The sequence below is a fragment of the Anaerolineae bacterium genome (assembly GCA_013178165.1).
Lineage (GTDB): Bacteria > Chloroflexota > Anaerolineae > Aggregatilineales > Ch27 > Ch27.
Genome location: JABLXG010000022.1, coordinates 1 through 57671, shown reverse-complemented (window position 1 = coordinate 57671; position 57671 = coordinate 1). Strand labels below are relative to the sequence as shown.

Annotated in this window: 46 protein-coding genes, 1 other RNA gene and 1 pseudogene (1 of these 48 running past the window's edge); 13 read left to right on the top strand and 35 right to left on the bottom strand. The window is 59.9% G+C overall.

Features of this window, described 5'->3' with window-relative positions:
• Together HPY64_12645 and HPY64_12640 are read right to left on the bottom strand one after the other, a co-directional pair.
• Positions 1 to 481, bottom strand: partial view of a hypothetical protein gene (locus HPY64_12645; GenBank protein NPV67985.1) — the start only. Its footprint begins 923 nt before the window's first position; 481 of the gene's 1404 nt are visible here — the first part of the coding sequence; the start codon lies at positions 479 to 481; its stop codon lies off the left edge, out of view.
• A 94-nt stretch (positions 482 to 575) separates the two neighbouring features.
• Positions 576 to 3167, bottom strand: a complete 2592-nt coding sequence (locus HPY64_12640) for a hypothetical protein (GenBank protein ID NPV67984.1) — start codon at positions 3165 to 3167, stop codon at positions 576 to 578.
• A gap of 150 nt (positions 3168 to 3317) precedes the next feature.
• On the opposite strand from HPY64_12640, the gene HPY64_12635 reads away from it, so the two are divergent.
• From HPY64_12635 to groL, 3 genes are all read left to right on the top strand, one after another.
• Entirely contained in the window at positions 3318 to 4652 is a 1335-nt protein-coding gene (locus tag HPY64_12635; protein ID NPV67983.1) for a hypothetical protein, read from the top strand.
• 360 nt (positions 4653 to 5012) lie between these two features.
• Positions 5013 to 5318, top strand: a complete 306-nt coding sequence (gene groES, locus HPY64_12630) for a co-chaperone GroES (GenBank protein NPV67982.1) — start codon at positions 5013 to 5015, stop codon at positions 5316 to 5318.
• Positions 5319 to 5370: 52 nt separating this feature from the next.
• The gene (gene groL, locus HPY64_12625; protein NPV67981.1) at positions 5371 to 7008 is read left to right on the top strand and encodes a chaperonin GroEL; all 1638 of its coding nucleotides are present in this window, start codon (positions 5371 to 5373) and stop codon (positions 7006 to 7008) included.
• 114 nt (positions 7009 to 7122) lie between these two features.
• Here groL and rfbB read toward each other — a convergent pair whose 3' ends face one another.
• The 5 genes from rfbB to trxB all read right to left on the bottom strand — a co-directional run bounded on the left by rfbB (position 7123) and on the right by trxB (position 11665).
• Positions 7123 to 8136: a dTDP-glucose 4,6-dehydratase gene (gene rfbB, locus HPY64_12620; protein ID NPV67980.1), complete on the bottom strand. Its 1014-nt coding sequence runs from the start codon at positions 8134 to 8136 to the stop codon at positions 7123 to 7125.
• A 35-nt stretch (positions 8137 to 8171) separates the two neighbouring features.
• A complete protein-coding gene (locus HPY64_12615) occupies positions 8172 to 9242 on the bottom strand; it encodes a glucose-1-phosphate thymidylyltransferase (protein ID NPV67979.1) in 1071 nt (356 codons plus the stop codon).
• Positions 9243 to 9257: 15 nt separating this feature from the next.
• Positions 9258 to 9920: a CpsD/CapB family tyrosine-protein kinase gene (locus tag HPY64_12610; protein NPV67978.1), complete on the bottom strand. Its 663-nt coding sequence runs from the start codon at positions 9918 to 9920 to the stop codon at positions 9258 to 9260.
• Between the two features lie 27 nt (positions 9921 to 9947).
• Positions 9948 to 10610 carry a hypothetical protein gene (locus HPY64_12605; protein ID NPV67977.1) on the bottom strand — a complete coding sequence of 221 codons (663 nt, stop codon included), beginning with the start codon at positions 10608 to 10610 and terminating at the stop codon, positions 9948 to 9950.
• Between the two features lie 128 nt (positions 10611 to 10738).
• On the bottom strand, positions 10739 to 11665 hold the full coding sequence (gene trxB / locus HPY64_12600) for a thioredoxin-disulfide reductase (GenBank protein ID NPV67976.1): 927 nt from the start codon (positions 11663 to 11665) through the stop codon (positions 10739 to 10741).
• A 473-nt stretch (positions 11666 to 12138) separates the two neighbouring features.
• Between trxB and HPY64_12595 the strand changes: the two genes are divergently transcribed.
• Both HPY64_12595 and HPY64_12590 read left to right on the top strand, forming a co-directional pair.
• Positions 12139 to 13956: a GAF domain-containing protein gene (locus tag HPY64_12595; GenBank protein NPV67975.1), complete on the top strand. Its 1818-nt coding sequence runs from the start codon at positions 12139 to 12141 to the stop codon at positions 13954 to 13956.
• 7 nt (positions 13957 to 13963) lie between these two features.
• Positions 13964 to 15724 (top strand): GAF domain-containing protein, encoded by a 1761-nt coding sequence (locus tag HPY64_12590; GenBank protein NPV67974.1) that lies wholly within the window; start codon positions 13964 to 13966, stop codon positions 15722 to 15724.
• A 465-nt stretch (positions 15725 to 16189) separates the two neighbouring features.
• Here HPY64_12590 and HPY64_12585 read toward each other — a convergent pair.
• Positions 16190 to 16285: pseudogene (locus tag HPY64_12585) on the bottom strand (cellulose-binding protein).
• Between the two features lie 617 nt (positions 16286 to 16902).
• Here HPY64_12585 and nfi point away from each other — a divergent pair.
• Positions 16903 to 17595, top strand: a complete 693-nt coding sequence (nfi, locus tag HPY64_12580) for a deoxyribonuclease V (protein NPV67973.1) — start codon at positions 16903 to 16905, stop codon at positions 17593 to 17595.
• On the opposite strand, the gene HPY64_12575 is transcribed toward nfi, so the two are convergent.
• Both HPY64_12575 and ltaE read right to left on the bottom strand, forming a co-directional pair.
• A complete protein-coding gene (locus HPY64_12575) occupies positions 17569 to 18405 on the bottom strand; it encodes a hypothetical protein (GenBank protein ID NPV67972.1) in 837 nt (278 codons plus the stop codon). The two genes, nfi and HPY64_12575, sit on opposite strands and share 27 nt — an antisense overlap.
• Positions 18402 to 19442 carry a low-specificity L-threonine aldolase gene (ltaE, locus tag HPY64_12570; GenBank protein ID NPV67971.1) on the bottom strand — a complete coding sequence of 347 codons (1041 nt, stop codon included), beginning with the start codon at positions 19440 to 19442 and terminating at the stop codon, positions 18402 to 18404. The genes HPY64_12575 and ltaE overlap by 4 nt, the downstream gene beginning before the upstream one ends.
• Positions 19443 to 19600: 158 nt before the next feature.
• Here ltaE and HPY64_12565 point away from each other — a divergent pair, with 158 nt between their 5' ends.
• Complete coding sequence (locus HPY64_12565; GenBank protein ID NPV67970.1) at positions 19601 to 20737, top strand: ABC transporter ATP-binding protein; 1137 nt, start codon at positions 19601 to 19603, stop codon at positions 20735 to 20737.
• Here HPY64_12565 and HPY64_12560 read toward each other — a convergent pair.
• The 14 genes from HPY64_12560 to HPY64_12495 all read right to left on the bottom strand — a co-directional run bounded on the left by HPY64_12560 (position 20734) and on the right by HPY64_12495 (position 37054).
• Positions 20734 to 21348, bottom strand: a complete 615-nt coding sequence (locus HPY64_12560) for a competence protein ComEA (GenBank protein NPV67969.1) — start codon at positions 21346 to 21348, stop codon at positions 20734 to 20736. The two genes, HPY64_12565 and HPY64_12560, sit on opposite strands and share 4 nt — an antisense overlap.
• A 26-nt stretch (positions 21349 to 21374) precedes the next feature.
• Positions 21375 to 21641, bottom strand: a complete 267-nt coding sequence (locus tag HPY64_12555) for a hypothetical protein (GenBank protein ID NPV67968.1) — start codon at positions 21639 to 21641, stop codon at positions 21375 to 21377.
• A 33-nt stretch (positions 21642 to 21674) separates the two neighbouring features.
• On the bottom strand, positions 21675 to 22511 hold the full coding sequence (locus HPY64_12550; GenBank protein ID NPV67967.1) for a carbon-nitrogen hydrolase family protein: 837 nt from the start codon (positions 22509 to 22511) through the stop codon (positions 21675 to 21677).
• A 109-nt stretch (positions 22512 to 22620) separates the two neighbouring features.
• Positions 22621 to 23823: a hypothetical protein gene (locus HPY64_12545; GenBank protein ID NPV67966.1), complete on the bottom strand. Its 1203-nt coding sequence runs from the start codon at positions 23821 to 23823 to the stop codon at positions 22621 to 22623.
• Between the two features lie 348 nt (positions 23824 to 24171).
• Positions 24172 to 25188, bottom strand: a complete 1017-nt coding sequence (locus HPY64_12540) for a Gfo/Idh/MocA family oxidoreductase (protein ID NPV67965.1) — start codon at positions 25186 to 25188, stop codon at positions 24172 to 24174.
• 88 nt (positions 25189 to 25276) lie between these two features.
• Positions 25277 to 26419, bottom strand: a complete 1143-nt coding sequence (locus HPY64_12535) for a hypothetical protein (GenBank protein ID NPV67964.1) — start codon at positions 26417 to 26419, stop codon at positions 25277 to 25279.
• 30 nt (positions 26420 to 26449) lie between these two features.
• Positions 26450 to 27481: a zinc-binding dehydrogenase gene (locus tag HPY64_12530; protein NPV67963.1), complete on the bottom strand. Its 1032-nt coding sequence runs from the start codon at positions 27479 to 27481 to the stop codon at positions 26450 to 26452.
• A gap of 775 nt (positions 27482 to 28256) precedes the next feature.
• Positions 28257 to 30575 carry a glycoside hydrolase family 31 gene (locus HPY64_12525; protein ID NPV67962.1) on the bottom strand — a complete coding sequence of 773 codons (2319 nt, stop codon included), beginning with the start codon at positions 30573 to 30575 and terminating at the stop codon, positions 28257 to 28259.
• A 77-nt stretch (positions 30576 to 30652) separates the two neighbouring features.
• On the bottom strand, positions 30653 to 31726 hold the full coding sequence (locus HPY64_12520; protein NPV67961.1) for a glycoside hydrolase family 15 protein: 1074 nt from the start codon (positions 31724 to 31726) through the stop codon (positions 30653 to 30655).
• A gap of 95 nt (positions 31727 to 31821) precedes the next feature.
• Positions 31822 to 33054: a sugar ABC transporter substrate-binding protein gene (locus tag HPY64_12515; GenBank protein NPV67960.1), complete on the bottom strand. Its 1233-nt coding sequence runs from the start codon at positions 33052 to 33054 to the stop codon at positions 31822 to 31824.
• A gap of 44 nt (positions 33055 to 33098) precedes the next feature.
• Positions 33099 to 33944, bottom strand: a complete 846-nt coding sequence (locus HPY64_12510; GenBank protein ID NPV67959.1) for a carbohydrate ABC transporter permease — start codon at positions 33942 to 33944, stop codon at positions 33099 to 33101.
• A 65-nt stretch (positions 33945 to 34009) separates the two neighbouring features.
• Positions 34010 to 34894, bottom strand: a complete 885-nt coding sequence (locus tag HPY64_12505; protein ID NPV67958.1) for a sugar ABC transporter permease — start codon at positions 34892 to 34894, stop codon at positions 34010 to 34012.
• 52 nt (positions 34895 to 34946) lie between these two features.
• Positions 34947 to 36107 (bottom strand): ROK family transcriptional regulator, encoded by a 1161-nt coding sequence (locus tag HPY64_12500; GenBank protein NPV67957.1) that lies wholly within the window; start codon positions 36105 to 36107, stop codon positions 34947 to 34949.
• On the bottom strand, positions 36104 to 37054 hold the full coding sequence (locus HPY64_12495; GenBank protein ID NPV67956.1) for a hypothetical protein: 951 nt from the start codon (positions 37052 to 37054) through the stop codon (positions 36104 to 36106). Before HPY64_12495 ends, HPY64_12500 begins: the two co-directional genes overlap by 4 nt.
• A 566-nt stretch (positions 37055 to 37620) precedes the next feature.
• On the opposite strand from HPY64_12495, the gene HPY64_12490 reads away from it, so the two are divergent.
• The 3 genes from HPY64_12490 to HPY64_12480 all read left to right on the top strand — a co-directional run bounded on the left by HPY64_12490 (position 37621) and on the right by HPY64_12480 (position 41449).
• The gene (locus tag HPY64_12490; GenBank protein NPV67955.1) at positions 37621 to 39363 is read left to right on the top strand and encodes a DASS family sodium-coupled anion symporter; all 1743 of its coding nucleotides are present in this window, start codon (positions 37621 to 37623) and stop codon (positions 39361 to 39363) included.
• 134 nt (positions 39364 to 39497) lie between these two features.
• Positions 39498 to 39998, top strand: a complete 501-nt coding sequence (locus tag HPY64_12485; GenBank protein NPV67954.1) for an Lrp/AsnC family transcriptional regulator — start codon at positions 39498 to 39500, stop codon at positions 39996 to 39998.
• Positions 39999 to 40033: 35 nt separating this feature from the next.
• Positions 40034 to 41449, top strand: a complete 1416-nt coding sequence (locus HPY64_12480; protein NPV67953.1) for a tyrosine phenol-lyase — start codon at positions 40034 to 40036, stop codon at positions 41447 to 41449.
• Positions 41450 to 41536: 87 nt separating this feature from the next.
• Here HPY64_12480 and rnpB read toward each other — a convergent pair.
• An RNA gene (gene rnpB / locus HPY64_12475) (RNase P RNA component class A) lies at positions 41537 to 41904 on the bottom strand.
• 51 nt (positions 41905 to 41955) lie between these two features.
• Positions 41956 to 42879 (bottom strand): hypothetical protein, encoded by a 924-nt coding sequence (locus tag HPY64_12470; protein NPV67952.1) that lies wholly within the window; start codon positions 42877 to 42879, stop codon positions 41956 to 41958.
• 153 nt (positions 42880 to 43032) lie between these two features.
• Here HPY64_12470 and HPY64_12465 point away from each other — a divergent pair, with 153 nt between their 5' ends.
• A complete protein-coding gene (locus HPY64_12465; protein NPV67951.1) occupies positions 43033 to 44154 on the top strand; it encodes a hypothetical protein in 1122 nt (373 codons plus the stop codon).
• A 10-nt stretch (positions 44155 to 44164) separates the two neighbouring features.
• Here HPY64_12465 and HPY64_12460 read toward each other — a convergent pair whose 3' ends face one another.
• Genes HPY64_12460 through HPY64_12450 form a run of 3 tightly spaced genes read right to left on the bottom strand, consistent with a single transcriptional unit; the run spans position 44165 to position 49194 of the window.
• A complete protein-coding gene (locus HPY64_12460) occupies positions 44165 to 45592 on the bottom strand; it encodes a sugar transferase (protein ID NPV67950.1) in 1428 nt (475 codons plus the stop codon).
• A gap of 22 nt (positions 45593 to 45614) precedes the next feature.
• Positions 45615 to 47531: a hypothetical protein gene (locus HPY64_12455; GenBank protein ID NPV67949.1), complete on the bottom strand. Its 1917-nt coding sequence runs from the start codon at positions 47529 to 47531 to the stop codon at positions 45615 to 45617.
• 10 nt (positions 47532 to 47541) lie between these two features.
• Positions 47542 to 49194, bottom strand: coding sequence for a hypothetical protein (locus HPY64_12450; GenBank protein NPV67948.1), 1653 nt, complete (start codon positions 49192 to 49194; stop codon positions 47542 to 47544).
• A 106-nt stretch (positions 49195 to 49300) separates the two neighbouring features.
• Here HPY64_12450 and HPY64_12445 point away from each other — a divergent pair, with 106 nt between their 5' ends.
• Positions 49301 to 50002, top strand: coding sequence for a hypothetical protein (locus HPY64_12445; GenBank protein NPV67947.1), 702 nt, complete (start codon positions 49301 to 49303; stop codon positions 50000 to 50002).
• Between the two features lie 16 nt (positions 50003 to 50018).
• On the top strand, positions 50019 to 52697 hold the full coding sequence (locus HPY64_12440; GenBank protein NPV67946.1) for a HEAT repeat domain-containing protein: 2679 nt from the start codon (positions 50019 to 50021) through the stop codon (positions 52695 to 52697).
• A gap of 19 nt (positions 52698 to 52716) precedes the next feature.
• Here the strand turns inward: HPY64_12440 and HPY64_12435 are convergent, their stop codons facing one another.
• The 6 genes from HPY64_12435 to pgeF all read right to left on the bottom strand — a co-directional run bounded on the left by HPY64_12435 (position 52717) and on the right by pgeF (position 57466).
• A complete protein-coding gene (locus HPY64_12435) occupies positions 52717 to 54339 on the bottom strand; it encodes an SH3 domain-containing protein (GenBank protein ID NPV67945.1) in 1623 nt (540 codons plus the stop codon).
• A 189-nt stretch (positions 54340 to 54528) separates the two neighbouring features.
• On the bottom strand, positions 54529 to 55326 hold the full coding sequence (locus tag HPY64_12430) for a hypothetical protein (GenBank protein NPV67944.1): 798 nt from the start codon (positions 55324 to 55326) through the stop codon (positions 54529 to 54531).
• A 4-nt stretch (positions 55327 to 55330) separates the two neighbouring features.
• Entirely contained in the window at positions 55331 to 55645 is a 315-nt protein-coding gene (locus HPY64_12425) for a DUF167 domain-containing protein (GenBank protein ID NPV67943.1), read from the bottom strand.
• Between the two features lie 15 nt (positions 55646 to 55660).
• A complete protein-coding gene (locus tag HPY64_12420; GenBank protein NPV67942.1) occupies positions 55661 to 55903 on the bottom strand; it encodes a YggT family protein in 243 nt (80 codons plus the stop codon).
• Between the two features lie 11 nt (positions 55904 to 55914).
• On the bottom strand, positions 55915 to 56652 hold the full coding sequence (locus tag HPY64_12415; GenBank protein ID NPV67941.1) for a YggS family pyridoxal phosphate-dependent enzyme: 738 nt from the start codon (positions 56650 to 56652) through the stop codon (positions 55915 to 55917).
• 19 nt (positions 56653 to 56671) lie between these two features.
• Positions 56672 to 57466 (bottom strand): peptidoglycan editing factor PgeF, encoded by a 795-nt coding sequence (pgeF, locus tag HPY64_12410; GenBank protein NPV67940.1) that lies wholly within the window; start codon positions 57464 to 57466, stop codon positions 56672 to 56674.
• Positions 57467 to 57671 lie beyond the last annotated feature (205 nt).

Here is a 57671-nt window from a genome sequence, read left to right as displayed (position 1 = left end):
CGGCGATCCGGCGCATAGTCACATTGATGATGTCGCCGCGCCTAGCCTCAAAGACATAGGTTACCCGCGGGTTTGCCTCATCCACCGAGCCAACAACAGAATCGCCATAGCTGAGGAACACCCCTGCCCGGGATGAAACACCCACCCGCTGCAGTTCCAGCCGGAAGCGGCCTTCTGTAACGCCCAGACCTTGCCCGAAACGCGTGGCTACTACAAAGTAGTAGTTGTCCTCTGGAATCTGAATGGTGTCGATTCGTGCGCTCAGGGCGCTATCGGCATCGTCGGAGACGGCCATGATCTTGCCCGTGTTGGCCGCCAACAACAACACCGGGTCCAGGTTGCCGTCTAGCCGCGTCAGCGCCAGGGAGATCACATCGCCACGCCGGGCTTGAAAGTAGTACACCTGGCGCGGCTCCGCCTGCGTGATCCGCCCCTCAATCGCTTCGCCGTACAGGATCTGGCGGCCTTCCTGCCCGTTCACAGGAGTGACCTGGCCCGGCCAACCACAGCACCATAGCGCCACCAGACCCAGTGTCAGCGCCCACCGCCCGGCTCGTCTGAGCCAGCCAGCAGCACTAGCGCGCCACAACGCTGAGCAGATACTCACCGCTGGTTGTCCCTTCAAGAAGGCCATACCGGCTGGCAACCACATAGTAACGACCATCCAGCGGGAAGGTATAGATTACGCGCGCGTTCTGCCTTCCAGCACTATCATCATCAAAGGCCACGAGCGTCTGCGCCGGGTCAAGCACCGCCAGGAAAGCATCCAGGTCACCCTCCAGACGCACCATATCCACCTGGATAGTAGTCCCAGCCACCCCATCGAGCGCATAGAACACTGCCACCTGCGAGTCGCTGATGCTACCGCTGACCGTCTGGCCAGGCGCCAGCGGCAACGCTGTAGCCAGGTCAGCTCCCGTCTGACCCTCTCGTATCTCTGGCTGGGTTACCGGGATGCCGTTCAACGTCAATTCGTAGCGCCCGCGGGAAGTGCCGCTGCCCTCGCCGGCGCGGGTAGCCACGATAGTGTACTCACCACCCTGTGTCAGGAGGTACGGGCCGATCAGAGCGTTCAGGTTACCCGCGCTGTCGTTATCCCGCATGACCGGCGTACCATCCGGCCCCAGCAAAATGAGCAACGGATCGAGCGTCGCGTCAAGCGCCTCCAGTGTGATCGAAATCCGATCCCCCTGTTGCCCCAGAAATCGGTAGGTCTGGCGCGGTGTTGTACTATCGATTGCACCGATCAGCACCACCCCGTAGGGGACGATATCTCCCGGCTGATACTGCGGCTCTGAGCCGCCCCCCAATCGCTCAGCGGCAGTCGGGTCTGCTCCCGCCAGTGACAGGCGGAAAAAGCCTCGCGCTGTACCCAGAGGCCCGCCCAGACGAGACACGATCACGGTATACATACCGTCCTGCGGAATCGTGTAGCGCAGGCTTCCGCTGGCGCTGACAGCCAGTTCCCGCAAGGCTGGATCAGCCAGGATGATCAGTCCCTCCTCCTGCAAGGGACCGCTGGTTTCCAGGGTCAACTCAACCGTGTCACCAGCCGCGGCGAAAAACCGGTACAGTGTGCCGGGTACGTCAGCCAGTTGGCCGTTCAGCGTCTCGCCTTCATACAGTGTCTGCGCGGGCAACAGAGTGGCGATCTGACTTTGTGAAAGCATGCCTGGCGCAGTGATGGCCAGCCGGAATCCGCCACTGGTTGTCCCGGCTTCGCCGTTATAGCGGCTTGCCAGAATAGCGTAGTAGCCGTCAGCAGGGATGGTCTGGGTAAGCCGGGCATTCTTATTGGCGGCGCTGATGTCATCATGTTCAGCAAGGGTTTCAAGCCGACCATTAAGCAGGCGCAGCGCAGGGTCCAGGTCCCCCTGCGTCGTTTGCATCGTGATCTCGACGGTATCACCAGCCCGCGCCTGGAAAACATAGGCCCGGTAGGGCACCATGTTGTCAAGGCGATCGGTGATCACATCACCATAGCGCACCCGCGGCAGGCTCTGGAAATCCGCGGGCAAAGCCTCGCCAGCGTTCCTCCCCTCGGTAGTGCCGTCATTCACCTGGTTGCCTTCCAGGGTGAGCGTGTATCCCCCTGCGGAGGCGCCATTGGTACCGCCAAAACGGCTGGCCACCACCGTGTACTGGCCATCAACAGGCAGCACCACAGCCAGCTCGGCATCCGGTGCGCCCGCCCCGTCATCATCCTGGCCGACGATCTCTCCCTCAGGACCGTACAGATACAGAAATGGGTCAAGCCCTCGCCCGGTAGCCTGCATACGGATGATCACCTGATCGTTTGTGCGCCCCTGGAAATTGTACCGGTCAGCAGGATGGTCATCATCCAGACTGCCCTGCATCGCATCGCCATACGCCAGCGGCAGCGCATCATCACCCGTTACGTCGCCGGCGCTGCCGCTGAGCCGTACGGCGTAAGTACCAGCCGGGGAATCCGCCGCCAGCGCCAGACCGACGAAATAGATGCCCGTAACCGCCAGGTCTTCCTCCACAACCTGCCCGGCAGGATCACGCTGCAGTTCAACAAAGGCCGGATCGTAGAGCACCAGTGTTGCCTTCATCCCTGCGCTCAGGACATTGCGGACCGCAACCCGATCGCCGCCCTGAGCATAGAACCAGAACAGGCGGAAGCGGTCAGTCTGGCTGAGCAGGCCCCGAGAAGTGTTGCCAAACGTCAGTGGTGCAAATATCCCCGCCGGTTGATCCTGCGTTCTGCCGCGTCCCTGGTTGACCAGCAGAGTCAGACGAAAATCTCCCGTGCTCTGTCCTGCCTCGGAATCCTGACCGTAGCGCGTGGCCTCCACGATGTATACGCCATCTGCCGGCAGCGTAACCTCCAGCCGGGCATTGAACCCACCGCCGCTATCATCGTCCTCAGCGATCAGATTGAGAGCCGCATCCCCCAGTAACAGGAGTGGATCCAGGTTGCCTGACAACGCTTCCATCGTGATCACCACCCGATCCCCTGCTGCGCCATTGAAGCTGTACTGCTGAAAGAACCGGGCATGGGAAATGGTGCCTGTCACCGAATCGCCATAGCGCAACGGCAGGCGATCCTGCAACTGCGGCCACATCCGGGCCACATCAGCTGGCCTCGCCAACACCAGAGCCAGTACTACGCCAGTCACCAATCGCCACACTGATCGCGTCATCACTCAACTTCCTGCCGCCATAACACCCCGGCGCGCCTTCTGGATTCTACGTGCCCCGCCTGCGTCCGGCAAACCGTTGCCAACTGGCAGGATACGTGCGGAACCGGTAGCATTGAGGCGCGACTGCCAGTAACCGGGGAAAGATGCCCCATGAACCACCTGTTTCACTGGACGGTAATCGCTGCCCTTTCTGTAGCAGGAATCGCGGTAGCCCCCGTCCTTGCCAGCACAATACCACCGCCATCATCCGCTGCCACGGCGATGCAGTCCGGCTGCCATCCTCAGGGCATGATTGTAACGCAGCCAATCGTCGATCCGCTTCGATTCTGCCCGGAATATCTGGTCAACAACCTGCCCTACTCGGCTCTGGCGGCGATCACCTCTATTGCCTACGCTCCAGCCTGCGACGAAATGACCGGGCCGGTTGCCTGGTGCGGCAGGCTATTCATGACTCGCCCGGACGAAGGACTTGTCCAGTGGATAGGCGACTTTGATCAGGACGCCGGGACTTACACCTTGCACATCTTTGCCTCAGGACTAGATACGCCTAATGGCCTCGCCTGGCATGAAGGAGGCTGGTACGTATCCGGCGACCGTACCATCTACCGTCTGATTGACGATGATGGGGACGGCCACGCGGACGTACAGCAGACTATCATTGAAGGGCTTCCCGGCGGGTCAGGACTGTGGACAGGCAGCATAGGCTTTGGTCCCGATGGTCGTCTGTACGTGAGCAAGGGCGCCGCGTGCAGCACCTGTGTGGAAAGCGATCCGCGCCGTGCAACTCTGCTCAGCTACAGTTCCGACGGCAGCGATGAACGGGTTGTGGCGCGTGGGCTGTACGATGCTTTTGACTTCGCCTGGCATCCGGGGAGCGGTGATCTATGGATTGCAGACAGCGCACCCGCCCCCGGCGGCAGTACCAGCGAACAACCCCTTGACGAGCTAAACCGTCTCACGGAGGGTGGCCAGCATTTTGGCTGGCCCTACTGTGCTGCATCCGCCAGCGGGTTACTTGCAGATTTTCCGCTGCCCGCGCCACAGCCAGATTTCTGCCAGCGGATTGCCCTCCCCGAATATACATTCCCTGCCTACAGCACGCCCGGCGGCATGACTTTCTATCGGGGAGAGGCCTTCCCGGATTTCCAGGACGATCTGCTGATCGTCTTGCGCGGCAGCACGGCGGGTTACCTCCCTACCGGCTATGCACTCTACCGCTTCTGTTTTGACTCGCGAGGGCGCGCTGAACCTTGCCAGGACGCCACCGGGAACCTCATTCGGGATGAAACCGGCCAGCCATCCGTTCGGGAACTCCTAGTACCAGTCGACGTCTATTACGGCTACCCACTGGAGATCATGACCATCCAGGGACAGAGTTTCTACCCCGAACACCCGGTCGATGTGGCCGTCAGTTCGGAAGGATACATCGCTGTCTCCATCCTGGAAGGCCGCATCATCCGGCTGTTGCCGGGCAGCGGGCGGTAGGAGAACAGCACGGGCAAAGGTTGTCAGCGATCAATGCTCCACATGCAGAGGGGTGTTCACTGCTTGCGACTCTCAGCTACATAAGCGCCACCGGGCAAAGCCTGGTCATATCGCCAGCAAGCCACCTGGGCTCCCGGCGTCCCCGCCTCCTGACGTCAGGATCACGGACAGAACTGGCGCGCCTGCGGCATTAGCACTCGCATAAGAAGTTTGCTAGAATTGCTTGACAACCCCCCTGTCCTCTGGTATATTGCCGACGGTGAAGATTAGCACTCTAAAGTCTATAGTGCTAACGCCGGATGATCTCTTTCACTGGCAACAACGTGTTATGCCTATCAGCATCTAACTCCGAGGAGGTGGCTGAGTATGTCCATCAAACTACGCCCGCTGAATGATCGGATCGTGGTCAAGCCGTTTGAGGGCGAGGAGAAGACCGCGAGCGGGCTTTACCTGCCGGAAACGGCTAAGGAAAAGCCCCAGCAGGGTGAAGTCCTGGCGGTTGGCCCGGGGCGCTTTGATGAAGACGGCAAGAAGCGCATTCCTATGGAAGTCAAGGTCGGCGATCAGGTACTGTTCGCCAAGTACGGCGGCACCGAGATCAAGCTCGACAATGAGAAGCTGCTGATCCTCAAGGAAAGCGACGTCCTGGCGGTTATCGAGAAGTAAAGCAGTTTCCTCAGCAACTGGCGTTTATCCTGACCGTTGGAGGTTATAAGCTATGCCCAAGCAACTCGTCTTCCGGGAAGAAGCTCGTCGCGGCCTCAAGCGCGGCGTTGATAAGCTGGCTGATGCCGTCGTCACGACGCTTGGTCCCAAGGGCCGCAATGTCGCCCTGGACAAGAAATTCGGCGCCCCGACCGTCACCCATGACGGCGTCACCGTAGCCAAGGAAATTGAGCTGGAAGACCCCTTTGAGAACATGGGGGCGCAGCTCCTGAAGGAAGCCGCCACCAAGACCAACGACATCGCCGGCGATGGTACCACCACCGCGACCCTGCTCGCCCAGACCATCGTCAATGATGGCCTGAAGAATGTCGCTGCTGGCGCCAACCCGATGCTACTCAAGCGCGGTATTGAAGCGGCGACCAAGAAGGTCTCGGACGCCCTGCGCGACATGGCGATTGACATCAGCACCAAAGACAAGATCGCTGCTGTCGCTGCGATCAGCGCCCAGAACCAGGAAATCGGTGACCTCATCGCCGAGGTGATGGACAAGGTCGGCAATGAGGGTGTGATCACCGTCGAGGAAAGCAAGGGCCTGGCCTTCGAGATCGAATATGTTGAGGGTATGCAGTTCGATCGCGGCTACATCAGCCCCTACTTCGTCACCAGCCCTGAGACGATGGAAGCCGTGATTGAGGAGCCGTACATCCTCATCCACGACAAGAAGATTAGCGCTGCTCAGGATATCGTCCCGCTGCTGGAGAAACTGGTGCAGGTCGGCAAGCGTGATCTGGTGATCATCGCCGAAGATGTCGACGGCGAAGCTCTGGCCACGCTGGTGCTCAACAAGCTGCGCGGCATGCTTAACGTGCTGGCGGTCAAGGCTCCTGGCTTCGGCGATCGTCGTAAGGCCATGTTGCAGGATATCGCTATCCTGACCGGTGGCCAGGTCATCACTGAGGAAATGGGTCGCAAGCTTGAGAGCGTGACCATCGCCGATCTGGGCCGCGCCGGTAAGGTCGTCAGCACCAAGGAAGAGACGACGATCGTCGATGGCGCCGGCGATGAGGCCGCCATCCGGGGCCGTGTTGAGGAAATCAAGGTCGAGATCGAGAACAGCACCAGCGACTACGACCGCGAGAAGCTGCAGGAGCGTCTGGCCAAGCTCGCTGGCGGTGTGGCGGTCATCCGCGTTGGTGCGGCGACCGAGGTGGAACTGAAGGAAAAGAAGCACCGCGTTGAAGACGCCCTGAGCGCCACCCGCGCCGCCGTGGAAGAGGGCATTGTGCCCGGCGGTGGTGTCGCCCTGATCAACGCAATGAAGGCCCTTGACGGCTTCAAGATGGAATTCGATGACGAGAACACCGGCGTCACCATCCTGCGCCGCGCCCTGGTAGAGCCGATGAAGCGCATCGCCTCCAATGCTGGCGCCGACGGTGCCGTGATCATCGAAAACGTCCGCCGTATCCAGGAAGAAAAGAAGAACCCCAACATCGGGTACGATGTGCTGAAGGGTGCCTATGTCGACATGATCGAGGCCGGCATCATCGATCCCGCTAAGGTGACCCGTGGCGCGCTGGAGAATGCGGCCAGCATCGCCGCCATGATCCTGACGACTGAGGCGCTGATCACTGACATTCCGCAGGACGAGAAGACCCCGGCAACGCCCGGCGGCGGCATGGACATGTACTAAACCCCGTCCTGTCCACAGTGCAAAAAGCGGGCTGTCTCCTCTTGGGGGCAGCCCGCTTTAGCATTCAGATTACCTGCCGCCGTACCACAGCACGGCGCGCGGCAACCATCAATCTCAGTCCAGGCGGCTGGCGTACTGCGCTTTATAGTATTCCAGATATTCGCCGGTTTTGATCTTGCGCCACCACCATTCGTTATGGACATACCAAGCTACGGTTTCCCGCAGTGCCTCTTTGAAGCTGTGCTGACGCCGCCAGCCCAGCGCGCGCAGCTTATCGCAGTTCATCGCATAGCGGCGATCATGACCGGGGCGGTCGGCAACATGGCGGATCAGGCTTTCCGGCTTACCCAGTTCCTTCAGCAGCGCCCGGACTACATCGATGTTGGGCCGTTCATTCTCGCCGGCGATATTGTAGGCTTCGCCTGCTATGCCCTTATGCAGCACCGTGTCGATGCCGGTGACATGATCCAGCACGTAGAGCCAGTCTCGCACCTGGCGGCCATCGCCGTAGAGCGGCAGCGGCCGGTCGTCAATGGCTTCCGTGATGAATAACGACATCAGTTTTTCCGGGTACTGGTATGGCCCAAAGGTATTACTCCCGCGTGTCACCACAACGTTGAGGCCGTAAGTCTGGAAGTAAGCCCGGATCATCAGTTCAGCCCCGGCCTTGGAAGCGGCATAGGGGCTGTTTGGCGCAAAGGGATCAGTCTCGACCGAATATCCTTGCGGGATATCGCCGTAGACCTCATCAGTACTGACATGCAGCAGGCGCTGTACTCCCTTCTGGCGCACCATCTCCAGCAGCACATACACACCGACCACATCAGTGTAGATAAAAGCATCGGGCTGCAAAATGCTGCGGTCGACATGCGTCTCCGCCGCGAAATTGACAATCGTATCGATCCCGTGCTGCTCAACGATGCGTTCAACGGCAGCGCGGTCGGCAATGTCTGCCCGTTCAAACCGGTAACGCGGATTGTCCCGGACTGGCAACAGGTTATCCAGGTTGCCGGCGTAGGTCAGTTTATCCAGAACAACGACATTGTAGTCAGGATAGGTGTCGATCATGTAGCGCACAAAGGCGCTGCCGATGAACCCCGCCCCGCCGGTTACGAGGATGTTCTTCATGGTTACGTACCCTATCACTCCTGAAGCTACCGGCGCTACACCAGGCCGATCTTGCTGTAATCGCCCAGGTTCAGCTTAAGCGCCCTGGGGCGGTAGTCGCTGCGCTGCACCAGGGCATGACGCCCGATCAGGCTATCCTGGACACGCACATCAATATCGCGCATCACACTGTGTTCCAGAATGATCGAACGGTCGATCTCGCAGTTCTCAATGACCACATTATGGTAGATGCTGGTAAAGGGACCGACATAGCTGTTCACAATCCGCGTGTTTTCGCCGATGATCGCCGGGCCGCGAATGGTGCTGTTGATGATCTGCGCCCCCGCCTGAACTGTCACCCGCGAGTCAACATCAGATTGCTCATCGACGAATCCCAAAATTTCTGGCGTCAGTTCCTCCAGCACCTTGCTATTCGCTTCCAGCATGTCATCCGGGCGTCCCGTATCAATCCACCAACCCTGATGCACGTATGGGTAGACCGTGTGCCCGTGATCGACCAGCCACTGGATCGCATCGGTGATCTCCAGTTCGCCGCGCCAGGATGGGCTGATCTGCTCGGTTGCCTCGAAAATGTGGGAGTCAAACATGTAGATGCCGACCAGCGCCAGGTCGGAAGGCGGAGTCTTGGGCTTTTCAATCAAGCGCTCAACCCGGCCATCCGCCGTCAGCTTGGCCACGCCGTACTGCTCAGGATGATCCACCCTGGTCAGGACGATCTGGCTGTTCCATTCCGGATGCCGGGCAAAGTCAGTGATCAGGCGATGTATCCCGCCCTGAATCACGTTGTCGCCCAGGAACATCACAAAGCGCTCGTCACCCAGAAAGTCCCGGGAGATTTTGACGGCATGGGCCAACCCAAGCGGTTGCTCCTGCTGGATGTACGTGATTGTTGCTCCCCAGCGGCTGCCATCACCGACGGCTTCACGGATTTCCGGCCCGGTGTCGCCGATGACGATCCCGATCTCCGTGATTCCTGCCTCACGGATCGCCTCAATGACCCGGAAGAGAATGGGCTTGTTAGCGACCGGGATCAACTGTTTGGCGCGTGTATAGGTTAGCGGATAGAGCCGGGTGCCCTTGCCGCCGCTCAGAATCAGACCTTTCATGCGCTCACTCACCCTCTAGGCATAGTAACCGGCCACTGCCGCGTCACGTGGAGCGTTGGTGAGCACGCTGCCGACGATTCGAATGTGCACCTGGTCCAACAACTCCTTTGCCCGGATGGCCTGATCGCGCCGGGTTTGCCCCGCCCGCACGACCAACAGCACACCATCCACTTTGGAACCCAGAATCGCGGCATCGGCCACTGCCAGCACCGGCGGCGCATCAAACAGGACAAACTCCGCCCGCGCCTTCAACACGCCAATCACCTCATCCATCCGCCGGCTACCCAGCAGATCGGCGGGATTAGGGGGCAAGGGGCCACCGGGCAATATGCTCAGGTGTTCCACGTTGACGGATTGCAGGGGCGGCTGCGCCAGAGCTGCCGGATCAAGCATCATCGTTGTCAGACCGCGCTGGTTATCCACGCCCCACAACTCGTGCTGCCGGGGCTGGCGAAGGTCACAGTCCACCAGAATGGTTTCATGCCCACCCTGTGCCAGGGTAATCGCCAGGTTGGCGGCGACAGTACTCTTGCCCACCTCAGGCGTCGGGCCAGTGATCACCAGGGTATTGGCCGGGCGATCCACGGTAGAAAACAGCAGGTTCGTCCGCAGCGCACGGTACGCTTCAGCTGCAGCTGACTGCGGCTCGGCGAGCATGATCAAGCCTACGGTAGCCATTGGTCTTGCCTGTCTCCTTTTGCCCCCCTAAGACCGCGTTTCTTCCGCCGGGATCGTGCCCAGCACCGGAACATCCAGCGAGCGGAGAACATCATCCCGCTGGCGGATGATATTGGATTCAAAGTATTCCAGCACAAACACAATCATGCCACCCAGAATCAGCCCCAGCACCGCTCCCGCCGCCACGTTGACTGCTGTTCGTGGCACAATCTGGCTGTACGTGGGGTAGTCCACCAGGGATGCCCGGATACGATCCTCATAGCGGGTGCGCTGATTCTCCTCGTTACGCCACTCAATGAACAGGTTGCCCCATTGCCGGGCTACGTCGTTGGCCAGATTGCCATCAGGCAGGTCAACGTCAATCGTGATCAACAGGCGGCTTTCATCGGTGTCAACCGTCACGTGTTGACGCAGTTCTCCCGGCGTCATATCAAGCTTCAGCGCGTCAATAACCTCCCGTGCGCGATCGTCGCTATCCAGAAAAACCACGTACGATCGCATCAACCGCGTCGTCGCCTCCGCCAGACCAAAGTCGATTCGCGAGGGTTGCATCAGAATCTTCTGCGTTGCGCGGTAAATTGGCGTCTGGATACGACTCAGGACAAAAGCCGCGGCCATGGTCAGCGCCATCAACAACACGATAATCCACAGCCGGCGGGTGATGATCCGCACATATTCCATCAGGTTCATAGACGCCCCTCCTCAAAACGGCGCTATTGTACCCGGCAATGCGCCATCGTGCGACAAAACGCATTAAGCACAAAAAAGGGCTGCCCTGTAGCAGCCCCTCTGATCACCGCCGTATTCGCCAGGGCGGATCAACTTCCGCGCTCGGCCAGCCAGCGCTCACACATCATCGCCGCCGCTGCACCCTGCCCTACCGATGTCGCAATCTGGCGGTAAAGTCGATCCTGAATCTCGCCCGCCGCGAAAACCCCCTCTACACTGGTGCGCATCTGCTTGTCGGTGATGACATAGCCGTCCTGATCCATTGCCAGCTGATCCCTGAAAATCGAGTTATTCGGATCGTGGCCGATAAAGATAAACACGCCATCCGTTGGCAGGACGCTGTCTTCGCCGGTCTTGCGGTTATGCAGTCTCACCCGCTGCACGGTACCATCGCCCTCAATAGCTGTCACCACCGTATCCCAGATGAAGCCGATCTTCGCATTTGTGGCCGCACGCGCCTGCAGGGTTGCCCCGGCCCGCAGCTGGTCACGCCGATGGATGATCGTCACCTTGCTGGCAAACTTGGTCAGAAACAGGCCCTCCTCCAGCGCGCTATCGCCGCCGCCAACTACAACGACATCCTTCCCCCTGAAAAAGAAACCGTCGCAGGTTGCGCAGTAGCTGACACCGCGCCCGGTGAACTCTGCCTCGCCGGGCACACCTAACTTGCGCGGAGAGGCGCCCACCGTCACAATGACCGCTTCCGCTTCATACTCGGCCATGGTGGTCTTCAGGTAGAAGGGCGATCCCTTGCTGAAATCGACTGCCACCGCCGAATCATACTCAAGGCGTGCGCCAAAGCGCTCAGCCTGCGTTTTCATCAGCCCAACCAGTTCTGCCCCGCTCACCCCCTGCGGAAAACCGGGATAGTTCTCCACCTCGCTGGTTAGCGAAATCTGGCCCCCCAGAAGGTCTCCAGCCAGCACCAGGGGATTGAGATTTGCTCGTGCGGCATAGAGCGCCGCCGTCAGCCCGGCAGGGCCAGAACCGATGATGATCACTTTTTCCTTACGCACCTGTTACCGTTCTCCCTCCAGCAGGCGTTGAAGCCTACCCGTCGTACAAGCGCCTGATTCACCCGGAACGTCCCTTGTCAGCCCGGAACATAGAGACTCGCTCGTGTCCGGGACGCGAGCATATACCACTGAAGCCCGGCGACGGATTCCCGGCCGGTGACACCTTCCTTTGATGCAGCTATCCCCCCACAGGTTGCGGAAAGCTGTTGCCAGGCGGCATCCTGCCCTGGTTGTCCAGCCCTATCCAAACGTGATTCTACCCATCAATTCCGGCCCCCGACATAAGGTCGCTGTTGCACGGCCTTATCCGCCGGGTATAATGCCTCCTGAGCCAGCGAACAGTTATCTGCTGCGGCGTTCACGCTGGCCGCCTGGCACACAGGGTACCCGACCTGTGTGAACAGCGGACCGTTGCCCGGTCAACTACCCGCCCGGCAAGTGATACATGTCCGCAACAGACAGCAATGCGCCGCATGCCCGACGTCAACCAAGCCACCATGCCCGGAGACCTGCTGCAGGTCGGGGGTAAGATGACCACACAGTTCAGGCCGACCGATACGATCCGCCAGGAAGCCCAGGTTCTGGGCCGCAACCTCCACAATTTGCAGGGCGTGTTGCTCTCCCAGCGCGAGATTCTGCGCCAGCGGGGCATGACCCTGCCCTCTGCTGTATTCACCCTGCTGGAAGATGCTCAGATCGCCATGCAGGACCTGATCAATGGCCTGAAAGAGGAGGAGGAGGCCCTCCGCCAGCTCCGTGCCCTGACCCAGACCGCCGCCCTGATCAACAGCACACTCGATCTCGATGAAGTGCTGAGCCAAGCCATGGACACCGTGCTACGGCTGACCGGTGCCGAGCGGGGTTACCTGATGCTGCGCAACGAACAAACTCAGGAGATGGAGTATCGCGTCGCCCGTAACCTCGACCGGGAAACTATCGCTCAGGACGCCTTTACCGTCAGCCGCAGTGTCATCAAGCGCGTCGCCGACACCGGCGAGCCAGTTGTCACCACCAACGCCCAGGACGATCCCCGCTTTGCCGCTCAGGAGAGCATCGTCTCTTTTGCCCTGCGCAGCATCCTCTGCGTCCCCCTCAAGAGCAAAGGCCACGTCATTGGCGTGATCTACGCTGATAACCGCATCCGGGCAGGTTTGTTTGGCGACAGTGAACTGGCGATGCTGAATGCGTTCGCCAATCAGGCTGCCATCGCCATCGAGAATGCCCGCCTGTTTGAGCGTATCCGTGCCGCCCTGGCCGAGATCAGCGAGATCAAGGCATTGCTCGATGATGTGTTCGCCTCCATCCCCAGCGGCGTCATCGTGACCGACGCTGGCGACCAGATCACGCTACTTAACGATGCGGCGTGTGATATCCTGCACCTGACACCTGCGCAGGTCATCGGCGGTGCCCTGCCTGCCCGACTGCCAATGGTGGCCGATAGCCTGAGCCGCGCCCTGGAAGCAACCCGGCTGGAAAACCGGCGGATGAGCGTAGAGTTGCAGGCTGAAGTGGAGGCGCGCGGCACGCGCATACTGAGCGTCAGGCTCAGTCCTCTGCGAGACGCCCGGCAATCGATCGAGGGCGTCGCCATCGTCATGGATGATCTGACAGAAGCCCGCCAGCGCGAAGCCCAGCTAAATGTGATCCGGCGTTACCTGCCGCCAGCCATGGTCGACAACATTCAGAGCATTGCCCAGCTGGGACTGGGCGGCGTACGGCGGGACATCACCGTGCTCTATGTAGATATCCGCCTCGCCAGCACACTGCTGGCCGATCTATCCCCTCAACAGCAACTGGCTGAACTCAACCGCTATGTGGCTCTTTGCTGCGAGCCGATTCATCGCTTCGGCGGTGTGATCGACAAGTTCATGGGCACGGAAATCATGGCGCTGTTCAACACGCAACTCAACCCCAGCGCCACCCACGCCTGGGATGCGGTGCGCGCCGCGCTGGACATTGCCGCTGCCTTTGCCGGGTTGCACACTGCCAGCGCACCTTCGGCTCAGCCGTGTTACGCCATCGGCATCCACAGCGGCATCGCCACCATGGGCAATGTCGGCAGCAAAGTCCGGCGTGAATTCACTGCCATCGGCGATACTGTGAACCTGGCACATCGCCTTCTGGACCTGGCGGATGACAACGAAATACTGGCCAGCCAGGAGGTCTACAAAGCCTGCGCGGCGCATTTGCCGCAAATCGCTGAACATGTGCAGACCACCGATCGCGGCGAGATCGAAATCCGCGGACGCCAGCAACCCGCTCGTATCTACCAGTTCGGGTGGGAGGGGTGATAGCGGCATGTCAACGCTCTTCGGGACTCAGTCCTTCGCCAGTCCTGGCATCGTCGCCGCCGAACGGATTAAAGGCATGATCCACGAGCTGGATGGCCTTCTGCGTGCCCAGCGTGCGCTGCTGCAACAGCGCGGCATGAGTCTCCCGCCGGGTGCCCTACAAGACATCGCCGCCGCCGAACAGGACATTGAAAAGCTGGCCGCCCATCTGCGAGCACAACAGATCGAACTGACCCGGTTGCGCGCCCTCGCTGAAACTTCCGCCCTGATCAATAGCTCGCTGGGTCTGGACGAAGTCCTCAACCGGGTGATGGACACCGTGATTCGCCTGACTGACGCCGAACGCGGTTACATCGTACTGCGCGATGAGCACACCGGCAGCATGATGGTACGGGTGGCCCGTAACCTTGATCGGGAGACAATCGAACGCAGTTCTTTTACGGTAAGCCGTAGCGTTGTCAACAGCGTCGCCCAGACCGGCACGCCGGTAGTGACCACCAATGCCCAGAGCGATCCGCGCTTCGCCGAGCAGGAAAGCGTGGTGTCCTATTCCCTGCGCAGCATCCTGTGCGTCCCGCTAAAGATTAAAGAGGATGTGATCGGGGTGGTATACGCCGATAACCGCGTTCGTTCCGGTCTGTTTGGTGAGAGCGAGCTGGCGCTCCTGACCGCCTTTGCCGATCAAGCCGCGGTGGCCATCGAGAACGCCCGCCTGTTCGAACATGTCAGAACCACTTTGGAAGAAGTCACCGAGAACAAGGAACTGCTGGAGAGTGTATTCGCCTCGCTCGCCAGCGCGGTGATCACCACCGATTGTGACACAAGAGTCATCATCTGGAACCAGGCAGCAGAACGCATTTTTGGCCTGGAACGCCAGCAGGCCCTGAATAGACCCCTCGCCAACATCCTCCCGGATCTCGGTGCGGAGTTCTACGCAGCGCTGCAGCGCGCCCTCAGCGATGGCCTCAACTACGCCGCAGAGCTTGAGCCAGTCCTTGTCGGGCGCGGAAAAGTCGTATTTGCTGTGCGTCTCAGCCCGCTCAAGACTCACGATCAGGGTATCAGCGGGGCGACCATCCTTGTCGATGACCTGACCGATATCCGCCGCCGGGAAGCGACGCTGGCCGAAGTGCGGCGGTACCTCCCACCAGCGATGGTTGAGAACATCCGGGCCATTGACACCCTTGCCCTTGGCGGGGAAGAGCGCGAGATCAGCATCATCTTCGCCGATGTGCGCGGCTTTACCGGCTTCTCCGAGCAGCTTGAGCCAGAGGCGCTGATGACGGTGATCAACCGCTACCTTGAGGTCGCCAGCGATGCAATCCACCTGTACGAGGGCATCATCGACAAGTACATGGGTGATGCCGTCGTTGGCCTCTACAACACCCAGCTCAATCCCCAGGAAGAAGATCATGCCCTGCGGGCGATCCGCGCTGCGATGAGTATGATCTATGATGTCAAAGTACTTCACGAACTGATGCCGCCCAATGCCCGCCTGTGGTATGGCATCGGTATCGACACCGGCATGGCCGTTCTGGGCAATGTGGGGACCGATGAGCGTAAGGAGTTCACCGCCCTTGGTCAGCCGGTCGCTCACGCCAAACAACTTCAGGAGGCCGCGGAGCGCAGCGAGATCATCATCTCTGAAGCCACCTACCAGCGCGTCCGTGACCGGATCGATGCTGAACCGGTACAGCGGCCATTCCGTGACGACCCCGGCCCGCACACCGTTTACCGCGTTATTGGCTTCAAACGGCGGAGCCGTTAGCCCACCAAGCTGATCTGCGGGGTGTAGCGCTCACTGAATACGCAGCGTTTTCGATTCCACCGTGACACCGGAGAATGCCAGCCGGATTTCATATTCGCCCGGTGTAAAACCTTCAGCGTCGCCAAAGAAGTAAAGCGCAGTCCCTTCGGCGCCGCCATTCCACAGGTAAGCCCCGCCCTGAATAACGCGCCCATCACGCAGCAGAAGCCGTTCCCAGGCCACACCGTCCACCATCCCGCGATAGGCAACCCAGAAGTACAGCCGGGTGATGCCCGCCTGCAACAGGGCATCCGGATTGACCGGTTGTAGATCGGCGCTCACAGCCCTATCCACAGCGACAATCGTCAGGTCAGCCTCAGGCGGTGGCGTCACATTGGAGGCAAGCGGCCACACCTGAAGCTCCGTTGCAGTGGGAGTCGCGGTCGGCCCCGCAAGCGTCACTGATGCCACCAGCCGCGTTGGGCGGGGCGATGCCGTAGCGCTGGCAGTTCCGGTGGGCGTTGCCGACGGTGTAGCGGACGCAGGTTGTGGCGTAGGCGATGGTGAGGGCATCGCTGTGGTAGCCGCCGCCTGCGCTGTAGGCAAGACAGTTATTAACGGAGACACCAGCACCGTGGGCGAGCCAGACACAGGTACAGGTGACGCCTGCAAACCGCCTTCCAGCACCAATGACGCAAACCCACTGAAAAGGCAGACCGCCGAGGCCACAAAAGCCAGCGTGAGCGAGATAAGAAACAACTGCCAGCCAGTAAGACTGGCGGCACGGCGAAGTCGCCAGTACCGATCGCGTTTCCCACGCCGGAAATACACCAGCGCCACCAGAAACAGAACCAGGGCGAGAAAAAACATCCCGCCCACGATATACGGCACCAGTGTCTGCAGGATATCCGGCATCCCTCAGCCGCCTTGTGCAGTCCGCAATGGCCCTATTATACGCCACCACGCCCGCAAACCGGCACACAGCAAACAACCGCTGTCTGCCTCTTCCAGCAGCGCTCCTGCCACCCCCACAACACTACTGTAACCGCCAGCCTTGCATCAGGCGTCTCCCGGCCTCCCAGCCCCCTGGCCTCTGTGCTTACCTGCTGCCAGGCTGTCCCGCAGCATGCGCTGTCACGGATTTACCAGGTGCGGTATCCTGTCGACCATCCGGACGCAGACTCAAAAGGAACTAGGCGATGCCAGCAATCGCTAACCCCAATCTTCACCCCTGGAATCTGAATCCTGATGACGCCGTGACACTGCAGATAGCGCTCGCCAGTCGCCTGCGGACTCAGGCCGGGCCTGCACTGGCTGATATCCGTACCGTAGCCGGTGTTGATGTGAGCGTCCGGGATGAAGTGTCCCGTGCTGCCATCGTGGTGCTCCGCTTCCCGGCGCTCACCATCCTCGAAGTCAGCCAGGCTCAGGCTCCAACTCCTTTCCCCTACATTCCCGGTTTGCTCAGCTTTCGGGAGGGTCAGGTGATCCTGGCGGCCTACGAACGCCTGACCGTCACGCCGGACATCCTGATCTTTGACGGCCAGGGCCAGGCGCATCCCCGGCGGCTTGGCATTGCAGCGCATATCGGCCTCTGGCTGGAACGTCCAACTGTCGGTTGCGCCAAATCCCGTCTGACGGGCTTTCATCGTGAGCCGGGCCAAAAACGGGGAGATTTCGTGCCTTTACTGAACACGCAGAGAGAAGTGATCGGCGCTGTCCTGCGGACACGAACACGGGTCAAGCCGGTTTACGTTTCACCCGGCCACCTGTGCGACTTGCATTCAGCCGTGCAGATCGTGCTTGCCTGTACTACCCGCTACCGCCTGCCGGAGCCGATCCGAGCAGCTCATGCTGCCGCTGGCTTAGACCAGCAGACGCGGCACAAATAGCCAGGCCAAACTAACCAGGGTCTGGCAGACCCATGCGGCCGTGGCGCCGTTGCGCTGCCGGACGTAGCCATACAGCACATTGAGCATCACCAGGAAGGTTCCCGCGATCAGCGCCACCAGCGGATACCCAATCACATCCATAGTCGGGAAGAACATGAGGATTGACCAGGCGCTGGCCAGCAGCACTGTGAAGAGCAACGGTTGCCGACTCTGCAACAGTCCCCTGAAGAACGCCGATTCGGTGGTCGCCATCACGAACACAATGGTCAGGAAGACCGCGCCGTCAGGCATCTCCACAAAGATGCGCTCGGAAATCTCTGCCAGCAGTCCAGCCCCTACCAGCAGCAATGGCAACCCAACGACAGCGCCCCACCCTGCCCCGGCCATCAGATCGCGCGGGCGAAGCCGTACCTCGAGCGTGCCATCGTCAAGGAGATAAGAAGCCAGCACACCGCCAGCCAGCAATGTCCACAGGAGTGCATAACGGCCCACAGGATGGCTCATAGCCAGCGGTGTCAGCCCCACACTCAGGGCGACCATGATCAGGTAGAAAAATACCGGTTCCACGTTCCACAGGCGTTCCCGGCGTCTGGCGCGCTTCATCGCAACTGGCGGCGGTGTATCGGCGGGAGCCTGAGTCGCTCCGGCAGAGGCCGGGCTGGCCCTGCCGCTGGCGGCCGGTTGCATCAGTTCGGGGGACACAGGCGCGGCCAGGGTGTCCGCTGTGCTGAAGATGTCCCGGTCAGCCGGGCCTTCGGCATCCCATTCAAACGACTCAAAATCGGGTAAGGGCGGCAGCTCACGGTTCATACCAAGATTTCCTCGAAAGCGGCGATCACCTGCTCCACCACTGCCGGCGTGATCCAGTAGTGCGTTACCAGCCGGAAGCTGCGCTCCCCCCGTCCGCCGACCAGGATTCCGCGCTCGCGCAGACGCGCAGCGATCTCGTCAGCCGTGTACGGGACGCTATCAGCAAGGCGCATGATCACCATGTTGATTCGTACGCGCTCCAGATCAATCTCAATTCCCGGCAAGCGTGCCAGCCCTTCCGCAAGTTGCCGGGCAGTGGCATGGTCTTCATGGATGCGCCCGATCATCTCACGCATAGCTACCAGACCGGCGGCAGCCAGCACACCAGCCTGGCGCATCCCACCTCCCAGCGCCTTACGCATCCGGCGGGCGCGGGCGATGAACTCCCGGCTACCTACCAGCATCGCCCCAACCGGCGCGCAAAGCCCTTTGGAGAGGCAGAATGACACACTATCCGCCGCTTCGACCAGTTCACGCGCCGGACAGTTCAATGCCGCTGCCGCGTTGAAAATCCGCGAGCCGTCGATATGCAGCTTCAGGCCATAGGCTTGTGCCAGCTTTCCCACCTCAGCGGTGTAGGCTGCCGTCAGGGGCATACCCCCGACTCCGCACTGCGCATTCTCCAGGGCGATCAGGCGCGATACAGGCTGGTGAATGTCCTCGCTGTCCCGGATCGCCGCCCTGATATCATCGAGATCGAACGTGCCGTCAGCCTGTACCGGAATAGTGCGCGGCTGGATGCCACCCAGAGCCGCGATGCTGCCTACCTCATAAAGGAAGGTGTGGCACTGGTCGCCCATGATGGCTTCGTCGCCGCGCCCGCAATGGGTCAGCAAGGCCACCAGATTGGCCATCGTCCCGCTCACCACAAACAGGCCAGCCTCTTTCCCCAGCGTCTCAGCGGCCAGCGCCTCCAGCTCGTTGACCGTAGGGTCCTCGCCATAGACGTCATCGCCGACCCTGGCGGTAGCCATTGCTTGCCGCATCGCTGGCGTTGGCCAGCTCACCGTATCGCTGCGCAGGTCAATGCGATCCATACGCCCTGTCCTGCCTTCTGTATCTGGATAGAACCCGATCATAAGTTAACGATGGTAGAGCGAACCTGCACAAAACACAAGGGTAGCCGTCGGGCCATCATCCCCTTAAAATGGTACATGAAGGGGTAATGAGTACCGCCGGAGGCTAATCGCCTGTCATGTCGACCACCGTGACGCTGAAACATATCACCAAGATTTACGGCAATCAGGGTAAGGCCATGCACAGCCAGGGGGCAGCGGCCAGCGCCGATGATTCCCCGCCGCCTCAGGACGAGGCCATCTATGCCCTGGATGATGTCACCCTCACGGTACGCCCCGGAGAAACGCTGGGCGTTCTGGGGCCATCAGGCTGTGGCAAAACCACCCTGCTGCGCATCGCCGCCGGCCTGGAACTGCCTACATCCGGCCAGGTGCTCTACGATAACGAAGACCTGCAGCATATCCCAATGACCAAACGGGGGATCGGGATGGTCTTCCAGAACTACGCGCTGTACCCCCACCTGCCGAGTATCGACAACATTGGCTTCTTCCTGCGCCTGCACAAACGCGAAGCGGAAATTCCAGCCCGTGTGCTTGAGATTTCTGAACTGATGCGGATTGACCTTAAGCCCCTCCTCAGCCGCAAACCACCGACTCTTTCCGGTGGAGAACGCCAGCGGATCGCCATCGCTCGCTGCTTGGCCCGCGACCCGCGCCTGTTCCTCTTTGATGAGCCGTTCTCCAACCTCGACGCCAAGCTACGCACCAGCGCCAGGGTTGAACTGAAGCGCCTGCTGCAACGCTACCAGGTCACCAGCATCTATGTCACCCACGACCAGACTGAAGCCATCGCCCTTTGTGATCGCATCGCCGTGCTGAACCGGGGTCAGCTCATGCAGATCGGCACATTTGCTCACCTGTACGAAACGCCAAGAAACGTGTTTGTAGCCGGGTTCCTGGGCAAACCGCCAATGAATCTGTTCGATGGCTATGCGGAAGATGGGATGTGGATTGGCAAAGCGTTCAACTGGGGGCCGATCCGCCGCGATTTTGCCAGCGGCATGCGCATCGTGCTAGGCATTCGCCCGGAACACATCCGGCTGGACGACCAGGAGGGCATCCCGGCCACGGTGACGCTGGTTGAACCGCTCTACAGCGACCGCGTCCAGCTAATCCATGTCCAGCTTGGGCCGCACGCGGTCACCATCCGGGCACCGTTGGAACATCCTGTCACCCGCGGTCAGCAGATCCGGCTCTCGATCCCGCCCGACCAAGTGCATCTATTCGATCAGGCGACCGGCCAGCGCATCGGCTAGTGCACATCCAGCGAGATAAGTGGGGTAATAGCCTCCAGCAAGGAAGGCCCGATTCCGCTGACCGCCAGCAGATCGTCCAGGGTTGTGAATGGCCCGTGCTCCTCGCGGTAGGCAATGATTCGCCGGGCGAGTTCCGGCCCGACTCGTGGCAGACTCTCCAGTTCAGCCTGACTGGCAGAATTCACATAGACGATACCACTATCGCCTGGCGTAGCCAGAATCGTATCAGGGGCAGCGATCGTCTCCTGTACGGCAAACACATGCACCTGGTCGCCATCGCGCAGCAATTGGGCCTGGTTTACTCGCACGCGATCCGCTTCAGCGGTGAAACCGCCCGCCGCTTCGATCGCATCGATCGCCCGGCTGCCATATGGCAGGCTGACCATGATCTGGGGACGGGCCACCGCCCCGGTGACATATACCGTGATTGGCCCCGGCGTAGGCGAAGGAAACGGGGTAACCGTTGGCTCCGGCGGGATAATCGTGATCGCTACTGGCTCAGGACGTCTGAACAGAAAGACTGCGACGCCGCTGACAATCGCCAGGATCAGCAGCACAGTGAGCAGACCACGATAGCGTTCCCAAAACGAACCGTTCCGCGAGCCTGACAATCCCACTCGCGCTCCTCCAGCTCCCGTTAACGCAGCGTCAGCCCGATCAGCAGCGTCGCTGCCACGCAGAGGGCGCAACCAGCGCCAGCTAACACCAGCACAATGGCGCCTGTCGACCAGGCCAGCACACTGCCTGCCAGAATCTTGGCAATGAGGCCGACGGTCTCCGGGACCTCGGCCTCACTGGCATATTCGCTGGGCGCGCCGACATACACCGGCTGAGCATCCTGTTCGATCAATCGTCCATCAGCTGCCGCGTCCTGAGCGGCGCGATCAGGCCTTTCCGGCAGCATACCGTCCTCCTGTGCCAGCGCACTCCGGCGCGACTAATACTTACGCACCAGCGCCCGGTAGGCGGCAGGCTGGCGCGCCTGCAGAATTTGCAGTTCTTCGCGGTAACGGCGCACCTCATCCAGATCGATGCGGGCAACTGTGTAGCCCTCAGCAGGCTGACCCGTCCCGGGATCAACCTCGTCTGTCAGCGATGCATAGACTGTTCCCCGTGGGCCGACAACCATGCTCTCGCCACCGAAATTGAGCGTCACATCCTCGCCAATGCGGTTAACGCCGGCCACGAACAGCGTATTCTCATAGGCGCGCGCCCGCAGGTATGTCTTCCATTCATCAATTGCGCTGGCTTCCCAGTTAGCCATGACGCACAACAGTTCCGCCCCATCCAGCGCCAGCGCCCGCGCCACTTCCGGGAATGCCAGGTCCCAGCCCAGCAACAGCCCGATCGTGCCGAATTCCGTCTCCAATACCGGGATTTTGTAGCCCTCGCGGAAGGCCATGCGTTCCTCGCCACGCAGGTGAATCTTGTTGTACACGTCGACCAGTTCGCCATCTGGCCCGACAAGCACCGCGCTGTTGTAGAGCACGCTCTCAACTTTTTCTTTCGTCACCATACCGAAAGCGATGTAGACGCCGTGCTCATTGGCCCGCTGCGACATCAGGTTAATCGTCGGCCCGGGCACACGCTGGGCGATTTCCGTAAAGCGCACGCCCAGCTCGTAACCGCTGGTTACCAGTTCCGGAAAGACGATCAGGTCAACCCGCTGTTGCGAGGCAATGGTCGCAACAAAATCAGACATCTTGACCAGGTTTTCCTCAGGCTCCCCCAGCACAGGTTTCATCTGCACCAGGGCGACGGTAATTTCGCGCATCAGAACTCCTCAATAGTCAATGCAATGCGTGGATATCCAGATCGCAGGAGAAAAACAGCCGCCTTACTGTATACGTTCCCCCCTGAATGTGCAAGTCCAGAGCGCCAGCTCAACGCTGGTCAAGATAGGCGTCAACCTGGATAGCCTGAGCCAGAACCACTGCAGCCTTCTGGGCGGGCGTCGTGGCCTCCTCAGGCCGCATGAGCCGGGGCGCACGTTCTTGCTTCCTGTCTACCAGCGCAGGCTCCAGCGCTTCGCCCTCAGTCTGCTCAATGTAGCCAATCGTCAGGTAGGCATCTTCAGGTTTGAGGTCGCGCTCCTTGCCGGGTTCCTGATGTGGCTCGTGAAGGAGCAGATGCAGCCAGGCTTCATGCGTCACCCGATCCGGTTGTCCGTCCCGCCCGCGCTGCCGGTTACGGGCGATCTGCGTCACGACTACCGCCCGGATTTCATCGAAGTCATACACATCCAGAACATCACTGGTCAGGTCCAGATGCCGCCTGACTTCGCGCTCCCGCCGATCAACCACCACGACTTCGGTTCGCATCAGCCGCAGGATGTACCGCAACACATCGACAATCAGGACAACGCCAACAATCAGCCCCAGGTAGGGCAGAAAAGCGGGTTGAACCGGCGCATAGGGGCTTTGCAGGGTCAATACCCCCAGCGCAATAAACACAATGCCCAGCGCAAGACGAAAGATGATGCGGGCAAAGGTGCCCACAGACCAGACTGCCGTGTGTTCCCACTGCAATCCGATATCGATTGGCCGCAGCCGCCACTCACCAACTTCAAGTGGCAAGGCAATAGCCTGTGCAACCTGCGCGGGCTGGCCCACTGCGGCGGACACCTTCTCCAGCACCGGCGTAGCCTGGGCAGCCAGAGTAGCAGTCGCGACCGGCGAAGCCGCCGGCGCCACGAAGCGAAAGGCCACCCCCATTATCTCTGCCAATTGCTGGCCGACCTGACGAACTTCCTCACCTTTTACCTGCCCGGACTCATCCTGCCAGCGGGCCAGCAAGCACCAGCGGCCTCCGCGTGGCTCGGCCACCACCGGCGCCAGCAACATTCCCAGATGCCAGGCTCGATCTCCGGGCGACCAGCCCGCCACCACTTCCCGAATGTGTTCAATGGGGAGTTCGCCTTCCACAGGAAGCCGTCGTATGCGGGCAAACTCCGGGCGATACTTGACAGCAGCGCTGCCAGCCACCGCATTGAAGAGCGTCAGGCCATCAACGCGCGATATCGCTAGCTGCCATTCTCCCTGGCCAATATGGATAGCCAGGCCATCCGCTGCAATGAACGTGTCCATCGTCACAAGTTACTCAAAGTTGGGCGGCGCAACCAAGCGAGCCATAGTCTACCGCGCCGGGGGCGCGACGCCAATGATTGCACCAGCGCGCGGGCGGGTTACCCCGGTCACCTGATGGCTGCAGATGATTCAGCCCTCTGGCATCTCGCAGGTATGCAGACACTCAACCGGGAAGAAGCGGCGCAGCGCCAACGCCGCGTACAGCGTACACTTTCGACAGAATGAGCTGGTCCAGACCCGGTCAACCGGGATCGTCCGGCCTGATCCGTAGCTATCCGAAGTGAGGCACCGCTTACTCCCCGTTCACATGGATACGGCTCGTTCCAGGCCGGACGGTCCTTTCCAACCCTACTTGCGCGGGCCGAGCGTTACCTCCCGCCCCTGCTCAGCTGAAGCATTCGCAGCCAGCGCCAGTTGCAGGGTCAGCGCGCCTTCACGGATAGGAATCCGCGCCGGTCGGTTCTGGACAACAGCCGATACAAAGTCAGCAGCGACGGCGGCCCAGGGGTCGTGATTCTCATCGCCAAAAACTTCAATGCGGGGCGGCGCCTCCGCAGTATAGGCAATCGTGGCGTGATTGGCATCAGTGAAGTCTGCCGTCATATGCCGCGCCACCAGATGGTACTGGTTGATCCACTTACCCGGAATGGCACCATTGGTGGCCGCAATCACCCCCAGTGCCCCGCTTTCAAAGCTCACCAGCACCCCGCTCACGTCCTCAACGGTATAGTCGGGCACATCCCGGTGGAACAGGTTGGCCTGCCGCCCGACAACCGAAACCGGCTGCCCCAGGAAGTAGCGCAGCAGATCGATCATGTGAATCACCTGCTCGACCAGCTGGCCGCCACTCTTGTCTTTCTGCCGCCACCAGGGCGCGTGCAGGCTGTTGCAGAAATAACGTGCCAACATCAGACCAGGCGAACCACCCTCGCCGGACGCGATCTGGGCAGCGACGCGCTCCACCGCCGCACCAAAGCGAAACTGGAAGTCAACCTGCGTGACAATTCCGGCTCGCTCGGCGGCCTCCACCATCCGCCAGGCGGTATCCATATCCAGCGCAATAGGCTTCTCAATGAAGACGTGAATACCGCGCCGCGCTGCTTCCTGCACCTCATCGGCATGGGCATACGGCGGTAAGGCAATATACACCGCATCAGGACGGGCTTTGTCCAGCATGGTGACATAATCGTCGTATACGACTGCCGCCCCATTAGAAGCTTCCTGGGCCAGCGCCTCCGCGTTACCCCGTTCCTGATCGCAACAGGCCACTAAGCGAACGCCGGGCTGCGCAACCAGATTCGGCACCTGGCGCTTGCGTGCAAAACCGCCACACCCCAGCACTGCTAACTTTAGCTCACCAGCCATGCTCTCCCCCTGTCCTGGCTTGGAAGTCCAGATGTATGGTTCAAGCCAATGCTCCTGATTCCGCAAACAAAACTGCTGCGGTGCGCTCTTACTCCAGAGGATCTTCAAGCTGTCCCATGGGTTTGAGATTCGTGTCCCGCCCCCACACTTTGCGCACCATCTCCAGGTAGAACACGTAGTTTTGGAGCGGCACATCTGGCGGGACACGGTGGTCGCAGAAGCCAATGTAGCCGCCTTCCTCGACCAGCGGCGTCAGACGGCGGACTTCGGCTTCAATCGCCTGCTTGGAACTGGCCAGGATCCGCTTGTCAAAACCGCCCAGCATCAGCAGATCCTTACCGTACTTCTTGCGGTAAGCCACCGGGTCCGCGCCCCAGGTACCCACTTCCACCGGGAACATACAGTTGATCCCGGCATCAAGCCACAGCGGGATAAGCTCATCGATTTTGCCGTCGCAGTCCACCCACAGGACATCTACGCCATGAGAACGCGCCAGGTCGCTGATGCGCCGGTAATGGGGCACCAGATAGCGCTTGAAGTGCTGCGGACTGAGCAAAGGACCAGCCCGGTAGCACATATCCTCCCACATCGCAACGGCGTCAAAATGCCCTCCTGTCTCCAGAAGGCGGGTCATCACGCCAATGATGCAGTCAGCAATGGTGGTCACCATCTCCTCAAAGAGAACGGGATCGTCGTAGACCAGCAGCGAGACGGCCTCCAATCCCATCCAGTCCCGAATCCAGCCATAGAGGCTTCCAGCGGGTAGCGCGACAACATTGCTGCGCCTGGAGTTGCGCCAGTTGCGTACCCGGCTGTCCCAGTCTGCTGGATAGCGCCGGGGCGTAGCAGGGTCTAGACGAGGTTTGTAGTGCTTTTCCCAACTTTGCCGGTCAACCAGCAGGTGCCCTTGGTGCTGGGGAATGGTCCCCATGAACTTCTTGCGGAGCACACGGACGCCGTCAATCTGCTGGGCAATCTCGTAGTCACCACGGTCTTCAAGCACTACCTCGTCAAAGAGGGGTTCCAGGCCAACATTGACCCCCGCGCCGATCCAGTCCAGACCAAAGTCCATCCCGAAGAACATATCACTGTTGCAGGGGTTCACATTTCGCGGCAGGCCCTGGTCATACCAGAGTGTGATCGTTTCCTTCCAGAAGCCAAAGTCACAAATTGGCGAGCGATCGCGTGGCTGATAATGCATCGTGGCATTGAACCGTTCACGGTCGTTCATAACTCCTCCGATCGATAGGCGGCCAGGCCATCAGTCGCCATAGTCGAACAGGGTCTTGACGCTTTCTTCAGGATGCTGGTCAATAAACTGATAAGCCTCCACTGCCTGTTCATAGCGGAACCGGCGACCGATCATCGGGTCAGTGAGGATACGCCCGCTTTCCAGCAAGCGGATGCAGGTCTGCTCAATACGCGCCAGGTCCCAGAGCGGGTAGTGCCGGTGCGGCATCCCCCAGACCGGCATGCTGGAGATCAGTGTAGGCCGGTTATGGTGCCATTCCGCGCCAAGTTGAATCGGTTCGATACCACTGTAGTAGCTGGCCGCCACGATCACACCGCACGGTTGCACACTGCGGATGGCCGCCTGGAGGGCTGCATAAGCGCCCGAAATCTCAATGGCGCAGTCAACACCTTTCTTGCCCGTCAGGTCTTTGATGGCCAGCGGGACATCATCAGTGCGAGCATTCAGGGCGGCATCCGCGCCAAACTGCCTGGCCAACGCCAGCCGTCGGTCAATCGTGTCCACCGCGATCACCAGTTCCGCACCGGCTGCCCGCGCCAGCTGCACAGCAATCAGGCCCAGAGCGCCCATACCGAAAATGGCAACCCAATCTCCGATCTTAATCTGGGCATCATGCACCGCTGCCAGAGCGAAGATCGACGGATCGGTGAACAACGCCGTCTCTGGCCTCATCCCTGCGGGCAGGTGATACAGCTTGTTTTCATTGACCACGTTTGTGGGCCGGTGCGGCATCCCACCATGCACCTTGTCCCCCACGCGGAAACGGGTCACTTCCGCCCCGACCTCGATCACCTCGCCGGTCATCCACGACCCCAGCCGGCAGGGATACAGACTGTGCCCCTCTTTAGGCATAAAGAGCCGGTAGGTTGGGTCAAAAGCTTCGGCGAGGAAGGGGGTTTTGCCCCGGTAGAGCGCCATCTCAGTGCCGTGCTTGATCCCGCTGACAATGGCCTTGACCCGCACTTCATGCGGGCCAAGCGGTGGTTCTTCGTAATCGCGAAACTGGATGGTGCGCTCCGCAACGACTACAAACTCTTTCATGACGGTTATCCTCTCAGTGCACCGGCAGTCAACCCGCGCAAGAACTGCCGCTGAAACCGCATATAGACGATGAACACTGGCACAGTCGCAATTGTGACACCACCAGCGATCAGACCATAGTCTTGCGCATAACGTCCCTGGAAGAACATAAATCCAAGCGGCAATAGCCGCATCTGCATATCAAGTAGTGGTTTTTATTAAAAGCATTCCAGGTGCCTATGAACTGAAAGACGAATATAGTGCCGACATCGCTGCGCCAGCCATTGGCAACATGACCCGCCAGAAAGCCTGAAATTTGTTGCGGCCATCTACTCGCACTGCATCAGCCGATTCACCCGGTACATCCTGAACGCCTGCATCAGGAATATGCCAGATGGCTAGCCAAGCCCAGTGGCTAGCAAGAGCGCCGCGCAGTGGGTACCTGGGAAGCTGGAGTCACGCAGATGGAATAGAGTGGGATCATGACGGATTGGAAGGGTACCGGGATTCTCATGGGATTGTGTAAAAAATAACCTGATGTCCCTAAAAACAAAAGTGCGCCAGGTCGTAGCCAGCCAGGCTGGGGAGAGTAATCACAACTACAACCTGATCTGGCTGGGTAAGCCACATTGGCTGGCTACGGTAACACCATCTCGGTAGCCGAGTTTGTTGTTGCCATGCGCCGCCAGCTCTGACACTTAGCTACGGCAGATCCCGGCTGATCTGAAGTGTCCGGAATCAAATCGAGCGGAGACGCTGCCGGAGCATCTCCGCTCGACATCTCAGAACAACGCCCTCAAGGCCCGAAGCGCAGCTCCGCATCAGCCTCAGACGAGAGCGGAACCGGATCACCCAGCTTTCCCCCTTCCAGCCGTACCGGGATTGTCGCCCCTGCCTTCACAAAGACCGGGATGCGATCCAGCGGCGCATCAGTCTGTATGACCTTCCCACCGTGCACCGCTTCCCCCGTCCACAGATCGTGCCACACCCCTGCAGGCAGGTAAACCGACCACGTCTCTGCGCCTGCTTTTGTCACCGGTGTGACAAGCAGGTCGCGTCCGAAGAAGTACTGGTATGGTTCCGCAGCGGGATCGGTCAGCACCAGCGCACGCATCAAAGGCTGTCCGGTTTTGGCGGAAAACTGTGCCTCTTGCCAGATATAAGGCATCAGGTTATGGCGCACGTTGACAAAACGGCGAAATATCGGGACTACACGCGTGTCCCCGGTGCGCTCCTGGATGTTCCAGGGCGTGCGGAATATTACGGGTTCACGGTGCTGATTATAGTCACTGTGGTACTGCATGATCGGGCAGAACGCCGCCATGGCCGTGCTACGCAGGTACAGTTCCGCCGTAGGAATTTCGCCGCTAAAACCACCAATATCCAGCCCCCAGAACAGGATGCCGCAGATTCCCGCTGACAGACCAGCTACTATCACCGAGCGGAACGCCTCCCAGGTGGAGGGCTGATCCCCGGCCCAGTGCGCAGGTGCGACTTGCGATCCGGTAAACCCCGCCCGGCTGAAGGTCAGCCCATCACCACCCCGTTTCTGGGTGATGAAGTGGTGGTACGCCTCGGTGTAGCGCTTCGGGTACTCGTTCCAAAGTTCATCGCCCCGACGCCCATCAGCGAAGACCGCGCCCGCGCTCCACAGGTGTTCGCCACCATCAGTCTTAAAGCCATCCACCCCCAGTTCTTCAACCAAATAAGCCCGCTTACCGAACCACCAATCGCAGGCGGCGGGATTGGTGACATCCCATAACAGGCTATCCCGGAACCAGAATGGTCGAACCCTGTAGGGCGTTCGACCATCCGCCTCCTTGACACCAAAGCCCTGTTCGATGAAGTAGGCGCGGTCATTGTCTGCCTGTGGATTTGGCAAGTCAGGATCGTCCGCCTTGAGAACCGGGTTCTGCCACAGCACTACACGGATGTTACGCCCGTGCAGGGTATCGATCATGCCCTTCGGATCCGGCCAGCGACCATCCGGCGGAAAAGTGAAATCGCTATAGCGCAAGAACTCGTGACCGGGACGGGGCTTATATTGCGCGTCGTTCCAGATATAGAACGTCGCCTCATCCGACCAAGCCTCGATCACTACAACCGAGGGGATGATGCCATGCGCAAAAGAACGCTCGACCTCAGCCATGACTCTGGCTTGCGAATTCCATTCGTTGGCGCTCATCCACAAACCAAAGGCCCACAGTGGCGGCAAACCGGGCTGCCCGGTCAGGCGAGTGAAACGACTCGTAATCGCATAGGGGGAATCGCCGGTGAGCCAGCGCAAAGTCAGTGATTCGTCCGGGCCCAGATCGGCCTCCAGTGTCCAGCAATCGGGTGCACTATCAGCCAGATCGAACTGCATCCAGCGGCTGCTGTCCACCCACAGGCCGTAACCCTTCGACGAGAGCAAGAAGGGCACGGGTAAATACGTGCGCTTACCCTGGTAGCGGTACTGATCATATACGCGGACATCCAGTGTCTGGCCTCGGTGGTTAAGGGCATTGAAACGTTCCCCCAGACCGTAGAACGCCTCATCCGCTGGGGATGCAAACGCAAGCCGCACGCGGCGGACATGCTGCCCATCTGTTTGCCATTCAACGCTGATCAGGCGCGGGAGCCAGGCAGGTAGGTCTACAGCCCAACCCGTCTCTCCCGGCGAAAGCCGCCAGACCAAAGCGCCATCTTCCTCGCTGACAGAAGCCGCTAATCCCTCAGCAGGTCGCCACTCAGCAGGCCGCCATGTAAACACCTCACTGGTCTGTCCCCCAGCCTCGATCCAGTACTCAAGCGTATGCCCGGCTGCGGGAGCAGTCAGGGAGGCCTGCCAGATATCCTGTTCGATGCGGATGATTCGCTCCAGGAATTCCGCGCCGTAGCCATCCTCCGTTTTCTGCTGCCAGTCAGGCTGGAATACCGCTACTATTGACGGCCCGGGCTGCCCATCCACGCGAGTATGGACCATCACCTCCTGCACTGCGCCAGGAGGCCGGGTGACAATACCAATGATGAAGGGCTGACCAGCCAGCGGTTGACGTGGAAAGCGCTCTTCAGGAAGTTGTTCGTAGGGATGCTCCTGCCCATACGGGCGGTGGACGATCTCAATCATGGTCACAGTTTCCCCTCATGTTTTCACTACAACGCTCTCAAGAAATGATTTCTAGGAATGATTTTTCTGCAGCGCCCAGCGGTTCAGCGTCTATCAAGCACCGCGCGCAAGATCAGGTACATGGCGTGCGACCACAGCAAAGGGCAGGCAACCGCTCCCCAGCGCTGCACCCACCCATCATACAGGGAGGCATCAAGCAGATGATCAGTCACCTGCTCCGGTAATTCACCTGCTGCTGTCGCCTGGGCCTCGCACCACGCCAGCAATTGTTGCGCCTCGTCCCTCCGCCCCAGTTCCGCATACACCCAGCCCAGCCAGGCGGCAAGTAACACCCATTCACCACCGCCATAGTATGTATCTGCCGCGTAGCGGTATACGCCACCACCCGGGCGTGCGAGATCATGCTCGATCTTGGCCAGCGTAGCAGCAAAGCGCGGGTCAGTCACACTCAGCAGTCCATACGGCACCGCCGCCCATAGCAAACTGGCATCCACCGCCTCATTCCCCAGGGACTTCTTAAGGTAGCCGGCCACCGTCACACCGTGCTCCAGGGCAAAGGCCTGGATAGCTGCAGGAAGCTCCGCTGGAACGCATCCGGGATCATAGCGCGCTACAGCCGCCAGACCGCCATACAGGGCAGTCAAAGTGCTCAGATGTATCTGATGACGAGATTCCTCCCAGCAATCATAGTTGGGCATGGACCACAGCGCTCCCAGATAGCGCACTGTGAGATCAATGGCTGGTCGCAGTGTTTCCCACAAGGCGTCATCACCGGCTGCCTCCACGTGAGCAACCAGCCCCCACAGCCATGCGCCGTAGCCATCGAGCTGGAAATCTGTCCAGTCATCCGTCCCAAGCTCGCCATCCAGCGTAAAGCGTGTCGGCAGGTATTCATGATCATGTGGCGTTTCGCCTCGAGCCAACCTGGCCAGCAGGGCTTCCACACGCGGAGCATGTTTCTGCAATGTTGCCCCCACCCAGGCATGAAAAGCGTGGGCACTGGCATGTTCACCCGCCAGATCCATGGCATAGGCAGTCCATGTGCCGTCACGCAGCCAGCAGTAGCCGTACTGGGAGAACGTGGGCGAGGCAACATATGCGCCACTGGCGGCCTGCCCGGCCTGAATAATAGTAATGCTGGAGTCCCACAGGTTCATGGTCGGTCGCTTTTAGAAAGTAGCATAGATGGCGAGATTGTGTACTGGGAGCAGGCGATGGCCTGCTCCCAGTACACTCAGTATGGATGTCGCTCTTACGATGTCAGCAGGGAGTCAACCCGTTCCTTGGCCAGATTGAGGGCCGTCTCAGGGTCAAGCTCACCGGCGATTACGGCGTTAAACAGCTCGTCAAAGATGTCCTGCATCTCACTCTGCCGCGCGATGGTAGGCGGCGGCACGGGCGCTTCCAGCGACTGGAAGACCACCTCGCGGTTATCCGGCGGAGTCATGGCGAGATAGCTCTCAAACAGACTCATGTCGTTGAGCGTCGGCAGTTCCCAGTCAGCCGCAAGGCGCACATCGACAGCTGTCTTACTTGAAGTCATGTACTGCGCCCAGGCAGCAGCCTCCAGCGGATGTTCGGTGTTGATATCTACCGCGATACCGTTTGAGAAGAAGTGGTAGGCCTTGGTCGCCATGCCGGGTTCCAGCTGAATATCCCAGTTAAACGGCACTTCCTGGTAAGCCGGCATCATCCAGATGCCGGTCACCTGCATCCCCAACCGGCCAGCCTGGAACAGCTCACTGTCGCTAACGCCAGCCTGCTCAGCCGGATCAGGCATCACATCTTCCTCCAGCAGGCCGACCATCGTCTGCAGCGCCTCCACACACTCAGGGGCGTTGATCAGTGTCTCGGTCTTGTCCTCGTTGAAGAACTGGCAGTTATTCTGTGCAGCACGCTTGTAGAATTCCCAGAATTGGATCGGCGAGTAGATACCCCAGATGTCTGGCCCCAGAGCACGGATAGCCTTGGCCGTTTCTAGCGCGTCCACCCAGGTCCATTCGGCAGTCGGATAGTCGATCCCGGCCTGATCAAAGAGGTCTTTGTTATAGAACAGCACGACTGTTGAGAATGTCTCCGGCAAAGCATACTGCTTGCCCTCATACTGGAATGCGTGGAGAGCCTGCGGATAGTACGGCGCGTCCTCCGATACGTAGGCACTCAGATCCAGCAGCACACCATTGGCAGCAAAGGCGACGAAGTTCTCGTAATTCAACTCGAACACGTCAGGCGGATCGCCCCCGGCAAAGTCGGCCTGGAGCATGGTGAAGTAGTCGCCAAACGGCATGTTGTACGGTTCGATCTTGATGTTCGGATACTCAGCTTCGAATGCCGCAATGATCTGGTCCAACTCCGCTGCCCGATCCTGCCCGGCTGTGAAGTTGGCATAGCGGATCACGACTTTGCCCTCCTGGGCCAACGCTGGAGACAGCGCCCCCAAGAGCAGCACCAGCACGATGCACAGCCCTACGGTTTTGCGAAACATGCAGCTTCTCCTTTTACTCCTACGTCTAGCGAGAGCGCAATGCGCTAGCCTTTGATGCCACTGATAACGGCTCCCTGCACAAACCACTCCTGGGCGAACAGGTAGATCACCAGAATAGGCAGCACCGTCACCACAGCACCGGCCATGACTAGATTCCACTCTGTCAGGGATTCGTTGCTGCCCTGCAGCGTGGCCAAGCCCAAAGGAAGGGTCATGAACTCCTGCTTACGGGCCACGAACAATGGCCACAGGTAAGCGTTCCAGATGCTCATGAACGTAAAGACCGTCAGCGTCGCTAGCACCGGCTTTACCAGCGGCAGCATGACCCGCCAAAAGATCGTCAGATGGTTTGCTCCATCCATGACTGCTGCTTCTTCTAGCTCGTTCGGGATAGTCAGGAATGCCTGTCGCAGCAGAAAGGTGGCGAACGCGCTAAACAGACTTGGGGCGATCAGGGCAGGATAGGAGTTAACCCAGCCCAGCTTGCTGACCATAATGAACTGCGGGATGACCACAACCTGGTATGGGATCATCATGGTCGCCAGGTACAGGGTGAAGACGGTGTTCCGGCCCCGCCATTTCATCCGGGCGAAGGCGTAGGCGCTCATGGCGGCAAAGAGAATTTGGCCGACTGTGCCAACAACCGTAATGAACACGCTGTTGAGAACCATACGGCCCATCGGCATAATCTCGAACAGACGACGGTAGCTGTCCAGCGAGGCCGGGTTAGGAATAAAATCTGTCCGCAGAATGTACTCCCCAGTCTTGAGCGACGTGCTGAACATCCACGCGAACGGGATCAGCATTACCAGAGTCATGAGGATCAGTACCGTATACTGTAGGCCACTCAGCAACAGCCGCCCGAGCTGGTATTTGGAACGCACAGGCATGACATTGAGCCGGGTGATCGCGTTCGGCATGGCAATCGTCCTGGTTTCTATAGCTGGTCTGGTGCTCATAGCTCGTAGTACACCCATCGCTTCTGCAGTCGGAGCTGGACAACCGTAATAGCGAAGATCACCGCGAAGAGGACCCACGACAGCGTAGCTGCATACCCCATCCGCTGGTAGCGAAAGGCGTTGTTGACAATCAATTGCACCAGGACAGTCGTGCCGCGCTGCGCGTATTCCACCGGCATCAGGTACATCTGGTCAAAGACCTGGAAGGCCCCGATCAGGGTGGTGATCAGCACAAAAAAGGCGGTCGGCGTGATCAGCGGGAGAGTGATATAGCGCAGGCGCTGGAAGGCGTTCGCCCCATCAATCTGCGCCGCCTCTTGATACTCGTGAGGAATGCCCTGCAGACCCGCCAGAAACAGCACTGTAGAGAAGCCTGAATCCTTCCACACACTGGCAATCACTACGGCGTATAGAGCGGTCGCCGGGTCGAATAACCAGGCTGGCCCCTGTATACCCAGTAGCCCCAGCAGAAAGTTCATCAGCCCGTACTGGGGGTTGAAGATCCAGCGCCACATCATGGAGACCGCCACCCAAGATGAGACCACTGGGACGTAAAACGCCATCCGGAAGAACGCCCGTCCGCGCAATGGTTGGTTGAGCAGCAGTGCCAGCATAAAGGCCACGGCCATCACCGCAGGGACGTACAGCACCGTGTACAGCGCCGTATGTTCCAGCGCAGCCCAAAAGCGCGGGTCTTGCCCCAGGCTAGCGTAGTTTTGTAGGCCGATGAACTGCGGGGGCGTCAACAGATTCCATTCGAAAGTCGTCAGCCCAAGTGAAAAGATGACTGGGCCGACAATGAATACGAGTAAACCCAGCAGTCCCGGACTCAGGAAGAGCATCACCCATACCCATCGTTTGACGCCACTCTGACCGACCATACTAATCGCTCCACGCTTATTTCACTCACTAAAGAAACCGATTCAAAAAAGATCAGACTTCGATCTTCCGCGCGGATTCCACCAGTGGCGACTCAAAGACCTTGCCTACCACCAGGCCCGCGGCGCCACGCGCCCAGGTGCGATCGTCGCCCGGCTTGACAAGAATACGCACATGCTCAAACAGGCCATTGAAGCTATGAGAGCGAAGCTCGTCAAGCGCCGGTCCCAGCCGGTAATTACCCGCGATCACGCCCTCACCGCTGATGATGATCAACGCCGGGCAAAGCATATTGACCAGCGTGGAAAGACCGCGACCAATATAACGTCCACTGGCTGCCAGTGCTTCCTGGGCCACTCGATCGCCTGCTTCTGCCGCCGCCACAACGTCTGTAAGGGTGATCGCCCGCCGCTCCGCTCCCCATCCCGCCTGAACCTGGCGGAGGACAGCAGGATCAGCGGCAAGCGCCTCAAGACAGCCACGTTTGCCGCAATCGCACTGAGGACCATCCACCTCCAGGGTGATATGGCCCAATTCGCCTGCGCCACCGGGGCCGCCCTCGTAAAGCTGGTTGTGCAGCACTATCCCCATGCCAATACCACGCCCAACAGTCACCACAGCAAAATTCTCGTAATCGTGTCCATCGCCAAAAAGCTGCTCGGTGATGGTCAGCGTATTAACATCATTCGAAATGAAAACAGGCAGATTGAGTTCGGCGGCGATTGCATCGCCAATGGGCAGTTCATGCCACTTAAAAAACGGGGAATAATGCACTACGCCAGTTCGAGTGTTGACCACGCCTGCCAGGCCGATCCCCACACCCAGCACCTGCTTGACGGTGATGCCGGCCTCAACGATGGCGCGCCGCACAGCATTGCTCACAGCGACAACCACGTCCTGTGGTGCGCGGCTGGTCAGCGGAGCCTCAAGATAAAGCTGCTCGCTGACCTCCAGGTTGGTCACAGCACAAACCATTCGGTCTTCCATCAACTTGAGGCCGACAGCATAACCCGCAGTAGGATTGAGCCGAAGGAGTATCTGGGGCCGCCCGCCGGTAGATTCGCCCTCCCCTACTTCGATGATCCAGCCATCATCCAGCAGTTCGCCCACAATCTGGGAGATCGCCCCAACGCTGAGTCCAGAGATTTCCGTCAGCCTGGTACGGGATAGCGGGCCACGACGCCGAATCATATTGAGAACAAGGTTGCGATTCATGGCCTTGATGAGGTCCCGATCACCACGCCGAATGTTGCCCACACCACTTTTCTCACTGAATGAAATAAGCTGTCTACACTATACGCCTGATTTGCAGGTGTGTCAAGTAGCCGCATTCTCTCAAGGCAAATGCGACTCAGCGAAACGAGCGGGCGTGAGCATGCCGAGTGAGAGATGGGGGCGCCGGTGGTGATAGTAGTCGAGAAAAGCATCGGCATACTGCTGGGCCAGCTCCAATTCATCGCCCCGGAACTTGAGAGCGCCAAACTCCTCACGGCGCAGCGTGCCGTTGAAGGCTTCAATGAAAGCCTGTTCGTTCTTCTTGTAAGCCCGCGCGATACGATGCTGATCCGCCCAGCGATGCATGCCCTCAGCGCACTCGGCTTGAATTCTGACCCGCCATCGGTTTGCAGGAGGGACACGCGCCCGAATACCGCCATCAACTGCTCCAGGGCAACCCGGCCATCGGCGGCCTGTAAGGAGGGGCGCATGACAATCGCCGCTTCGCGGGTGAAGGTGTCAATCGCCGTGTAGGCGTACACCTCCCCCAGGTTGACGGTATCGACCTGCACCACCTGGCGCGGTCCGGTGGCACGCTGCACCGGCGCACCCTCGGGCTGGCGGTGATGCTTGCGTAAGACCAGATGGCGCTTGAGAATGCGATAGACCGTGCTGCGGCTGAGGTCAATGCCTTCCTGCGCCAGCACGTACACGACCTTCTCCCCGCAGCAGTCGCGATACTCCCGCCGGATACTCAATACCCGCTGCACCACATAGCCCGGCGTCTTGCGCACTCGGCGTCCTTTCTTCGCCTGCTTGAAATAGGCCACATAGCCCCGAATGCCCCGCATCCGAATGCCTTTGAGCCAGCGATAGATCGTCGCCCGATGCTTCCCCAGCTGCTCAGCAATCTCATCCGCCCTGTGCCCGGCTTCTTCAATTCCCATGCCACTTGAATCTGTGTTATAGTGTCCATCGTGCGGCTCCTGTGATTGGGTTGTTTGTCTCGCAACCACAACAACTTTATCACGGAGTCGCATTTCTATTGAGAATACTGCGGTAGCCACCGCTAATTGCCATGCAAAGAAGCCAAGGGCCGTCAGGGGACTAGCGGCAAAATTATCGCCAAGGGCTGGAACTACCTCCTACGCCAGAAACAGGCGTGGTCAGTTACCTCAAGGCCAGCCTGCATGCCGGCTCATTCCCGGCATTCCGTCGCTCCGCTTCTGCATATTGCAGCATGCATAGTTAAAAACTTGCGCCGATTGTGCAAACCGCACATACTTATCTCCAGGCTTGAGCGTGGTTTCGGGTTGACCGGGCATGCGATCCGGCCATACAGAGACATTCCGCACAGGTTACAACGTCCTCCCTGCAATGTGGTGCCCCATCTCGTCATGTCCGCCCGTGGCTCCCACCCTCAGCTGTACCGCGTTCGCTGCAGCATCTGATGGCTGCCAGCGAGGAATACTGCCTGGCTTTGCTGATAGGAAAGGACGAGGGAATCAAGAGCATGGCAACAAGTTCGCGGCTTTTGGTAACGAATCTCGTGCATAGCAAAGGGTTTACCATCAGCCTGATCCTCTTGCTAGGCCTCTTTGGCTATGCTCTGGCGCCGAGCGACCTGACGCCGGGAAACTACTCAGCCACAGTCACCCTGAACTTGCCGGATGGTGTCCATACCATTACACAGGATTTCACCCTCGGTAGCAGTGCCGGGCAACTGAAAACCACCGAAAGCATAGCCGATCCTTACACCATCCGTGTTAGTGGTCGCGACCAATATGCCTACAGGCTGGGCGAACGGATTACCTATCAGGTAGAGGTGACCGACAACGATGGCACCCCAATAGTTCTGCCTGTTGAGCACGCCAGTTCAATCATCCGCGGCCCCAACTACGAACAGGTGTTACCGCCAACAGATCGAGCCAGCGAAGCACTCGTTTTCACCATGCGCGTCCCTTTCCATGCGCGCATCACCACCGGCCTGCTCTTTGCAGTGGCCACCATCTGGCTGACCGAGATCGTCCCCCTTGCGGCGGGGGCGTTGCTGATTCCAGTCGTTATTGTGGTGACCGGCGTGACGGATACGGCTACCGTTTTGCAGCCATTCTTCCACCAGATTGTTGTGCTTTTTCTGGCTGGTTTCCTGATGGCCGAGGCAATGCGCCGCACCGGAATCGATCGTCTCCTGGCTCTGTCGATCTTGCGGCGGGCCAGCACCAAACCGACCTACCTGATGTTGTCAATGATGGCCATCACCGCCTTCCTTTCCATGTGGATGTCTAACACAGCAGCGGTTGCCATCATCATTCCTATCGCACTGGCCATCCTGAACAAGATACCGGATTCCCAAGCCGGCGGTTTCCACAAAGCCCTGATCCTGGGCGTGGCCTATGCTGCGGCCATCGGCGGAATCGGTTCAGCCATCGGCACACCTGCCAACATCCTGGCCATGACCTTCCTGAGCGAATTTGTGGGGGTCAAGCTGACGTTCAACGACTGGTTCGTCTATGGCCTGCCGTTGGTTGTGGTGATGGTTCCGACTATCTGGATCTATCTGCTCCTGACCTTCCGAGTCACGGCTCGTTCAGAACTGGATCGAAGTGTCTACATCCAGGAACTCAAAGAACTAGGCCCCCTGAACCGCTCTCAGAAAATCATCTTCGCCGTGTTTATCGTGGTCGTCCTGCTGTGGTTAACCGAAAATACACACAATATTCACGCCTCGATTATCGCCCTGGCTGGCGCCCTGGTCCTGTTCTTTACAGAAATCTTGCACCGCGACGATCTCAACCGGATCAACTGGGACGCCCTGCTCACGTTTGGCGGCGGCCTGTCCATCGGGAGCTTACTGGTGACCACGGGTGTCTCTGACTGGATAGCGCTTCAGCTGATCGGCCTGGTGAATCTGCCGCAGATCGTGGTGATCTTTCTGATCGGCGTATTGACCGTCGCGGTCGGCGCTTTCATCTCCAACACAGCCTGCGCAGCAATGCTTATCCCATTGGCCATCCCTCTGGCTCGCATTCTGCAGATCGATCCTCGTCTGCTGGTCGTTGTTGTGGCCATTGCCTCTTCGATCGATTTCGCCCTGGTGGTCGGCACGCCGCCAACCATGATGGCGTACTCAACCGGTTTCTTCAAAACCAGCGAAATCTTTCGCCGCGGGATCGTGCTCGATTTTATTGGAGTGGCGCTGCTTACCCTGGGCATGATCTGGGTCTGGCGGCTATTTGGTGCGGTGAGCTTCTGACCTGGCCGGCGAGGAGATATTTCCTTGCCGGCGTAACTGCGCCAGATGAATAAGCAAAATCACAGACCGCCATTTGACGAATAAGTTAACAGTGCTACACTGAATTACAGAATAACTGTAAACCGTGAATTGCCATGACCGAAACTTCTAAAGATCTAACACTTGACGACACCGACTACCGCATCCTTGAGTTGCTGCAGACCAACGGGCGTATGAGCAATGCCGACCTTGCCCGGCAACTGAAGCTCTCACCTCCGGCCATCCATGCACGCTTGCGGCGCCTGGAAAATCAGGGGGTTATCCGCGAATACGTCACCCTGCTTGACTGGGAACAGCTGGGCTATGATATGCTGTGCTTCATCAACGTTGCCATTCAGGTGCACCAGCCACAGACAGTCGAACAGTTCCGCCTTGCCGTGAAGCAGATGCCTGAAGTGCTGGAATGCCACCATGTGACCGGCGAATACGACTATCTGCTCAAAGTGGCCGTCCGCAACCGGAAAGAGTTGGAACGTTTTGTGCTGGATCAACTCACGCCCATCCCCGGCATCGCCAAGATCTATACCAGTTTGGTACTCAGGGAAATCAAATTCTCAACAGCCATTCCCGTTGGACGACCGCCCGGTAACCAGTAACACCTGGCGCATACTATTCAAAAAGGAGATTGCCCATGACGGACCGGAAACCGCAGACGATGGGCCAGCAGTTTGGCCGCCGATCCTGGGCTGAGCCATGGAAGATCAAGATGGTCGAGCCGATTCACTTGATCAGCCGCGAGGCCCGCGAGCAAGCTATCCGGGATGCTGGCTACAACACGTTCTTGCTACGCTCTGAGGATGTTTACATCGATTTGTTGACGGACAGCGGCACGAGCGCCATGAGTGACCGGCAATGGGCAGGCATGATGCTGGGCGACGAAGCGTACGCCGGAAGCCGCAACTTCTACCATCTGGAAGAAGCTATCCAGATGACCTACGGCTACAAGTACATCGTGCCAACTCACCAGGGCCGCGGCGCAGAACACCTGATCAGCCAGGTCGCCATCAAGTCCGGTCAGTATGTACCCGGCAACATGTACTTCACCACAACTCGTCTGCATCAGGAACTGGCTGGCGGAATCTTCGTTGACGTTATTATCGATGAAGCTCATGATCCGGCCAGCGAGCACCCTTTCAAAGGTAATGTCGACCTGGCCAAACTACAGGCCCTCATCGAAAAGGTCGGCGCAGAAAACATTGCCTATCTCAGCCTGGCCGGGACCGTCAACATGGCCGGCGGGCAACCGGTCAGCATGGAGAATGTCCGGGCCTTGCGCAGGCTGTGCAATAACTACGGAATCAGAATCTTCCTGGATGCCACCCGCATGGCTGAGAATGCCTTTTTCATCCAGGAACGGGAACCCGGCTACCAGGGCTGGACAATCGCGCAGATTCTCAAGGAATTCTGCAGTTACACCGATGGCGCATGGATGAGCGCCAAGAAAGACAATCTGGTGAATATCGGCGGCTGGCTAGCCGTTAATGATCTGGACATCTTTGAAAAAGCCCGCAACCTGGTAGTCGTCTACGAAGGGCTGCATACCTATGGCGGTATGGCCGGGCGTGACATGGAAGCTGTCGCCATCGGTATTCGCGAGATGGTGGAAGACGCGCACATCGCCGCCCGTGTCAATCAGGTGCGGTACCTGGGCGAACTGCTGATCGCATGGGGCATCCCGGTTGTAAGGCCCATCGGCGGACACGCTGTCTTCCTGGATGCCAGGGCGTTCTATGACCATCTGCCGCAGGACAAATTCCCGGCCCAGATGCTGGCCGCCCAGCTTTACCTGGACTCCGGCGTGCGGGCCATGGAGCGCGGGATCGTCAGCGCCGGGCGCGACCCTAAGACCGGCAACCACCGTTACCCTAAGCTGGAACTGGTGCGCCTGACCATCCCCCGCCGCGTCTACACGCAGGCACACATGGATGTCACCGCGGAAGCGGTCATGGCAGTCTATGAGGATCGACACAACATCAAGGGGCTGAAGATGGTCTACGAGCCGGAGTACTTGCGCTTTTTCCAGGCTCGCTTCGAACCTCTACCCTGATTCCCACGCCAGCCCTGCACACAGGAACAGCCTGCGGTTGGAATTCCCTTGCAGGCTGTTTGCCGCTACACGATCAGACTTCGGCGGTGGCCAAGTCGATCTATAAGCCGCATTCTGTACTCCGCATACACGGAGCGACGGTCATCTCTCTAGCCCCGGCGTTACCGCCGGGGTCAAGCAGCCTACCCGACGCTCAAACGAGACGGGCCGCCTCTCGCGCCTGTTTGGCCTTGCTCCCGGTGGGGTTTGCCTGGCCGCTGCTGTCGTCAGCAACGCCGGTGCGCTCTTACCGCACCGTTTCACCCTCGCTCGCGCCTACTGGCGCGGGCAATCTTCCTCTCTGTGGCACTATGCCGTCAGGTCACCCTGCCTGGCCGTTAGCCAGCACCGCGCCCTGTGGAGTGCGGACTTTCCTCGTCATGGTCAGACCATGCCGCGACCGTCCGATCCACTCAGCCACCACCCATGTATTATACCATAGTGCCAGACGGGAAACGGTCGCGCTGCTATCGCGTCATTTGTCCTGGGTTGGCCTGCATCGTCACATGCATTGCGCCTTCAGGACCACGCCACGCCACCGCCATGTACGGCGTGTTATGAGCAAAGCCCACATGTCCATTTCTGTCCAGCACGATGAGACCGCCTTCTCCGTTAACCCGATCGCGCAGGATTCGCAGGGCACGATCGGCAGCCTCCTGCGCAGAAAGCCCTGATGCCACTGCATCAGTGGCGGTCTTGCTCAACAACACCCGCATGATCGCTTCCCCGTGTCCGGTTGCCGAAGCGCCACCGGAGAGATTGTCCGCATATGCGCCCGATCCAACCAGCGGCGAATCGCCCACGCGACCCGGCAGCTTGAAGGCGATCCCGCCGGTAGAGGTAGCCGCTGCAATATTGCCAAACTGATCCATGGCCACTGCGCCCACCGTATCATGCCCGATCAGCGCCAGCTTGCGCGCCCGCAGCGCCGCCTGCTGAAATTCCCGATAGCGTGCCACTTCACGCGGAACCGTCAGTTCTGCCTGGCTGCACAGGCGCAGGCCAATCCGGGCAGCATACTGGCGAGCGCCCTCCCCCACCAGAATATTGTGCCCGGATTCCTCCATGATCCTCCGGGCCAGTGTCACGGGGTTGGCAATCCCACGTACCGCTGCCACTGCGCCCAGCCGCAACTGCGCACCATCCATGATCATGGCATCTAGCTCGATCTCACCCTCAGAGTTGAGCACGCTGCCAACGCCGGCGTCAAAGGTCGGGTTGTCCTCCATCTCGCGGACGGCGGCTTCCACCGCATCAAGCGCCGACTGTCCCCGTTCCAATAACCGCCAGCCAGTTTCAAACGCCACACGGCAGCCAGCCAGATAATCCTGATGTTCCGCCGGTGGGATATCCCCGGCACCGCCATGCACAATCAATGCGGGAACAGGCATACTCTCCTCGCCTTTCAGACCGCCCATACCTCAATATCAACCCAGTTAGTCAGCAGACGGTCATTTTACCACACCTCCAGGGGAGGGTTGCAGAGCGCGCCCGCGCGGCTATACAATCCGTACATGTCAGTATCGCACCGGGTTGCGCGATTTATGCACCAGATAGCCACCAGACAGCCCGCAGCAGCCTACCTCTGGCGTCCCTGGATGATCTGCCTGCTGGCAGCGCTGCTGTATCTGATTGCTGTCTTCCTTATTCACGACTCCAATGCTCTGACCTTTGTCACACTGGGCACCCGCTTCGCCGAACATGACCCCACCGGCGCCGAAGGGTACGATGGTCAATTCACCTACTTCATCGCCCGTGATGGCTGGGACGCAGCGCCCCTGCTGGACGTGCCAGCATATCGCCTTCAGCGCATCCTTCTCCCGGCGCTGGCCGCTGTGCTGTCCTTCGGCAATGCTGATCTGCTGCCTTGGCTGCTGCCCGCACTGAATCTTGCAGCGTTGATTGCGGGAGTCTACCTGCTGGAATCACTGCTGATTGCTCGCGGGGTGAGTCGCTGGTATGCGCTCATCTACGGGCTTTTCCCCGGCATCCTGATGGCGATACGTCTCAGCCTCAGTGAACCGTGGGCCTACGGGCTGGTACTGCTCGCCATCTGGCTCCGTGAAAACGGCCGCTTCTGGTTAGCGGCGGTCGCCTGTGCGCTGGCAACGCTGGCTAAGGAAACTGCCCTGATCTTTGCTGCCGGAATCGTTCTCTGGGAGCTGGCTTCGCGGCGCTGGCTAGCGGGCCTCACATTCGGACTACTTGCTATTCTGCCATTCGTGGCATGGCAGGCAGTGCTAACCGTCCGCCTCGGTACTCCCGGTCTTGGCTCTGGCGGAGACCTGGCCACACCCTTTGAGGCCATTCCTTTCAACGGCTTTCTGCGCATCTACACGGACACTGGCAACCTGCGCGTATTCGCCGCGTTCGCTCTGCTTCTGCTGCCAACGGCCATCGGGCCGACGCTATGGGCTATCTGGCGCACCCTGCACGACCTTGCCCGCGGAAAGCAGGCGCTTGAGGTCTTCCTGCTCCTGGCGAATGCTGCGGTATTGCCCTTTGTACCCTTCAGTACTTACCGGGAACCATTGGGCATGGTGCGTATGCTGGTGGGGCTGGTCGTCGCAGTGTTGCTGTATGGCGCCTGGCAGCGTAACAGGCGGGTCCTGCGCTACAGCAGTCTGTGGCTTGCGCTGCTGGCTCTGGCCGTGGTCAGCGGTTGAAGTGCATCGGTCACTGCCCGGCGAAGCTGAGCATCCGACCAATGGTGCGGATCGCGATCTGCAGGTCCAGCAGCAGCGAGCGGTGCCGGATGTAGTACAGATCGTATTGCAGCTTGATCAGGTGGTCTTCCAAAGAATTGGCATACGCGTAACGCACCTGCGCCCAGCCGGTAATTCCCGGCTGTACAGCCAGCCTAGTCCGATAAAATGGGATTTCCCGCGTCAGCGCGTCGATGAATTCCGGGCGTTCCGGGCGTGGACCGATCATGCTCATCTCGCCGCGCAGCACGTTCCACAGCTGCGGAACCTCGTCCAACCGGCTGCGACGCAAGAAACGCCCGACCCGCGTGATCCGGGGATCATTCCTGGCGGCAAACACAGCGCCAGTCTCTTGTTCGGCATTGGGAACCATAGAGCGTAGCTTGATCACCTTGAAGCGGCGTCCACCCCGCCCAACCCGCTCCTGCCGGAAAAAGATTGGACCAGGCGAATCCAGCCGCATGGCGGGAACCAGCACAAGAAAGATCGGGACAAACAGAGCCAGCCCGCTCAGCGCCATAACGATATCAAGCAGCCGCTTCAATACTGGATAAGGGTCAAAAATTGAGGCCGTCTCGATCGGCAGGACAATGGCCCAGTCCTTGCCCACGTACTGCACCGGAACTCGTCCAGTCAGCCGCTCATACAGGATCGCCATGGGAACAATGGAAATCCCCTGCTGGTAGCAATCCATGACGCCCTGAAATAGATCGCCACTCAGTTCGCATGGCGTAGCGATAATCAGTTCCGTCACATCATAACGGCGGGCCAGGGCCAGTACCTCACTGCCGCTACCCAGCACTGGCACACCGGCCACCAATCGCCCCTGATCCTGATCCCCGCTGACGATTCCGATGACCTGATACTGGCCGGGGGCATAAGCCTCGATTGCCTCGATGATGGTCGTAGCGCCCCAATCCGCGCCAACCACCAGGGCGCGGCGCTTTTCGCTGGCCCAACCCATCAGGTATGGACGCCATAACCGCCACACGGCGATCAGCACAAACGAGGCCGCACCATAATACAGGATGAACAGGCGTGGCAAAGCATCACGGGGCGATAGGAAGAAGATGATCAGGTAGACAACCAGCAGTTGCAGGGTAACCGCCAGCAGGCGATTCAGAGTCGCGATATGGCTTGAAGCCAGTTGAAGATCATACAGATCGTTGGCAGAAGCCAGCAGTAACCACAGTGCGGGCAGGATCACCAGCCAGTGTGACTCTTCCAGAATGAAGGCCAGTGTGTATGGGCGGCGGCGATCGACCAGCGACCAGACAAACAGCGCGATCAACACTGCGGCCACCGTCGCCGCCACATCCCCCGCCCGCAGGAGCAACCGCCGCTCTGAGATTCGAAACTGCGGGCGGCGTCTTCTGGATGGCCTCGGTTCGAAGAACATAGCCACCTCAGCTATCCATCCGCTACCCGGCGCTGCCGCTCATTCTAGCATCACTGTTGTCCGGACGCGCTAACCTGGCTATCCGTACACGATCACGCCCCCAGAGCGCCAGACAGGCTGCCATCGACCCTCCGGAAATCAGCACACCCGTGGCAAAGGCCTGCTCGCCAAATGGCTCCTGGGTCACATACGCGTTCTTGCCCAATACAACAACGCTATCGCCAGCGTACCTGGCCTCTACGGCGCTGACCGCCTCGGCATAGGTCTGCGTCACAAGAGGCTCAAAGTTGTTGAACATTGGCTGGCGGTCAAGCAGATTCAGGTTAGGCAGGGATGCCGCCCGTAGCTCTGGCCAGCGCTCTACGGCCCGCCGGTAGTCCCGGAAATCAAAGAATTCCTCATACATCAGCCGCTGCTGCAGCGCCTGCGGCATGTACAGCATCGGTGCGTCAACAGCAGCCGGGCGTGGCGCAAAGAACTCGGCGGGTACAGTCGGATTCAGGCCGCGAAAGGCCCAGAAGAGATCCGCCGCGATGAAGATCAGCACCGTCATTTCCCACAACGCGCCACACCTGGACGACTTCTCAATCGGGCGTAGCAGGGCCAGAACCGCGCAACCTGCGCTCACAGTTCCCAGCCCGATCACCGCCCGGCCCATTACCTGCAACGGGGAATCAACCGGCACCAGCCAGCGTACAGCGATCCCGCCCATCACAATCATGGCGCATCCCGCCGCTAGAAACAGGCGGTTCCAGAACACGGGGCGCGGTCCGCGCCCCCAGGAATAACTTACCCCCATGCCCGCCAGCAGGCTGGCCGGGAAAACAAACAGAATCAACCACCGCACCGGCCCCTGAAAAGCCTGAAACGTGGGCACATACCGGTACAGCAATGGGAACAGAAAGCCGTTCCTGCCCAGCGCAATCAGAAAGGCCACGATTGCCATCCCCGTCCAGAAGGGTACATCCCGCCTGAGCCATCCACCTTCCGGGATTGCCTGTCGGCTAACCCGCCAACCGACCGCGCTCAGTGCTGCCACCAGCGGTAACAGGCCCATGTACGCCGCATCCTCAAAGTACGCGCCTTCGGTCAGGTAACTGCCATCCGCCGGTGTACCGTACAGGTTGGGCGCCAATAGCGTCAGCGCACGTTCCACTGCGTAGCTGAAATTGGTCGTCCACTCGTAATGCAGTCCGTCGGCGCGCACCGATCGGGCATACAGTTCTGCTGTCGGGAAAAGTTGTGCCGCTGCCAGGCCGAAGCCTAGCAGTAACCCTCCGGCCACTCTGGCCCACAGCCGCCAGCGATCTTTCCGCTGAAGGCGCCCGCCTATCCAGACGACATAGCCTGCCAGACCCAATAGCGTGTAATAGGTCGTTTGGGCGTGACCGGCCAGCAGTTGCAGCGCCGCAATGAGCGCAAGGCCAGCAACACGGCCCGCCCCACCATCCCTTGCCCTGTCCGCCGCCCAGAATAGCCACGGCAACCAGGCCGCAGCCGCTACCGTCGGAAATGAACCTAGTCGAGCAACCAAATATCCGCTAAGGGAAAACGCCAGGGCGCTGACGGCTCGTCCAAAGTCTGGCATGCCCAGGCGTCCGGTGAAACGCCAGACCCCTGCCGCAGCCCATACAATATGGGCGACTGCCAGCAGGTTCATTGCCGTGACATCGGGGAGAATCAAATGCAGCCAGTTCGGGGGGTAAAGGACCGCGGTTTGGTAGTTAGCCAGCAATGGCGCACCACCGCCATTATAAGGGTTCCACAGCGGCAGGTGTCCGGCCCGCAACTCCGCAAAGGCGTAAGCCCGCCAGGGATAGAACTGAAGGGTTGGCAATCCCCAGAAGAGCGTCTCGCCAGCCAGCAGTGGCCACAACCATCCCAGCAGAACCACCCCCAGCAGGCCAAACAACATCCAGGCATGCCAGCGAGCAGCCATAGCCTACCGCCTAGCGGGGCAGTTCGTACAGCGTTACAGCACCAAAATCAAGGATACGGCTGCCCATGGTTCCCAGGCTGCTATAACATGGTTCGCGTCCATCCTCCTGGTTATCCAGAGCGCGTTCCTGCGGTCCCACCACAATATAACGTACGCTGTACCCATCCCTTTCTTGTGTGGGCCAGTAGCACGCATGACCGCTGAACCAGTCTTCCACCTGAGTGTAGCGGGCAGCGCTGCGGAGCGTTTCGAACGGGTGGCCGTAGACGACACGCTTATCAGCGTAGGCCGGGATCCACAGGCCGACGTTTGGGCTGCTCAACACCACATCTTCAGCAGAACCATTGTGACGCAACCAGACCATCACATCCCAGTAGTCACGTTCTAAAAGCAGGCGCTGGCCAAGACCGGCCTGCGGGTTGACAATGCCAAATAGCGGAACGCCCAGCGTTATCACATGGGTGGGAATCACCGCCAGCACCAGCGCTATCGGGATCACGGTGCGCCCTCTGCCACTGTAACGCACGAGCCAGTAATCCTCCAGCGAGCGCACAGCAAAAAAGACCAGCGGGATCACCAAGCCAATCATGAAGCGCCGTTGATGGTTGAAGGGGATGAAAACAGCCACTAGATTCACGACCAGCCACAACAGCATCAACTGGTCGCCATCTTCCTCAAAGCGGCGAACTGCCCGCGCCAATCCAGGCAGGGCAACAATCGGCAACAATCCGTACCCCAGCAAGATCAGCAACGGATGCGCTGTCAGATTGTGGATCTGGGCGTTCCAGATTTGCACGGCTGGGTTGTAGGTCAGCACCAGTACCAGATACACCGCCACCAGCGCCGCCGGCAGAAACAACATAGCCGTCCACCGCAATTCTAGCACCGGGATGGTCCGACGCCGTGCGGCAGTGATCACCAGGTACAGCACCAGTGTGCTCCCCAACGGCACCAGCGCATGAGGCATCACCAGCGCCAGCACCAGTGCCAGCACAAAGATTGTCAGGCCACCATTAGCGACGGCCGGCTCTTCCCGAAAGTCAATCCGGAAGACCTTAACATAGCTGGCTGCCAGCAACGCCAGGCAACCGATCGCCAGTGGAAAGTGGGGGTTTGCATAAGCAGCATACAGGGGATAGGCCTCAGGAACCGTCAAATCCGGTAGGGCGCTGGCTTCAACGTTGAACAACAGGGCTATCCAGCCCAGACCTGAAGCCAGGGAAGCCAGTCCGAAGAACAGCCGCCGTGGTCGCTCCCGTGTCCAGATCGTCGCCCCCAGCTGGTAAAGCGTGCTGAACATGAACAGCGTAGCAACCACCCGCGCCAGATGAAACACCACCAGATTCGAAACGCCGATCAGGTGCGCAACGTGCCCCAGCAGGATATAGAACAGATATACCGCTGCACCAGCGTGGGCTTCAGGCGTATGGGTCAGGTGGAATATCCATTCCCCCTGGATGCCCAGCCCGATCTTGGCCAGGTAAGTTGCGCCATCCAGCGGATTGGCCAGAATGCCCATAAACTGCCAGTCAGCGGCCCTGGCGTTAGCCGCCAGCGCCCAGGCATATGGCAGCAGGGTCAGCGCGGTCAATACCCCGCCGACCGTAAACACCCAGCGCCATTCCTTTGGCGTGATCTCAGTTGCTCCCCAGCTTTGCATCATGGCGCCCTTAATCCCCGTTTGCACTTGATCATGGCATGGGTATAATGCGAGCCAGTAGATAGCCTCTCATATTCTATAATGATGTCCCGCTCCCGGATACCGGACCATGAACCAGGCGCAGGCCCTGTATCAGCTACAGAACATTGACCTCAGCATCAGTGAATACAAAGCCCGACTGGCTGAGATCGAACGACTGCTTGCTGAGCATACACGCGTTCCAGCAGCGGAGCAAACCCTGCACCAGGCGGAAGAAGCCCTGACTTCCTCGCGAGTCAGGGTGCGCGACCTGGAACTTGAACTAAAGGGGCTGGCTAGCAAGAGCGCCGCTACAGAGGAAACGCTCTACAGCGGCAGAGTCACCAACCCCAAGGAACTGCAGGACCTGCAGGAAGAAGTGGCTTCGCTAAGGCGCCGGCACAACCGGCTGGAGGATTCACTCCTCGAAGCCATGATCGAGACTGAATCAGCTCAGGAACGCTTCCAGCAGGCCGCCGCTGACCTGGCCGAGGCTCGCGCGGAAGCTGATGCGTCCCGGCAGGCGCTGACGGCTGAGTTTGAGCAGATCCAGCAGGCGCTCGAACCACTTCGCCAGCAACGATCAGAGCTCTTGCGCCTGATTGATGCAGCCAACCTGGAACTGTACAAGAAGCTGTACAGCAACAAACACGGGCAGGCAGTGGCTCCTGTGGAGGATGGCGCATGTCGCGCCTGCGGCGTCAGCCAGACCTCGGCAACCGTCCAGCTGGTGCGCCAGGGATACAAACTGGTTCGTTGCAATAATTGCGGGCGTATCCTGGTCATGCCGTAGCCCGAAGGGGGAAAGCATGTCCGAATTCCGGTTTGACCCGATCTCCTTTCTGATCGGCTTTGTTAGCAGTGCGATTCTGGCCGCTGCCGTCTACCGCTTCCGCAACACTATCGGTCGTCTGCGGCGCCAGGCCAGCGCCGGCGCGGAAAGCGCTCGCCGCTTTGCCACACGCACCGCTGATGCCCGCTACCAGATTGATCTGGGCCGCTACTGCCAGCGTTACCATATCGCCGGTCGTCTGGTCAAACTGAGCGACATCCTGATCGAGCCGCGCTTCATCCCCGGCGTCGAGCCTTATGACACGTCTGGGGAACACCGTATGCGCAATCCTTTCCATGTCTTGCCGCTGATTCACCGCTTCCCGGCGGCGTACGCACCCTTCAATATCCGCACCATCGGCATCCCGGACCTGGGAGCGGGAGATCGCCACTTGGCGCTGCTTGGGCAGCCAGGCAGCGGGCGAAGCGCCGCCCTGGCGGCCATCGCCCTCTGGTCACTCGGTGACCTACAGTTCGAACACGCCGTCGATCCCCTGCAGGCCAGCCTGGAGCAGGAAGAAGCTCGTCTGGAGAAAAAGGTTCGCGATGCGCGGCAGGCCGAACGCAGCCAGATTCAGGCCCGCGCACTGGAGAGAATCGCCCGCGCTCAGGAAGAAGCCCGCGCTACCCTGACCACCAGCGAATCTCGCCCAGACGCGGTAGACCTACGCCGGCTGATGCCCATTCTGGTGCATCTGGGCGATGTCGTCATTGATCCAGCTTCACAGGCGCGCCTTGATCCGGCAGAGCCACTGGTTCAGGCCATGCAGCACAACCTGCGCCGCCTGACCGCCCTCACTACTCCGCGCTATATCTACAACCGTCTGAGCGTCGGCCAGGCCCTGGTGCTACTCGACGGTCTGGATGACTTGCCCGTGGCAGAACAACAGGCCAAACTCGCCTGGCTTGGCCGTTTCCTCAAAGCGTATCCAGACTGCGTTGTTATTGTTGCTGGCCCGGCAACCGGTTTTCACCCCCTGCAGGAGCTGGGGTTGACACCTATCTTCCTCCGGCCCTGGATGAACGCAGACATTCAGCGGTACGCGGAAAAGTGGGCTACAGCCTGGCCGCGCATCGCCAAGGCCCGTCGCCGCGCCATGCCGCCGTTGGACGAGCGGGCGATCCGTATCGTTACTACGAACGCCCGCGCACTTACACCGCTTGATCTGACTGGCCGCATCCTGGCTACCTATCACCAGAACAGCGAGGATGCCGGGAATCTCACGCGCTGGGACTGGTACAATCACCTGGTAACCAGCAATTTCCGCCTGAAGGAATTTGAAAACAATCGTGACCTAGCTGACGCGGTCCTCTACGCTGTGGCATTGCTGGCAGCCCAGATACTGACCAATGGCCCGCTGTCCGTTGAACAATTGCGCAAGGCTGCGGATGAAGCGCTGCGTGCAGCGGGCAAAGCTGAAGGCAGCCCCTCTGCCCGCCCACCACTCGATCCCGAACGCTTCCTCCGCCTGCTTGTAGTGGATTCCGGACTGCTCATTCAGCGTGTAGGCGGCCAGTTCGACTTTGCCCACCCGGTGCTCCGGGCTTTTCTGGCCAGCGTGACGCTGCTCGCGAGCGATAGCCAGCCGGCGCTGCAGGACGTCGTCACTGATCCGGTCTGGCAGACCGCCCTACCGTTCGCTGCCGCCAAGGCGCCTACAGAAGTCATGAACCGCGCCGTGGTCAGGAAGCTTTCGCAGCAACCCGATCTGCTCTTCCAGAATCTGTTTGATCTGGCCTGGTGGATGGCCGACGCACCAGCAGATGCGCCCTGGCGCGGCGAGGTATTCAAGCGCTTTGCCGCTGCGCTAATCACTCCTGCCCAGTTCCCTGTACTGCGTGAATGGACAATGGCTGCCCTGGTGACAACCCGCGACCGCAATGCTACGCTTATCCTGCGTCAGGCGCTGCATTCCCTGGACCCGCAGGTGCGCTGTCTGGGGTGTCTTGGCCTGGGCGCCTTTGGCGATTCCGAGGCCATCCGCGAGCTGCGCCCCATGATGGAGGATGAAGAGCTGGACGTACAGCTGGCGGCTTACCTGGCGCTGGCGGCTATCGGCACCGATCGGGCCATCGAGCTATTGACCGAGGGTCTCTACGATGGGCAGGAAAGCCTGCGACAGGCGATCGCCGAATCGCTGGCTGCTTTCCCGGTGCCCGGTTATGCCCTGCTGCATGAAGCGGTACGGTCCGAGGACATGCTGATGCGCCGCGCAGCCGTCTTTGGTCTGGCGCGCATTAACACACCCTGGGCGCTGACCGACCTGTACGAACGCATGCTGGAAGACGATCAGTGGTACGTGCGCAGTGCAGCCGAGCAGGCGCTTGGGCGCACGGCCATCGTTGGACCGACCGCGGCTACCGCCCACCCTCCGGTAGAAAAACTGGAATGGGTAAACGATTGGGTAGCCGAACAGAGTCAGCAGGCTGCCCCCGGCGAAGATGCACGCCACATGCTTATCACGATGCTCCGGACTGGCGGACAGGGCTACCGCGTTGCCTCAGCACGAACCCTGGGCAAGCTTGGCTACCTGCCTGCTCTCCCGGCGCTGTACCAGATCCTGGCTGATGAAGCCGAACTGATCCGGGCGGCTGGCTACGCAGCTCTGGCGGATCTTGAAGTTCAGCTCGCCAGTCCGCTGCCTGGTGTGTTGTAAGTTATTGTGACTATACGAATTATTCTGTTGATTCTGCCACTCCGGTGGCATTCGGCGGAAAGCACAGCACTTCCACCTGTGTGCGATTGAATGGATCGCCATCCCAGCGCAGCACATAAACGCCGTCAGTAGGGGCGACAAAGTCCAGTGGGCCGGCAATCTGGCGATCCGCAACCGCCAGAAACCTGGTTTCAGCAAGTGGTACACTCTCGGCGTCGCTCATTACATAGAGCTGTCGGGCGTCTCCTTCGCTGGGAAGCCTATGCTGGACAATGGCGCTCACCTGCGCCCCGGCGGGCGCGCTGAAGCGCACTTCCCGGCCAGATATCTCATCCCAGCGCAGTAGAACATCTTCACAGGCCAGTATTGTTGTTGCAGCAGATACCTGCGGCAGATCGCACGTCACGCCTGCCAGCAAATTGCCGCCTGCAGTTTCTGCAACAAATGTGTATACCCCCGCCCTGTCCGCGACATAATCGGCGACAAGAGCGGTTCCTGAGCCGTGCACCACGCTTTGGACCTCCCCGTTCGGCCCCTGAATCGCCAGGCCGGTCACGCTGGCGCCGCTGAAGCTGATCCGGATTGACTGCCCTGCCTCCAGAGCCACCAAAACGCGACTCTGGCCGTCCTCAACGGCAACCGGCACCTGCTGCGTCAGCGCCGCACAGCGTAGAGTCCCATCCGCGTTAGCTTCAGGAACCGGTTGTGCCTCGGCAGGAGGGGTGACAGAGCGTGGCAGCAGCCCCAGTAGCGCCTGCGCAATATCTGCCGTGACCAAGTTCAGCGCCGGCCCCGGTACGCCTGCTACCGTGCCTCCACTCATCGACACCCGGATCATCTGTCCGGCTTCCGCTCGCCGATTCACATCGGCGACTGCCAGCACAGCGTATCCTTCGATAGTCTGCACCGCCAGCACATCATCCGGGCTGGCCTGCACCAGCGCGGTGCCATCAAGTGTCAACGTCAGACCATTGATCCGCCACGACGCCTTGCCACCCTCGGATTGGAGCAACAGACCGCCACGAGGCGCACCAGCGCAGGCTGGCACAAGGAAGCTGGTCTGCAGGCGCGCGCCCTGAAAAGCCGGCGCGGGCAAACCGCCGTTCACCGCCCCACTGAGCGGATCGATCACCAGCATGGCGGCAGGATCGCAATCTGCTGGAGCAAGCTGGGCAAAAATCCAAACATCACGGTCTTCCCAGCGAACGCGCCACCACGATCCATCAGCCAGCCGCGCGGTGATGGGCACGGAAGCGCCCGGCGAGAGTTGCCCCAGAATCGCCGACTCAGTATTAGGTTCCTGCCGGATGTTCACTGTGCCAATCGAAACCGCATTGCAGACAGGCGCGACAGGCGGCCCTGGCTCATGGGTCAGCGATGCTTCGCCAAACAGCACCGCAGTCAGGCGCTCGCCTTCCGCCAGACCGGGCACATTCAGCACACTGATACCCGGCACTGGCTCTTCCGGTGTCGCCCCATGCGTTTCCACCCGCTCAATGTCCTCCAGCGGCAGTTCTGATCCGTTACCAGGCTGCTGCCCGGACGGCCCATAGACTTCAACCCGCCCTGCCGGACACAGCATACCCGGAGCCACACGGCCACAGGTGGCCGCACTCGCCACCATCTCTGCCGTATCCATCATGCAGCTTTCATCCCCCTGGGCATCCGCCACAGGAAACTGCACCACCCCGGACCACAGCAAGCCTGAGCACAATAGCCATGCCAGTGCAAAAACACGCGCTCGACCAGTCATCAGCAAACCTCGCACTACTGGCCACAGGATGCCAGCCGCATGGGGCAGTCCCGGCCCATGGCCAAACGTATCAACTACTCAACCCTGATCAGGGGAAACGCCCACCGCAGTAGCCAGCGGTGTAGCCGTCACCTGAATGGCCTCCGCCGGGCAATAAACCACCTGCCGGTAATCGCTGTGATACACATACGTGGTTTCGCCGGCCTGCAGCACAATGCGATAGCCAGACACAGGCGTCGGAGGCACCTGCTCATCGCTCAGGAGACAGCCTAGCCGGGCATCTGGCCAGTCAACCGGATAGGCGTCCACCACAAATATCCGACGCACTGGCAGATCCAGCCGTCGGGCTAAGTGGGCGCGCGCCAGTTCCACCAGCGCCTGCACCTGCGTATCAAGAATGATCAGGTCACCTGCTGGCGCTGACTCCTCAACCGGGCATAATACAAACCTCGCTCTGCTGTCCGTATGGTAGATGTATCGCGTACTTCCGATCAGCAGGCTGATCCGGTAACCGGGCAACGATTCGCCGTCTACCTGATCGACCGGCTGACACTCCAGCTGGCCACCCGGCCACGAGACAGCTTCGACCATCCACACATCAATCTCATCAGTCGCCACACCCTCATGCTCAGCCAGGTCAGCAACTACCAGCCCTACCATATTTCGAGCCGTTTCAACCCCTGCCGCCCCTGCCGGTGTCGGCGTCAGAGGTGGGGATATTGGGGTTGAGGTTACTGCCGGAGCCAGCGTTGGCGATGGCGTCAACGTATCAGTAGAGCGGATCAGCGCCTGGGTGGGCTGCTGCAGGCCTGGCCCGGTCTCACCGCAGCCAGCCAGCAGCACGATCGCCGCAACCACCCAGGCAATGCGCTTCATAAAACTAACTCTCGCGATCGGCCAGGCGTTCATCGAGCACAGCAGGATCAAGGCCATCCACGCTCACCAGTTTGTCCCGACCTTTAAAACCGGCCACGATCTGGATGGCCCCCGGCGCAACCTGCAACCACCGGGCCAGAAATGCTATCAGTTCCTGGTTGACCAGATCAGGGTCAGCGGGCGAGGAAGTCAACCGAATCCTGAGCGCCCCACCCTCATGTACACCAGCGATCTCGGCGCGCTCCGCCCTGGTGATCACATGCACCGCAAAAGCGGCTCCGCCAACACCATCCCGGATTTCGAACTTCCGCCTGGTCATGAGCAGCCATCCTTTCTACAGCGCGGCGACGATAACCTGTGTCACCAGCTGGACAAGAATCATGGCGATCACCGGGCTGAAGTCCAACCCCATCGTCTGCGGAAGCACCTGGCGGATCGGTTGTAGCACCGGCTCTGTGAGCTGGAGCAATACCTGCACCACCGGATGATACGGATTGATCTGCACCCAGCTCATCAGCACGCGAGCCAGCAAAACAAACTGATACAGCCGTCCGAGCATCAGGATAAACTCAGCCATGACATTGCACCTCATAACCGCGGGCCGAAGATAGCCCGACCAATCCGCACAATCGTCGCGCCTTCACTGATCGCCACCGGATAATCATCCGTCATCCCCATACTGAGTTGCGACCAGTCGACCTGTGGGAACGACTCCGCCAGGGCATCACGCAGGCGGCGCAACCCCGCAAAGATCGGACGCGCCTGTTCCGCATCCGTCACAATGGGCGCCATGGTCATCAGTCCACGCACCCGGATTCCAGGCAAGGTCTGAATCTGGCGCACATCTTCCCATAGCGCCTGGCGCAGCGTCGCGCTCCCCTCCCAGCCAGCCACCGGCCAGCCATACTTGCTGGCTTCGCCGCTGGTATTCATCTCCAGCAGAATGTCCAGCGTCTCACCCGCATCCTGAGCCAGCCGCGAGAGTTTAGACGCCAGCCGCAGGGAATCCACCGAATGGATCAGGACGAATCGCGACAGCACCAGCCGCGCTTTGCGGCTTTGAATGTGGCCGATCATGTGCCAGCGCACTGGCGCAACTGGCAGCTTTGCGCTGACAGCAGTGATCTTCTCCACCGCCTCTTCCGGGCGGTTCTCGCCGAAATCAGTCTGCCCGGCCCGCCAGGCAGCCACCACCAGATCAGGCGGCTGTGTCTTGCTGACCGCCACCAGTGTCACCGTCTCCGGCGAACGGCCCGCTGCCTGGCACGCCGCCGCAATCTGCTCGCGCACGAACCGTAGACGTTCGTCAAGCTCCTGTGCTTTCAGGATCACGGCTCGCCATCCCCTAGGCGCCCGGCAGGGCGATCACCACACCAAATCGACCCGTGCGGCCCTGCTCCGCCCGATGAGAATAGAATTCATGCGTCTGCGTCGCCGTACAGAGTCCGGCGACCTCCACCTGGCGCACACCAACCGCATTGAGCGCCCGGCGGTTGGCCGCCCACAGATCGAGATACGCCTCGCCATCCTCCCGGCGCCGGATCAGGCCATCGCTCTCCCCGAACGCCCACTGCACGGCGTTCACTACGTCCTCGCCGACACGGTACTGCTCCGGCCCGATGCTTGGCCCGATCCCCGCCTGAATATCCTCCGGCTGGCACCCATACCGCTGGATCATCGCTTCCACGATGCTCTGAGCAACGCCTGCGACCGTACCGCGCCAGCCAGCATGAGCCAGGCCAATCACCTGTTTGACCGGATCGTAGAGCAAAATCGGCACACAATCCGCAAAGCGCATGGTCAACACCGCGCCGGGGCGATCGGTGATCAGGCCATCCGCTTTACCCAGGATACCCCCAGCGCAGGACAAGTCTTCGACAGCGATGACCTCCCGACCATGCACCTGCCACACCGTGCAGAAGTGGCGCTCATCCAGCCCCAGAGCCGCTGCCATCAGCGCCTTGTTCCTGGCAACCGCCTGCGGATCGTCGCCGACGGTGCTGCCCACATTGAGCGACGCCCACGGTGCAACGCTGACACCACCCAGCCGCGTGAAAACGCCATGCACCGGCGCTTGCGCGCTGCCAGCCCATTGCTCGAACTGGTAATAGACCGGCCCATCAGTGACGATACGCCGCACTGTCGTGTCCTCGCCTCCGGAACATCCAGCCAGCAGACAGGGCGATTATAGCGTGTGCCGCATGGAGTTGCTGCATCCCGCATTCTCTCAAGGCAAATGCGACTCAGCGAAACGAGCGGGCGTGAGCATGTCGAGTGAGAGATGCGGGCGCCGGTGGTGATAGTAGTCGAGGAAAGCATTGGCGCACTGCTGGGCCAGCTCCAAT

Coding starts and splice junctions, on each gene's coding strand:
- HPY64_12640 (NPV67984.1), bottom strand. CDS start 3,167: ATGACGCGATCAGTGTGGCGATTGGTGACTGGCGTAGTACTGGCTCTG.
- HPY64_12635 (NPV67983.1), top strand. CDS start 3,318: ATGAACCACCTGTTTCACTGGACGGTAATCGCTGCCCTTTCTGTAGCA.
- groL (NPV67981.1), top strand. CDS start 5,371: ATGCCCAAGCAACTCGTCTTCCGGGAAGAAGCTCGTCGCGGCCTCAAG.
- rfbB (NPV67980.1), bottom strand. CDS start 8,136: ATGAAGAACATCCTCGTAACCGGCGGGGCGGGGTTCATCGGCAGCGCC.
- HPY64_12615 (NPV67979.1), bottom strand. CDS start 9,242: ATGAAAGGTCTGATTCTGAGCGGCGGCAAGGGCACCCGGCTCTATCCG.
- HPY64_12610 (NPV67978.1), bottom strand. CDS start 9,920: ATGGCTACCGTAGGCTTGATCATGCTCGCCGAGCCGCAGTCAGCTGCA.
- HPY64_12605 (NPV67977.1), bottom strand. CDS start 10,610: ATGAACCTGATGGAATATGTGCGGATCATCACCCGCCGGCTGTGGATT.
- HPY64_12595 (NPV67975.1), top strand. CDS start 12,139: ATGCCCGACGTCAACCAAGCCACCATGCCCGGAGACCTGCTGCAGGTC.
- HPY64_12590 (NPV67974.1), top strand. CDS start 13,964: ATGTCAACGCTCTTCGGGACTCAGTCCTTCGCCAGTCCTGGCATCGTC.
- nfi (NPV67973.1), top strand. CDS start 16,903: ATGCCAGCAATCGCTAACCCCAATCTTCACCCCTGGAATCTGAATCCT.
- HPY64_12575 (NPV67972.1), bottom strand. CDS start 18,405: ATGAACCGTGAGCTGCCGCCCTTACCCGATTTTGAGTCGTTTGAATGG.
- ltaE (NPV67971.1), bottom strand. CDS start 19,442: ATGGATCGCATTGACCTGCGCAGCGATACGGTGAGCTGGCCAACGCCA.
- HPY64_12565 (NPV67970.1), top strand. CDS start 19,601: ATGTCGACCACCGTGACGCTGAAACATATCACCAAGATTTACGGCAAT.
- HPY64_12555 (NPV67968.1), bottom strand. CDS start 21,641: ATGCTGCCGGAAAGGCCTGATCGCGCCGCTCAGGACGCGGCAGCTGAT.
- HPY64_12550 (NPV67967.1), bottom strand. CDS start 22,511: ATGCGCGAAATTACCGTCGCCCTGGTGCAGATGAAACCTGTGCTGGGG.
- HPY64_12545 (NPV67966.1), bottom strand. CDS start 23,823: ATGGACACGTTCATTGCAGCGGATGGCCTGGCTATCCATATTGGCCAG.
- HPY64_12540 (NPV67965.1), bottom strand. CDS start 25,188: ATGGCTGGTGAGCTAAAGTTAGCAGTGCTGGGGTGTGGCGGTTTTGCA.
- HPY64_12535 (NPV67964.1), bottom strand. CDS start 26,419: ATGAACGACCGTGAACGGTTCAATGCCACGATGCATTATCAGCCACGC.
- HPY64_12530 (NPV67963.1), bottom strand. CDS start 27,481: ATGAAAGAGTTTGTAGTCGTTGCGGAGCGCACCATCCAGTTTCGCGAT.
- HPY64_12520 (NPV67961.1), bottom strand. CDS start 31,726: ATGAACCTGTGGGACTCCAGCATTACTATTATTCAGGCCGGGCAGGCC.
- HPY64_12515 (NPV67960.1), bottom strand. CDS start 33,054: ATGTTTCGCAAAACCGTAGGGCTGTGCATCGTGCTGGTGCTGCTCTTG.
- HPY64_12510 (NPV67959.1), bottom strand. CDS start 33,944: ATGCCTGTGCGTTCCAAATACCAGCTCGGGCGGCTGTTGCTGAGTGGC.
- HPY64_12505 (NPV67958.1), bottom strand. CDS start 34,894: ATGGTCGGTCAGAGTGGCGTCAAACGATGGGTATGGGTGATGCTCTTC.
- HPY64_12500 (NPV67957.1), bottom strand. CDS start 36,107: ATGAATCGCAACCTTGTTCTCAATATGATTCGGCGTCGTGGCCCGCTA.
- HPY64_12495 (NPV67956.1), bottom strand. CDS start 37,054: ATGGGAATTGAAGAAGCCGGGCACAGGGCGGATGAGATTGCTGAGCAG.
- HPY64_12490 (NPV67955.1), top strand. CDS start 37,621: ATGGCAACAAGTTCGCGGCTTTTGGTAACGAATCTCGTGCATAGCAAA.
- HPY64_12485 (NPV67954.1), top strand. CDS start 39,498: ATGACCGAAACTTCTAAAGATCTAACACTTGACGACACCGACTACCGC.
- HPY64_12480 (NPV67953.1), top strand. CDS start 40,034: ATGACGGACCGGAAACCGCAGACGATGGGCCAGCAGTTTGGCCGCCGA.
- HPY64_12470 (NPV67952.1), bottom strand. CDS start 42,879: ATGCCTGTTCCCGCATTGATTGTGCATGGCGGTGCCGGGGATATCCCA.
- HPY64_12465 (NPV67951.1), top strand. CDS start 43,033: ATGCACCAGATAGCCACCAGACAGCCCGCAGCAGCCTACCTCTGGCGT.
- HPY64_12460 (NPV67950.1), bottom strand. CDS start 45,592: ATGTTCTTCGAACCGAGGCCATCCAGAAGACGCCGCCCGCAGTTTCGA.
- HPY64_12455 (NPV67949.1), bottom strand. CDS start 47,531: ATGGCTGCTCGCTGGCATGCCTGGATGTTGTTTGGCCTGCTGGGGGTG.
- HPY64_12450 (NPV67948.1), bottom strand. CDS start 49,194: ATGATGCAAAGCTGGGGAGCAACTGAGATCACGCCAAAGGAATGGCGC.
- HPY64_12445 (NPV67947.1), top strand. CDS start 49,301: ATGAACCAGGCGCAGGCCCTGTATCAGCTACAGAACATTGACCTCAGC.
- HPY64_12440 (NPV67946.1), top strand. CDS start 50,019: ATGTCCGAATTCCGGTTTGACCCGATCTCCTTTCTGATCGGCTTTGTT.
- HPY64_12435 (NPV67945.1), bottom strand. CDS start 54,339: ATGATGGATACGGCAGAGATGGTGGCGAGTGCGGCCACCTGTGGCCGT.
- HPY64_12430 (NPV67944.1), bottom strand. CDS start 55,326: ATGAAGCGCATTGCCTGGGTGGTTGCGGCGATCGTGCTGCTGGCTGGC.
- HPY64_12425 (NPV67943.1), bottom strand. CDS start 55,645: ATGACCAGGCGGAAGTTCGAAATCCGGGATGGTGTTGGCGGAGCCGCT.
- HPY64_12420 (NPV67942.1), bottom strand. CDS start 55,903: ATGGCTGAGTTTATCCTGATGCTCGGACGGCTGTATCAGTTTGTTTTG.